Raw genomic sequence first — 55705 nt, 5'->3', positions numbered from 1 at the left:
CTCAGCCTGTCCGGCGGCGAGCGGCAACGGGTGGCGCTCGCCCGCGCGCTTCTCTCGCGGCCGGGGCTGTTGCTGCTGGATGAGCCGCTGGCGGCGCTGGATCTGGCGCGCAAGGCCGAGATCCTGCCCTATCTCGCGCAGCTGAGCGACCTTGGTCTGCCGGTGATCTATGTTACCCATGCGGTCGAGGAGGTGGCGCAGCTGGCCGATCACCTCGTGCTGATGCAGGCGGGCCGGGTGGTGGCCTCGGGTCCGGTGGCGGGCCTGCTGGCCGATCCCGCGCTGACGGCCCATTTGGGCACGGGGCTCGGTTCGCGGATCGCCGGAGCGGTGCTGACCGCGCGCATTCTGGCGCATCACGATGATGGGCTGAGCGAGCTGGCGCTGGGCGCGGCACGGCTCTGGGTCCCGCGATTGGCACAGGCGCCGGGCTCTACGGTGCGGCTGCGCATCCCCGCGGAGGATGTCATTCTGGCGAAAACGCCGCCCGGTGATGTCTCGGCGCTGAATGTGCTGCCGGTCGTCGTGCGCGCGCTGCATCCCTTGCCGGATGGCGGTGTGGCGGTGGGGCTGCAGGTGGGTGAGGCGGCGCTGGTGGCGCGGCTGACCGCGCGCTCGGTCGCGGCGCTGGCGCTGCGTCCGGGCATGCAGGTCTGGGCGATGATGAAGGCGGTGGCGCTGGGCGTCTGACGCGCGGTCCGGGGCGGCGCGCGACGGCCTGATGTGCCAGAAATTCAGCCGCGCAGGCGCGGTTTCACGATTAGCTCCCAGCCCGCATAGGCACCCGCCCCGGCAAAGATCAGCGCCCAGCCGGGATTGCCTGTCGCCAGCTCGACGCCGCCCCACAGGATCGGCAGCACGGTGGTGAGCACGCGGCGCCACATCGGGGCGAAGAACGGATGGTCGGGATCAATCATTTTCATCGCGACACTCTAGCCGCGCGACCCGGCCCCGGCAAGCACAGGCTGTGCGTGATTTTTCCGCGCGACCATGCCACGATGGCGGGGCAGGGAAGGAGGATCCTATGCCAACAATCACCACTGATTTCAAAGGTCAGACCGTCTTGACCACCTTCGAGATGACGCCGGGCACCGCCGCCGATCTGATGGAGGCCTTGCGCGATGCCTATGATGCCTGCATCCGGCACCAGCCGGGGTTTCTGGGCGCGGGGCTGCACATGAACGACGCCCAGACCCGGATTGCCAATTACAGCCAATGGGCGCGGCGCGAGGATTTTCAGGCGATGCTGCGCACCGAGGAAATGCGCAAGCGCAACCGCCATATCGCCAGCCTCTGCTCGCATTTTGAGCCGGTGATGTATGAGGTGATCCAGTCCTATTAGGACGGTGCCCGTGGCTTAGAGAGGTGCCCGTGGCGTGGGATCGCTTGTGGTGGCGGCGCGCGCAATGGTGACCTTGCCCCGCGTTGCTTTCCGCCGTCCTTCCCCTGATCTTCCATTGGAGAGCCGGGGCAGGGATTGGCGCAAGATGCGCCGGTGAAAACGGGCCGTGGTCACGGGCAGACGTGCCTGAGGCCGCAGCCATCAAAGGGGGGGGCAAGGGGGTGGCGCGCCGCCTGAGCCCCGCTTGTTTGCGCGCGGCGCTGTGCTTAGGTGGATGTCAGGCTCTGAACGGGCGGAATTTGCAGGAGGATGTGATGGGGATTGAAAGTTTGCTGCTGATGTTGCTGATCGGCGCGATTGCCGGTTGGCTTGCGGGAAAAATCGTTTCAGGCAGCGGCTTTGGCCTCTTGGGCAACATCGTCGTGGGGATATTGGGCGCGGTGGTTGCCGGGTATTTGCTGCCGCGCTTGGGCTTTGGGGTCGGCGGCGGGGTGATCGCGGCGATCTTGCATGCGACGCTGGGGGCGGTGGTGCTGCTGGTGGTGGTGCGGCTGGTCAAGCGGATCTGAGAGCGCTGACCCGAGGTGGCGGATCCGAAGTGGCGCGCAATGCGGGGCCGGATGTCCCAAAGGGGCAAGGCCGGACCCGCTGTTGCACAGGGCCCCTCGCACCGGAGGTGCAAAGGGCCTGCCGCGCCGGGAGCGCGTGAAACGCAGGGGGGAGAGGGCAGGTCACCCGGTGCACGGGCCCTACTCGGTGAACGGGCCGGTCAACTCTGCGGTTTTGGCCGCTTTGTCATAGATGCAGATCATGCGCTCCGGACCCGCCTCATAGGCGACACTGACCACTGCGGCGCCGTAATGCTCCGAGCCGAAGGGGTTCACCTCAACGGTGATCTCATGGCCTTCGGCGGTGACCAATGCGGTGCAGGCCTGTTCGACGGCAACGCGGAATTCGACCCAGGCGTCCTCGGAAGAGGCCTGCGCCCCGGTCGCGCAAAGCGCGGGCAGCAGGGCGGCGGTAAAGATCGGGCGCAGGCGCATGGGTCTCTCCTCAATTCTGTGGCTGTCGGGGCAACGCCAAGCGGGCAGGCGGGGTTCCCGCTGCGGCATTGAAACGCGTGCATCCGCCACGCGTCTGTGGCACGCTGCGACGCAGCAACGGGGGTGGATATGGTTGGAACGGTGATTACGGTGGCCCAGCAAAAGGGCGGTGCGGGCAAGACCACGCTGGCCGTGAACATGGCGGTGGCGTTGCTGCGGCGGGGACATACGGTGGCTTTGCTCGACACCGATCCGCAGGGCTCGCTCGGACGGTGGTTCATGACGCGGCGCGAACGGATGGAGGATCCGGGGGTGGAATTTTCCACCGCATCGGCCTGGGGCGTGTCCTATGAATGTGAAAAGCTGAAGAAAATCTACGACTATGTGATCATCGACACGCCGCCCAAGGCCGACAGCGATCTGCGTCCCGCGCTGCGCGAGGCGGATGTGGTGCTGGTCCCGGTCTCGGCCAGCCATGTCGACCTCTGGGCGACCGAGGGCGTGCTGGATCTGGCGCGGCGGGCGGGCAAGCGGACGGTCGTGGTGCTGAACCGCACCAAGGCGGGAACCAAGCTGGGCACCGAAATCCGCGCGGCGGCAGCCGAACTCGACTCGGATCTGGCCGAGGCGCAATTGGCCAACCGGGTGGTCTATGCCGAAACGCTGGGCCTTGGCCTCGGCGTGCAGGAGGCGGCGAAAAAGGGCCCGGCGGGCGCGGAGGTGGAAACCTTGCTGCTGGAAGTCGTCGGCTGACCGGCGCGTCGGGTTCCGGGACCGAGGGGCACGCCTGCCCAAGGGATGGGCGGCGCTAAGATCATATGGACTTGAATTTTGGTCCATATGATCTATGTTGTGGTGAACTGCCTCACAGGGGGTCACGGCAATGCAGCTTGCACATCATATTCACACCGGGGATGAGCTGAAGGACGTCGCGCTCAAGGCATTCGCGCGGATCGCCGATGCCTGGGGTGTGACGCAATCCGAGGCGGCGGCCCTGGCGGATATGTCGGAAAGCACGTGGAAGCGGGCGCGCAAGCCTGCGTTCAAGGGAGAGCTGACCCGGGACCAGTTGCTGCGGCTGAGTGCGCTGACCGGCATCTACAAAGCCTTGGCGCTGTATTTCTCGGAGCCGCTGGCGCAGCGCTGGATCGTTTTGCCCAATGCCGGCCCGTTGTTTGGCGGCGCGCGGCCGCTGGACACGATGATCGAAGGCGGATTGCCGCAGTTTCTGACAGTGCGCACCTATCTCGATGCGTTGCGGGGCGGCGCGTGAAGACGACCTCTCTGGCGGACCGCGCGCTGATCCGGTTGCTTCCCGCCACCTATCACAAGCCGCCGGTCCTGCGCGGGCTGGTGGATTCCGATGCGGAGATGGCGCTGCTGGCCGAGCTGGAAGGGCTGACCAGCGCCCGGCTGAGCGCCGAGCGTGGCCGCAACCTGCATCTCGACCCGCGCGAATTGGCCTATCGCCGCCGCGCGCAGGATCAGCGGGTCTATGGCGACAGCCATGTCAATGCGGCCTTCACCTATACCCGCAGCGGCGGCAACCGCTTTAACACCGAGGCGCGCGGCGCCTGGTATTGCGCCTGGGAGCTGCAGGTCAGTGTTGCCGAAGTGGCCTATCACCGCACGCGGGAGCTGGGGTTTATCGGCATCTATTCCGATCGGGTTCGCTATGTGGAGCTTTTGGCCGATTTCATCGGGACCTTCAGCGATCTGACAGATGAGCCCGGGCATCCGGCGCTGCAGGCCGACCCGGCGCGTGGCTATCCCGAAGGACAGGCGCTGGCAGAGCACCTCCGCCGGGCGGGTGCGCGCGGGCTGATCTATCCGTCGGTGCGCGCACCACAGGGCGCCTGCCTCGTCTGTTTTGAGCCTGCTGCCGTGCAAAACGTGCGGCCGGGCGCCAGCTGGGACCTCGTCTGGGACGGCACGCCGGACTACGATATTTTCGGCGTTGCATAACCAGCCCCCGGGCAGACGCTCGCACCTGCTGCTTTCCGGGCAGGTGATTGGCCCCGGTCGCCCCTGCGCAAAGTCCGGCGGCTCGGGGTGTGCAGGGGCAATGCTTCGCAATGTTGCAATTCGCAGTTTCATCACTGGCAATAGTTTGCAAATTTTCTTGAAACTGCTTTGGGAAATTGCTGCGCGCGCATAATGTCCGGCAAAGACCGATCGGGGGAAGCGATGAAGGATATTCTGGAACAGCTGGAGGCACGTCGGGCCGAGGCCCGTCTGGGCGGCGGGCAACGCCGGATCGACGCGCAGCATGCCAAGGGCAAGCTGACCGCGCGCGAGCGGATCGAACTGCTGCTCGACGAAGGCTCGTTCGAAGAATTCGACATGTTCGTCGCGCATCGCTGCACCGAATTCAACATGCAGGCCGACCGCCCGGCGGGCGATGGCGTGGTGACCGGCTGGGGCACCGTCAACGGCCGCATGGTCTATGTGTTCAGCCAGGATTTCACCGTCTTTGGCGGCTCGCTCTCGGAAACCCACGCGCAAAAGATCTGCAAGATCATGGATATGGCCATGCAGAACGGCGCGCCGGTGATCGGGATCAACGATTCCGGCGGCGCGCGGATCCAGGAGGGCGTGGCCAGCCTTGCGGGCTATGCGGAAGTGTTCCAGCGCAATGTGATGGCCTCGGGCGTGGTGCCGCAGATCAGCCTGATCATGGGGCCCTGCGCGGGCGGGGCGGTCTATTCTCCGGCGATGACCGATTTCATCTTCATGGTGAAAGACAGCAGCTACATGTTCGTCACCGGCCCCGATGTGGTGAAAACCGTGACCAATGAGGTGGTGACCGCCGAGGAGCTGGGCGGGGCGGGCACGCATACCAAGAAATCCTCGGTCGCCGATGGCGCCTATGAGAATGATGTGGAGGCTTTGGCCGAAACCCGCCGCCTGATCGACTTTTTGCCGCTGAACAACCGCGAAAAGGCACCGGTGCGGCCGTTCTTTGACGATGTGGCGCGGGTGGAGGAAAGCCTTGATACGCTGATCCCCGACAACCCGAACCAGCCCTATGACATGAAAGAGCTGATCACGAAGATCGCCGATGAGGGTGATTTCTTTGAAATTCAAAAGGATTTCGCCGGGAACATCATCACCGGCTTTATCCGGCTCGAGGGGCAGAGCGTCGGCGTGGTGGCCAACCAGCCGATGGTGCTGGCGGGGTGCCTTGATATCGACAGCTCGCGCAAGGCGGCCCGCTTTGTCCGATTCTGTGACGCGTTCGAGATTCCGATTCTCACGCTGGTGGATGTGCCGGGCTTTCTGCCGGGCACTGGTCAGGAATATGGCGGCGTGATCAAGCACGGGGCCAAACTGCTGTTTGCCTATGGTGAGGCCACGGTGCCGAAAGTGACGGTGATCACCCGCAAGGCCTATGGCGGCGCCTATGACGTGATGTCCTCCAAACATCTGCGCGGCGATTTCAACTATGCCTGGCCCACCGCCGAGATTGCGGTGATGGGGGCCAAGGGCGCGGTCGAGATCCTCTATCGCTCGGAATTGGGCGACCCGGAAAAGATCGCGCAGCGCACCAAGGATTACGAGGACCGCTTTGCCAATCCTTTCGTGGCGGCCGAAAAGGGCTTTATCGACGAGGTGATCCAGCCGCGCTCCACCCGGCGGCGGGTGGCACGGGCTTTCGCCAGCCTGCGGTCGAAGAAACTCACGAACCCGTGGAAAAAACACGATAACATTCCCCTGTAAGCGCGGCTTTGGGGGGCGGAAACCATGCGGAATTGTCGAGGCGGCCCGGTTCGGACGCTGATGGAGGCGGCAGGGCTGTGGGGGGTGATGGTGCTGCCGGTGGCAGCGGAGGAGATCATCGCCCCCTCGGGTCAGCAGATCGAATGGCTGGAGACGCGGCAGGATGTGCCGGGCCCCGAAGGGCTGACCTTTCGCTTCCGGTTCCTCGCCCCCGATATCGACGGCAAGATCGACACCGATGCCGCGCTCGATGACATGCAATGGCTCTGCGACAGCTGGGCCTTGCCCCGGATTGCCGGTACCGGCCCGCAGCCGGCGCAGGTGATCATTTCACTCGCGGCGCGCGACGTTCCCTTTGGCGTCGCATCTGACGACACAACACAGTATTTCGAGGCATTCCGCCCCGAAGGCGGCCGCTGCATCTGGGAGATTTACTGATGATGCCTCGTTCCGGTCTTACCAAGACCCCCGTGCCCGCTCTCGGTGCGGATTTCCGCCTATCAAAACCTCAAGCCGTTGATTTTGCCCCCTGTGATTGCACCGCGAAGCACGGTATCTTGATCGCGGGCCGATTTGAAAATGCCCGTAACGTGACAATGGTGGGTGAGGCAGGGACGCGTGACGTCCCGGTCGCCATCCGCCCCAGGAGAGAAACATGTCGAAAAAAGCAGTTTTGGCGGTCGCCTTGTTCGGTTTCCTCGCAGCTTGCGCTGCGAAAACCATGGAAGCTCCGGCTCCGGCCGAAGTTACCGTTGAGCCGACCTACACCGGCAAATACAAGTAATCCGGCAGCGGGGCGGGTACAGGCGCCCGTCCCCTTCCACCCCGGTGTTTCGGCCCGTCTCTCCCTGAATGGGGAGGGTGCATCATGCTGAAACACCGTGGTTTTCCGGGGCGTTTGCCCGGCACCGATCATCAATTCGTTATCCGCCGCGCCAACCACTCGAAAGGTGTGACCAAACTGGTCGCCCGCGAGCGGTTCCGTGATCGCTCTCCGGGCGACCGCCGGGCGGATCTGGCCTTCATGGCCGCCCTCTGGGATCATTTCGGCGAAGAACCGTTTGAGCGGGGCAATCTGGACGCCGGGCGTCTGGGCTGGCTCTTCATGCGCGAAGTCGTGCCCGCCGAAGAGCCGTTTGATCCGGCAAGCTATGAAGCGCTGCTGAAGATTGATCTCAAGCGCGCCAAGGCTGCCTTCCCCGACGCCTTCCTGACCGACAATGACTTCGGCGCCGAAGACGGCGACCAGGATGAGGACGATTGGGCATGATCCTGCCGGTCCTCTCCCCGCTCCGGCACGTTCTTGCCGACCGCGCGCAATGCCCTTCAGAAGGCTTTGAAACCGCGCGCGGCCGGGGGCATGCTGTTCGGGCGGGAGAGGGCCACAGCACGGCGCTCGCCTGTGTCCTACGACCTGTTCCTGACCCTTCAGAACACCTCTGGCCTGACCCCATTCGGGTCAGGCTCTTTTCTGCTTTCGGCGGCACTTCGCCGGATCGGCAATCCTCCGCGCAATGCTTTGCGACGGCGCAAATTTTTGCGGAAACCTGCTTTCTATTGGCGCAGGATGCGCTAGTTCATCAGGCAAGACACAGCTTTTCAGGAGGCAGAAAAACATGCGTAACATCACCCTTATCCTCGGCGCCCTTGCCATCACCACGCTCGCGGGCTGCATGCAGACCGACGGCGAGCGCGCGCTCGCAGGCGCCGCGGTCGGCGCGGTTGCAGCCGATGCGACCGACAACAATGCACTTACAGGCGCGGCCATCGGTGCGCTGGCCGGCACCTATTGCGACGACCTGCGCGTTCCGGGCTGCGTCAACCGCAATCGTTACTGAGGTCACGTCGGCCCGGGAAACCGGGGCGTTTCAATCGGTTGACGCCATCGGGGCTTTGCGCCCCGGTGGCGTTTTCTTTTGCGTCAACAAGAAGACCGGACCGGGGGCGCCCGCTCCCGATCGCGGGGAGGGGAAGTGCTGAGATGTTCAAGAAGATCCTGATCGCCAACCGCGGCGAGATTGCCTGCCGCGTGATCAAGACCGCCCGCAAGATGGGCATTCAGACGGTGGCGGTCTATTCCGACGCCGACCGCAATGCGCTGCATGTCAAAATGGCCGATGAAGCGGTGCATATCGGGGCCTCTCCCGCCAACCAATCCTATATCGTGATCGACAAGATCATGGATGCGATCCGCCAGACCGGCGCCGAAGCGGTGCATCCGGGCTATGGCTTCCTCTCCGAGAACATGAAATTCGCCGAGGCGCTGGAGGCCGAAGGCGTGGTTTTCATCGGCCCCCCCTCCGGCGCAATCGAGGCGATGGGCGACAAGATCACCTCGAAAAAACTGGCGCAGGAGGCCGGGGTCTCGACGGTGCCGGGCTATATGGGCCTGATCGCCGATGCCGAAGAGGCGGTGAAAATCTCCAATCAGGTCGGCTATCCGGTGATGATCAAGGCCAGCGCCGGTGGCGGTGGCAAGGGGATGCGCATCGCCTGGAACGATACCGAAGCGCGCGAGGGGTTTTCCTCCTCCAAGAACGAGGCGGCCAACAGCTTTGGCGATGACCGCATCTTCATCGAGAAATTCGTGACGCAGCCGCGCCATATTGAAATTCAGGTGCTGGCCGACAAGCTCGGCAACACGGTGTATCTGCATGAGCGTGAATGCTCGATCCAGCGCCGCAACCAGAAGGTCATCGAAGAGGCGCCGAGCCCCTTCCTCGATGCGGCGACCCGCAAGGCGATGGGCGAACAGGCCTGCGCTTTGGCGAAAGCGGTGGGCTATACCAGCGCCGGGACCGTGGAATTCATCGTCGACGGCGACCGCAATTTCTATTTCCTCGAAATGAACACCCGTCTGCAGGTGGAACATCCGGTGACCGAGTTGATCACCGGCGTCGATCTGGTTGAGCAGATGATCCGCGTGGCGGCGGGCGAGGCATTGCCCTTCGCGCAGGAGGATCTGAAGATCAACGGCTGGGCGATGGAAAGCCGCCTCTATGCCGAGGATCCCTATCGCAACTTCCTGCCCTCCATCGGCCGTCTCAGCCGCTATCGGCCGCCGGTTGAGGGGGAAACCGAACGCGGTGGCATCGTGCGCAACGACACCGGCGTCTTTGAGGGCGGCGAGATCAGCATGTATTACGACCCGATGATCGCCAAGCTCTGCACCTGGGCGCCGACGCGTCTGGAGGCGATTGAGGAGATGCGGCTGGCGCTCGACACGTTCGAGGTCGAGGGGATCGGCCATAACCTGCCCTTCGTCGGCGCGGTGATGGACCATCCGCGCTTTGTGTCGGGCAATATAACGACCGCGTTCATTGCCGAGGAATACCCGGAGGGTTTCCTGGGCGCGAGCTTGGATGAGGCGCTGTTGCAGCGCATCGCGGCGGCGACGGCGGCGATGAACCGCGTGGCCGAGATCCGGCGCAGCCGCATCTCGGGCCGTCTCGGCAATCATGAGCGGCATGTGGGCGACGATTGGGTCGTGACGCTGCAAGGCACGGAATTCGCGCTGAAAATCGCGGCGGATCCGGAGGGGGCCACGGTGACCTTCGCCGGTGGCACCGCGATGCGGGTCACCTCGGATTGGGTGCCGGGGCAAAGCCTCGCGCGGCTGATGGTGGCGGATGAGCCCTTGGTGCTCAAGGCCGACAAGATCCCTTCGGGCTTCCGCATCCGCGCGCGCGGCGCCGATCTCAAAGTGCATGTGCGCAGCCCGCGTCAGGCGGAACTGGCGCGGCTGATGCCCGAGAAACTGCCGCCCGACACGTCGAAATATCTGCTTTGCCCGATGCCCGGCCTGATCGTCGCGGTGAATGTGGCACCGGGTGATGAGGTGCAGGAGGGGCAGGCGCTGGCCACGGTCGAGGCGATGAAGATGGAAAACATCCTGCGCGCCGAGCGCAAGGGCGTGGTGAAATCTGTCTCGGCGGTGCCGGGCGCCAGCCTGCGGGTCGATGATGTGATCATGGAGTTTGAATGATCCGCCATCACCACATCCGGGGCTAGGGCATGGAGATCATCCTGCATATCGGCGCGCATCGCACCGGCTCGACAGCGCTGGAACGCTGTCTGTCGGACAATGCCGAGGTACTGCGCGCCGAGGGCACGGCGATCTGGGGCCCGACCCGGATGCGGTCCTTGTTGAATTTCGACAAGGCGATGTCGCTGCGCGCCGCGATGCGCGCAAAAGACCCGGAGGCGACCGCCGCCTGGACGACCCTGCGCGCCGCTTTTGCGCAGGAACTGGCGGCGGAAGCCGATGCAGGGATCACCAAGCTTCTGATTTCTGAGGAAAACATGCTGGGCACGATGCGCAGCAATCTTCTGGAAGGCCGCCTTTATGCCAATGCCCGGCGCAATCTGGCGGCCTATGCGGCGCTCTTGCCGCACAAGCCGGTGCGGATCGGCATTGGCATTCGCGACTATGCCGCCTATTGGCTCTCGGCCTATGCCTATGTGATCAGCCGCACCCATGCCGCCCCGATCCCCGATCTGGCGGAACTGGCCCCGGCGCTCGCCGACTGCCGCCGCAGCTGGACCAAGGTGCTGGCGTCGGTCAGCGAGGTGTTTCCGCAGGCCGAGCGTTTCGTCTGGCGGGTCGAGGAGCTGCGCGGGCGTCCGCTCGAGGTGGCCTGCCAGCTGATCGGCCGCGAAAACGGCACCGATGGTCTGCGGCCTTTGGAAAAATCGGTGAACGCCAGCCGCCTGCGGCCCGCCGATATTCCGGCCTTCCGCGCGCTGCGCCTCGCGCATCCCGATTGGTCGCTGCGCCAGTTGCGCCGCGCGCTGCCCGCAGACCCCGCGCCGCGCGACTGGTTCACCGAGCGCGAGACGGAGGCGATGCAGCTGCGCTTTGCCTTCGATCTGTTGCAACTGGCCGATGATACCGGGGGCACCCGTCTGATCGGGGAGGCGGCGGCATGAGCGCGCGCTTGTCCGCCTCCGCTCAGGGCAGGGCGCGGAGTTCCTCGCGCCGGATCGGCATCTTGTCGATGGCCCGGCCGATTTCGCGCACATCCCAGGGGACCGGCTTGCGCAGGGCGATCTGGCCGTCCTTTTCGATGATCACCAGCGAAAATCCGTGCGGATGCAGCCGCTTGCGCAACGGACCATTGGCCTTCGGATCAGTGTCGGTCAGCAAGACCACATCCCGCGCGGCGAGGTCCGGCCAGCGCTCGGCCAACATGCCCATCTGTTCTTTGAACGCGGGCACCTCCGGGCTGTCGGCAAAGATGATCAGCGGGCGCGCCACCCAGAGAAAGGCGTCCAGATCAACGCTCGCGCCGTCCAGCGGCGCAAAGGCAGGCTCGGTCGGCGGTGCCGTCTCGGTGGCCGGGCTGGTCAGGGCGCCGGTCGGGGCGGGCAAATCCGCACCGGCCCGCTCGACATCTGCCTGCATCTCGCTCGCGATCCCGATGGTCTCGGCGCGCACGCTGTCCGCCGCCAACGACGGCCCTGCCGCGAGCACAGCCCAGATGCCCAGTCCGATACCCCAATGTCGCATGACCCGCCTTTTCTCTGTTCCACCCCATCATATAGGCACGATGACGCCTGTCGGCGAGGGGCAGACCCGAAAACGCCGCGACAGTTCGCTGTCTGCCTCGGCCTCTGGCCGACCCACCCCGATGCAAGGATTCCGCCAATGACCCACAATCCGACGAAACCGCTACCCGCCGATTGGTCCGCGCTCGCGCAAAAAGAGCTGCGCGACCGTCCGCTGGACAGCCTCACCTGGGACACGCTGGAGGGGATCGCGGTCAAGCCGCTCTACACCGAGGCTGATACCGCCGATCTGCCGCATATGGGCGGGGTGCCGGGGCAGGCGCCCTTTACCCGTGGCGTGCGTGCCACGATGTATGCGGGCCGCCCCTGGACCATCCGGCAATATGCGGGCTTTTCCACCGCCGAGGCGTCAAACGCCTTTTACCGCAAGGCCTTGGCGGCGGGACAGCAGGGGGTTTCCGTGGCCTTCGATCTGGCGACGCACCGCGGCTATGACAGTGACCATCCCCGGGTTGAGGGCGATGTCGGCAAGGCGGGTGTCGCCATCGACTCTGTCGAGGATATGAAAATCCTGTTTGACGGCATCCCGCTGGAGAAGGTCTCGGTCTCGATGACGATGAACGGCGCGGTGATCCCGATTCTGGCCAATTTCATCGTGACCGGCGAGGAGCAGGGGGTGGACCGCGCCCTGCTGTCCGGCACGATCCAGAACGATATCCTCAAGGAATTCATGGTGCGCAACACCTATGTGTACCCGCCGGAACCCTCGATGCGGATCATTGCGGATATCATCGAATATACCGCCGCTGAGATGCCAAAGTTCAACTCGATCTCGATTTCGGGCTATCACATGCAGGAGGCGGGCGCGAACCTCGTGCAGGAGCTGGCCTATACATTGGCCGATGGCCGCGAATATGTCCGCACCGCGATTGCGCGCGGGATGGATGTGGACGCCTTTGCGGGACGGCTGTCGTTCTTTTTCGCCATCGGCATGAACATCTTCATGGAGGCGGCCAAGCTGCGCGCGGCGCGGATGCTTTGGCACCGGATCATGACGGAATTTGGCGCGAAAAAGCCGGGCAGCCTGATGCTGCGCACGCATTGCCAGACCTCGGGCGTCAGCCTGCAAGAGCAGGACCCCTATAACAACGTGGTCCGCACCGCCTATGAGGCGCTGGCGGCAGCTTTGGGCGGCACGCAGTCGCTGCACACCAATGCGCTTGACGAGGCAATCGCGCTGCCCACCGATTTCTCGGCCCGGATCGCGCGGAACACCCAGTTGATTTTGCAGGAAGAAACCGGGGTGACCAAGGTGGTCGATCCCTTGGCGGGGTCCTATTACGTCGAAAGCCTGACGGCGGAGCTGGCGGAAAAAGCCTGGGCGCTGATCGAAGAGGTTGAGGAGATGGGGGGCATGACCAAGGCCGTTGCCTCGGGCCTGCCGAAACTGCGGATCGAGGAATCGGCGGCGCGGCGGCAGGCGATGATCGACCGCGGCGAAGAGGTGATCGTCGGCGTCAACAAATACCGGCTGGCGCAGGAAGATCCGATCGACATTCTCGACATCGACAATGTGGCGGTGCGCGACAGCCAGATCGCCCGGCTGCGGGCGATGCGTGCCGCCCGGGATGAGGCCGCCTGTCAGGCGGCGCTCGACGAACTCACCCGCCGTGCGGGCGAGGGGGGTAACCTGCTCGACGCGGCGGTGGCAGCCGCCCGCGCCCGGGCCTCAGTGGGGGAGATTTCATCTGCGATGGAAAAGGTATTCGGCCGCCACCGGGCGGAGGTGAAGACCCTCGCCGGGGTTTACGGCGCCGCGTATGAGGGGGATGCGGGCTTTGCGCAGATCCAGCAGGATGTCGAAAAATTCGCCGAGGAAGAGGGGCGCCGCCCGCGGATGCTGGTGGTGAAAATGGGGCAGGACGGACATGACCGCGGCGCCAAGGTCATTGCCACCGCCTTTGCCGATATCGGTTTTGACGTCGATGTCGGCCCGCTGTTCCAGACGCCGGAAGAGGCGGCGCAGGATGCCATCGACAATGACGTGCATGTCATCGGCATCTCCAGCCAGGCGGCGGGGCACAAGACCCTCGCGCCCAAGCTGATCGCGGCCTTGCAGGCGCAGGGGGCGGGCGAGATTCTGGTGATCTGCGGCGGCGTGATCCCGCAGCAGGATTATGATTTCCTGAAAGCCGCCGGGGTGAAGGCGATCTTTGGTCCGGGCACCAATATCCCCGCCGCCGCGCGCGATATTCTGGAACTGATCCGCGCCGCGCGGAAATAATCCGATCTGGCGCGGGGGCTCCCCCGCGCCGCGCCGGACTTTGGCCCCGCGTCGCAGGTGGCGAACGCCGCTTCCGGCGCGCTTTTCGGGGCCCGGGTTGCCCATTTTTCAACCTTGCCGCAGCGCATCACCTCCGGCAAGGTTTGCTGCCCCACCGATCCCCTTGCCCCCCGCGCAACCGCCCGTCATCATGGCGGAAATCTTGCCCGGAGCCGCAATGACACCCCCCCTGATCCGCCCCGTCACCCCCGCTGATTTCGCCGCCGTCATGGCCTTTTGGAATCCGATGATCCGCGAGACCACGGTGACCTTTTCCAGCGAGGAAAAGACCCCTGAAACCCTGACCGAAATGGTCACTGCCCGCCGCGCCGCGGGCCATGAGTTTTTCGTGGCAGAGCGGGCGGGGGTGGTGCTCGGTCTCGCCACCTATGCGCAGTTTCGCGGCGGCAATGGCTATACCCATGCGATGGAGCATACGATCATTCTGTCGCCCGCCGCCCATGGTCAGGGTGTGGGGCGCGCCCTGATGCGGGCGGTTGAGGATCACGCCCGCGCGGCGGGGGCGCATGTGATGATCGCCGGGGTCTCGGCCGAGAATGACGCGGGCGTCGCCTTCCACGCGGCGCTGGGCTATGTCGAGACCGGGCGGATGCCGGAGCTGGGGCGCAAATTCGGCCGCTGGCTGGGCCTGGTGCTCATGCAAAAGTCATTGTGACACGCTGACATTTCGCGCCGCAGCGTTTATGCTGGCTCCATGTCGATCTGGACCCGCATTTCCGAAGCCATTGCCGCCCTTGCCCGGGGCGAGGGGCTGTCGGTTGCCTTTGAACGGCTGAAGGGCGCGCCGGAACGCTCGGTCGCCTTTACCATCGCGGTGATCGCGCTCGGGGCCAAGATGGCCAAGGCCGATGGCGCGGTGACGCGGGCCGAGGTCGCGGCCTTCCGGCAGGTGTTCACCATCCCGCCCGGCGAAGAGGCGCATGCCGCCCGCGTCTTCAATCTGGCGCGCACCGATGTGGCGGGTTTTGACGCCTGGGCCGCACGGATTGCGGCGATGTTCGGCCCGGGGGCCGAGGTGCTCAAGGATGTGTTGGAGGGGCTGTTCACCATCGCGATGGCGGATGGCAGCTACCACGCCGCCGAGGATGAGTTTCTGGCCGAAGTGGCGCGGATTTTCGGCCTGAGCGACCGGTGCTTCCGCGCCATCCGCGCCCGGCATGTGCCCGAGGCCGTGCCCGATCCGCATGAAGTTCTGGGCGTGCCGGAGAATGCGCCGCTTGAGGAAATCCGCGCCGCCTGGCGGGCGGGGGTGCGCGAAAGCCACCCCGACCGGCTGATGGCACGGGGACTGCCACCCGAGGCGATCAAGATGGCCGAGGGGCGTCTGATGGCGTTGAACCGCGCCTGGGAAGAAATCCAGCACCAGCACGCCGCCTGACATGCATCTGCGGATCGCCAGCTATAATGTGGAGTGGTTCAACAGTCTCTTTGATCGTGACGGGCGGATGCAGCCCGATCTGGAGCCCTCGGCCCGCTATGGCGTGACGCGCGAAGAGCAGCTGGGCGCGCTGGGGGTGGTGTTCACCGCGCTTGATGCGGATGTGGTGATGATCATCGAAGCGCCCGACACCCGCCGCAACCGCCGTACCACCGATATGCTCGAGCGGTTCGCGGCGCATTTCGGTCTGCGCGCGCGGGTGGCGGTGCTGGGATTTGCCAATGAGACCCAGCAAGAGATCGCGGCGCTTTACGATCCCGACCGCGTGACACTGATCCATGATCCGCATGACGATGCTGTGCCGCGCTTTGACGGGCGCTATGAGATTGACCTCGACACCGATGGCACGCCGGACAAGGTGCGATTTTCCAAGCCGCCGCTGGAGCTGGCGCTGACCACGGCCGAGGGGCACCGGCTGCGGCTGATTGGGGTGCATGTGAAATCCAAAGCGCCGCATGGGGCGACATCGCCCGCCGCTGAGATCCGGCTGGCGATTGAAAACCGCCGCAAGCAGCAGGCGCAATGCCTCTGGCTGCGCGCCCGGATCGAGGCGGATCTGGCGGCGGGGGATGACCTCTTGGTGATGGGCGATTTCAACGACGGCCCCGGCCTCGACGAATACGAGGAACTCTTTGGCCGCTCCGGGCTCGAAATTGTGCTCGGCGTCGGCGGCCCGCCTGAATTGCGCCTGCAGGAACCCTTTGCCACCGCCGCCCTGCGCCATCCGACCGCCGCCGCCCCGGTCTCGGCACGGTTCTGGCTGGCGGACGCGCATCAGTATTTCTCGGCGCTCCTGGATTACATCATGCTGGCGCCTTCGCTCTGCGCCGCCGATCCGCGCTGGCGCATCTGGCATCCCTTCGATGACCCCGCCTGTTACCGTGTGCCGGAGCTGCGCGAGGCGCTCTTGCAGGCCTCGGACCATTTCCCGGTGACCGTGGATCTGAACCTGCCGGCGGTTTCCACAGCGCCCGCCCTGCATGCCGGGTGATATTTCCGGCGTTCTGCCCTATATTGGGGGTATGAGCCATCGCATCACCCCTTTTCTGATCGCGCTTCCCCTGGTTTTCGCCATGGGCAGCCTTGCCTTGGGCGAGCGCGCGCCGGGCCCGTCCCCCGATGCCGCGCCCGAGGCCATTTTGCCCGAGGCTGCCGCGCCCGAGGAGGGGCCCGGCCTGATGGAACGCGGTGCCCGCATGCTGATGCAGGGCCTCTTGGAAGAGGTGGGGCCGCAACTGGGCGAGATGCGCGATGGCATGGGCGAGGCAATGCGCGAGGCGGGCCCCGCGATCCGGGATTTTCTCGCGATGATCGACGATCTGCGCAATTACGACGCGCCGGTGATGCTGCCGAATGGCGATATCCTGCTGCCGCGCCGGGCAGGGGCACCGCCGCCGCCCACACCGCACGCGCCCGCCTTGCCGGAAGAAACCGGGCCGGACGGCGAGATCGAACTTTAGCCGATCGTGCTCCGCTCGCCGGGGCGCAGCACCACCGGCTGCGATTTCAGCGCCGCCGCCAGCGACAGGAACCGCGCCTCGGCCACCTCGCCAAACAGCCCCTCGCCCAAAGCGGTCAGCCGCAGTTGCAGGATCTTTTTCTTCGGGAAAAACTTCAGCGCCCCGGCCTCTTCCGGGCTTTCCACCGCGAACATGGCACCAAAGCGCATCGCCTTGCCCAGAACCTCGGCGCTCTGGATCTTTTTGTCATCCAGCAGCCGGAACAGGGGCTCCATCGGGCTGCCCGCACGCGAATTCTTGTAGCGGTGCAGCAGCGACAGCCCCAGAAACACCCGCTCCTCATGCGAGAGCGCGGCCATATTCGCCCGCGTCACATTGTCAAAGCAGCTTTCCGCCCGATAATCCGGATGCGCCCGCCAGGTGGTGTCGTGCAAGAGGCAGGCCGCCCGCACCAGCCGCAGTTTCTCGGGCGTGGCGGTGGTGTAGAGCGGCAGCAGGAAGGTATAGAGCTTTTTGCCAAAGCCCGGAATCCGCGACAAAGTGCGCTCCAGGCTGCGGCAGGCCTCGATCATCGGGTCGCGTTTGCGCAGCCGGTCCGGCATCTGTTCATAAAGCAGTCCCTCGCGGATGCCATAAGAGGAAACCGCCACCTCATGCGGGTGAAAGGTGTGCATCAGCTCGCGCAGCACCAGGCTGGCCAGCGGCACCAGCTCCATCCGCGCGACCGAAAGGCCGGTGCGCGCCCGCAGGGCCATGATGTCATTCTCGGCGATCCAGTTCACCGTTTGCGCCACGCTTTGCGGCCCCATCCGGTATTCGTGCAGCACGGTCATCGGATAGCCGCGCCGCTCCATGTCCAACCGCGCAATGGCGCGCCAACTGCCGCCCACCAGATAGATCCGCTCATGGCCCAGCCCGATCTCTTCGGCCAGCCCGGCCATGATCTTGCGGATATGCGCGATCAGCCCGGCTTTGCCGCCCGGCACCTGTTGCAGCCGGAACGGCCCCAGAGGCGAGCTGACACGGGCCCCCACCTCGCCGTTGCGCACAATCGCCAGCTCCATCGAGTTGCCGCCGATGTCGCAGACAAGGCCGTCCGCCTCGGGCCAGCCAAGCAGCACCCCCTGCGCCGAGAGCCGCGCCTCTTCCGGGCCATCGACCACCCAGAGATGCAAGCCGGTGGTGCGCTCCACCTCTTCCTGAAAGGCCGGGCCATCCTCGGCCTCGCGCACGGCGGCGGTGGCCACGCAGGAAAGGGAATCGATCCCCATCCCCTTGGCCAGCAGCGCGAACCGTTTCAGCGCCGCCAGCGCGCGGATCTTGCCCTGCGGGTTCAGCCGTCCGGTCTCGGCCAGGTTCTGCCCCAGCCCCGCCATCACCTTTTCGTTGTAGAAATAGGCCGGGCTGCGCGCCGCCCCGTCAAAGACCACAAACCGCACCGAGTTGGAGCCGACATCGACCACCCCCACCCGGCTGAGCGCGCGGGCGGAGGGGTCGTCGAACAGAGGGCGGCCAAAGGGCTCGTGGTCATCGGGGCGCATGTCGATCATCAGCGGGTCCTTTTGGTCTTTCAGAAGGTGCCCGCCGCCGGAACGGCGCGGGCCGTCGGGGTCAGTCTTGGCTGTGGGCAAGGGCGGGCACATCGCGCGCCCCGGCCGAACCCCGGCCCGAAAGCGAGGGGTTTTCCATGAAGAAACGGTGGCAGTTGAACAGATCCTGCTTGTCCTCGGGCAGATAGCGGATGTAGCGGCCATCGGGCTGCAGGATCCAGCTTTGCGCCTCATCGGCCAGGTTCGCCGCCATGATCTGGCTGACGATCTGCGCCTTGACGGTGGGGTTGTTGATCTCGATCAGCGTCTCCACCCGCCGCGTCAGATTGCGCCCCATCCAGTCGGCGGAGGAGATGAACACCCGCTCTTTCTTGGAGGGCAGATTGTGGCCATTGCCAAAGACCACGATGCGCGAATGCTCAAGGAATCGGCCCACGATGCTTTTGACGCGGATGTTCTCGCTCAGTCCCTTGATGCCGGGGCGCAGCCCGCAGATGCCGCGCAGCACGAGGTTGATCTTTACCCCCGCCTGACTGGCGGCATAAAGCGCGTCGATGACATCGGGGTCGATCAGGCTGTTCATCTTGGCCCAGATCTCGCCGGGGCGCCCGGCGCGGACATGCTCCGCTTCCTCGCCGATCATCTTGATCAGGTTGGATTTCAGATCAATCGGCGCAATCGACAGGTTCTCCAGCCCCTCGGGTTGCACATAGCCCGAGAGATAGTTGAACACTTTGGTCGCATCGCGGCCCAAAGCGGCATCGCAGGTGAAAAAGCTCAGATCGGTGTAAATCCGCGCGGTGATCGGGTGGTAATTGCCGGTGCCGTAATGGGTATAGGTCACCAACTGATCGCCCTCGCGCCGCACCACGGTCGAGATTTTCGCGTGGGTCTTGTAGTTGATGAAGCCATAGACGACATGCGCCCCCGCCCGCTCCAGCCTGCGCGACTGGCGGATGTTGGCGGCCTCGTCAAAGCGCGCCTTCAGCTCGACGAGGGCGGTCACCGACTTGCCGCTTTCCGCCGCCTCGCAGAGCGCCGAGACGATCGGGCTGTCGCGGCTGGTGCGGTAGAGCGTCTGCTTGATCGCCAGCACGTTCGGATCGCGCGCCGCCTGATCGAGGAAGCGGATCACCATGTCGAAGGTTTCATAGGGGTGGTGCAGCAGCATGTCTTTTTGCCGGATGGCCGCGAACATGTCGCCGTCATGGTCCTGTACCCGCTCGGGCACCCGCGGGGTGAAGGGCGGCCAGAGCAGATCGGGGCGCGACGACAGCACCAGCTCCTTCAGATCCGCGACGCCGACCAGACCGCGCACCTCGATCACCTCATCGGGCGACACGTCGAGTTCTTCCATCACCAGCTTGCGCAGCCCCTCGGGCGCGCCGGCGGTGACTTTCATCCGGATCACCTGCCCGCGGCGGCGGCGCTTCAGCGCGGTTTCAAACTCGCGCACCAGATCTTCGGCCTCATCCTCGACCTCAAGGTCGCTGTCGCGCAGCACCCGGAAGGCGCAATGGCCGGTGTCCTTGTAGCCGGGGAAGAGCGAGTTCAGATGCAAGAGCAGCAGCTCTTCCATCGGCAGGAACCGCGCTTCGCCCGGCAGGCGGATGAAGCGGTCGATCTGCTGCGGGATCGGCAAGAGCGCCTTCAGCGGCCGCGCGTCCGTCGCGCGCTCCAGCGCCAGCGCCAGACAAAAGCCGGTGTTGGGAATGAAGGGGAACGGGTGCGCCGGGTCTATGGCCAAAGGCGAGAGCACCGGGAAGACCTTGTTCAGGAAGTGATCGCGTAGAAAGGTCTTGTCGCGGACGGTGAGTTTCGAGCGGGTGAGGATGGTGATCCCCGCTGCCTCCATCTCGCGCTTCAGCTTGGTCCAGACGATCTGTTGCGTCTGCATCAGCCGGCGGGCATCGGCGTTAATCTGCACCAGCTGCTGCGCCGGGGTCAGCCCGTCCTGGCTGATCGCGGAATTCCCCTCGCGCACCAATTCGCGCAGCCCCGCCACGCGGACGGTGTAAAATTCATCAAGGTTGGTGGCCGAGATCGACAGGAAGCGCAGCCGCTCCAGCAGCGGCACCCGCGGGTTGCGCGCCTCATCCACCACGCGCCAGTTGAAAGCGAGCCAGCTGAGCTCGCGGTTGAACAGACGCTGGGGCCCCTGCGTCACCTCTTTGGGAAGCGAGACCGCATTGGGGAAGGGGGCGTTGAGGAAATCAGCTTGCGTCATAGGGGGTTAATCGTCCGGACAAAGGGTATTCAACTATTCTGCGGTTTTCGGGCTGTGCTGTCCAGAAAGCCGTGGCGGGTGGCGCGCGCCGTTCCGCCGCCGCTAGGGCGCGGGCTCGGGCGGGTCGAGCTGTCCCAGCACCTCAGCGGCGAGCGCGCGGGTGATCGGCCCGCGCTTTTGCAAGGCGCGGGCATCGAGGGCGGCGACAATGGCGCGGGCGGCGGCCATCGAGCGGTCCATCCGCGCCACCAGCCAGGGGATCAGCGTGCCGGGCACCACCAGCTGCCGGTCGGCGAAATGTTTGACCAGAACGGCTGACAGCAGAGCATCATCGGGCGCGTCAATCCGGGCGGTGGCGGCGGCCTGCATCCGGCTGGCCAGATCGGGCAGCGCCAACCCCCAATCGCGCGGCGCGGCGGTGGCGGTCATCAGCAAGAGGCCGCGCGCCTCGGCCATCAGATTGTGCAAATGAAACAGCGCCTCTTCCGCCGCAGGGGTGCCAGCGGCGCGATGCGCATCCTCGATCACCACCGCCCCGGCGCGGGCCAGTTCCGGCACCACGGCATTGGTCAGCGTTTCGGCGGCACGGACGGGGGCGGCGCGCGGCCCCGCCCAAACCTGCGCCAGATGCGTCTTGCCCGCACCCTCCGGGCCGATCAGCACCAGCTTGCCCAGAGGCCAGGCCTCCGGCGCATCCAGCGTCGCCAGCGCCAGCGCGTTCGAGGGGGCAACGAAGAAATCCTCGCGCCCCAGTGCCGCCCGCACCGGCAGATTGAACGTCAGCTGTTGCGCGCTCACGGGGTTTCACGACCCTCTGTGGCGGGGGGATGCGCCCCCTCGGGCAGGATCAGCCCCGGCGTTTCCAGCCCGTGATAGAGGCGGCTGTCGAGATATTGGTCCAGTCCGAAACGGACCAGGACGCCGATCACCGCCGCCACCGGCACCGCGACCAGCATGCCCACAAAGCCAAAGATCGAGCCAAAGGCCGAAAGGGCAAAGATCAGCCACAAAGGGTGCAGCCCGACGGAAGAGCCCACCAGCTTCGGGGTGATCACATTGCCCTCCAGAAACTGGCCAACGGCAAAAATCCCGGCGACGATGCCGATGGACACCCAGTCGCCCCAGAACTGAAACAGCGCCAGCCCGATGGCCAGCACCCCGCCCAAAAGCGCACCGACATAGGGAATGAAGGTCACCCCGCCCGCAATCGCGCCCACCACAAGGCCGAAGTTCAGCCCTGCGAGCATCAGCGTGCTGGCGTAAAACGCCCCGAGGATCAGACAGACCGAGACCTGCCCGCGCACGAAACCCGAGAGCACGCGGTCAATCTCGCGCGCGAGATGGCGGATGGTAGGGGCATGGTCGCGCGGCAACCAGCCGTCGATCCGCGCCACGATCCGGTCCCAGTCGAGCAGCATGTAAAACGCCACCACCGGCACCACGACCACGAAAATCAGCGCGTTCAGCACCGAAATCGCCGAGGACAGGAGGCCGGTCGCCAATTCGCCGCCCCGCGCCTTGATCGCCTCGCCAAGGCTGGCCAAAGTGTCGCGCACGACCGAACCTTCGACCATGATCGAGGGGAAATGGCTTTCGAGGAAGCTTTGCAGCCGGGTGGCAATATCGGGGGCGGTGGCCACCAGCTGCGACAACTGCCGGATCAGGGTGGGCAGAATGGCCAGACCGGCAATCACAAAGATCGCGGCGGCCAAGAGCGCGATCAGCGCGGTGGCGGCAATGCGGCTCAGCCCCAGACGTTCAAGCCGGTCGGCGACAGGGTCCATGAAATAGGCAATCGCCCCGCCCATGAGGAAGGGCAGCAGGACATTGCCAAGGCCCCAAAGGACGATCAGCAGCACCACGACGGCGATGCCCCAATAGCTCAGCTGATGCCGGACTGGCAGTGCCATCCTTACCCCCATGAAAACTGGCGCCACCATCGCCCAATCGGGCGGCATTCGCAACCCGATGCCGGGGCGCGCGGGCGGGCTCTTTTGTGGCTGTCGCGGACAGATCCGGCGGGCCCGCGCTGGCGCAGTGCTTGCCTCAAGCCCCTTGATCGCTTAGACGAAAGGCAATCTCGACACCCAAAGGATCCCGCGCAATGCGTCTGACCCGCTACTTTCTTCCCGTGCTGAAAGAAAACCCCGCCGAGGCGCAGATTGTCAGCCACCGGCTGATGCTGCGCGCGGGCATGATCAAACAGCAAGCCGCGGGCATCTATTCCTGGCTGCCGATGGGCTACAAAGTGCTCAAGCGCATCGAGCAGATCGTGCATGAGGAGCAGATCCGTGCCGGTCACATCCCGCTTCTGATGCCGACGCTGCAACCGGCGGACCTCTGGCGCGAAAGCGGCCGCTATGACGATTACGGCCAGGAAATGCTGCGCATCAAGGACCGGCATGACCGCGACATGCTCTTTGGCCCGACCAATGAGGAGATGATCACCGACATCTTCCGCAGCCATGTGAACAGCTACAAGGACCTGCCGCTGACCCTTTACCACATCCAGTGGAAATTCCGCGATGAGGTGCGTCCGCGCTTTGGCGTGATGCGGGGCCGCGAATTCCTGATGAAAGACGGCTACACTTTCGACCTGACCAAGGAAGATGCGCTGCACGCCTATAACCGGCATCTGGTCAGCTATCTGCGCACCTATGAGCGGATGGGCCTGCAAGCGATTCCGATGCGCGCCGATGGCGGCCCGATCGGCGGCGACTATACCCATGAATTCCTTGTGCTGGCGGAAACCGGTGAATCCGAGGTCTTCTATGACAGCGAAGTCACCGATCTGACCTTCGGCGACCGCGTGATCGATTTTGATGACCGCGCGCAGTGTCAGAGCATCCTTGAGGAATTCACCTCGCGCTATGCGCGCACCGATGAAACCCATGATGAGGCGCTGTTCAACGAGATCCCGGAGGAGCGCCGTCGCGTTGCCCGTGGCATCGAAGTCGGGCAGATCTTCTACTTCGGCACCAAATATTCCGAAGCGATGGGTGCGACCGTGGTTACCCCGGATGGCAGCCGCGTGCCGGTGGAAATGGGCTCGCACGGGATCGGCGTCAGCCGTCTTCTCGGCGCGCTGATCGAGGCCAATCACGACGACAAGGGCATCATCTGGCCGGAGGGCGTCACCCCGTTCCATGCCGGGATCGTCAACCTGAAACAGGGCGATGCCGCCACCGATTCCGCCTGCGAGGCGATCTATAAAGCGCTGGTCGCCAAGGGGCTTGAGCCGCTCTATGACGACCGCGATGAGCGGGCAGGGGCGAAATTCGCGACGATGGATCTGATCGGTCTGCCCTGGCGGGTCACCGTCGGCCCGCGCGGTCTGGCCAATAATGTCGTCGAGTTGACCTCGCGCCGCACGGGCGAAAGCGTCGAGATGTCGGCCGAGGCCGCCGTTGAGCGCATCGCGCAGATCTACGCGGATCTGTGATGCGCGGCGTGCTGGGATTTATCGGGGGGCTGGCGGGGGCGATTTCGCTCTCGCAATTCCCGGAATTTTCTCAGCAATATCTGCAACGTCTCGGCGGGCAGCGCGATGCGCTGGCCGCCGTGGTTCAGGCCTTTGACGCTTCGGCGACGGAAAATGGCCTCACGCGCGAGGCGGCGCTGTCTGACCTCTCCGCCAGCCCGTTCCAGCTGGCGCATCAGGCCGATATCCGCGGCACGATTGAGCGGCTGCACCGGGTGGACGCTGACCTGACCCTGCTGCGCGCGGCGGGTCCGCTGGAGCGTCTGGCCCTGCCGCACCGTTTCCGCGACACCGAGACCTTTCAGGCCACCTGGAACGATTTCAAACCCGCCGTGCCGGTCACGCCCGAAGGGCTGATGGCGGGCGGGATCGGGCTGGCCGCGGGTTGGCTCTTGATCAGCCTCTTGCTGGGTCTGATCCTGCGACCCTTTCGCCGCCACGCCTGACAGGGCTTTACCCGATTTTTTCCATCGGATATGGCAGGGCAACCCCAATCTCAGGTGCGCCATGCGTTTCGCCCCCCTTTTGTCCGCTGCTTTGCTGACCGCCCTCGCGCTGCCGGGGGGGGCCGATACCGCGCAGCCCTATGACAGCCCGGCCGCCTGGGGCGAGGCGCTGTTTTTCGACACGGCGCTCTCGGCCAACCGCACGCTCAGCTGTGCCAGTTGCCATGATCCGAACGCGGGTTTTGTCGACCCGCGCGAAACCGCTGCGGGACGGGCCGTCTCGCTGGGCGACAATGGCCAGTCGCTGGGTGACCGCAACGCGCCGAGCGCCGCCTATGCGCGGTTTTCGCCCGCCTTTGGCAAAACGCCGGATGGCAAATGGCGTGGCGGCCAGTTCCACGATGGCCGTGCCGCAGGATTGGCCGAGCAGGCCGGGGGACCGCCGCTGAACCCGATTGAAATGGCCATGCCCGACAAGGCCAGCGTCTCGGCCCGCCTGCGCGAGAACCCGCGCTATGCGCTGATGCTGGACCGCGCCGGGGCGACCACGCCCGAGGCGGATTACGAGGCGATGACCCGCGCGATTGCTGCCTTTGAAGAGACCGACACTTTCGCGCCCTTCACCTCGAAATACGACCGCTACCTGCGCGGCGAGGTGAAACTCAGCGATGAGGAAGAGCTGGGCCGGGTGCTGTTCTTCTCGCAGCAGTTTACAAATTGCAACATGTGCCACCAGTTGCGGGCGGATCCTCTGGCCCGGGATGAGACCTTTTCCAACTATCAATACCACAACATTGGTGTGCCCGCGAACCGGGCCGCGCGGGCCGAGAATGGGATGGCGGATCACATCGACCACGGGCTGCTGGAAAATCCGGCCGTCACCGACCCCGCTGAAGACGGCAAGTTCAAAGTGCCCAGCCTGCGCAATGTCGCGGTGACCGGCCCCTATATGCACAACGGCGTCTTCACCGATCTGCGCACGGTCGTCCTGTTCTACAACAAATACAATTCCCGCGCCGCCGCCCGGCAGATCAACCCCGAGACCGGGGCGCCCTGGGCAGCGCCGGAAGTGCCGGGCACCTTGTCGATGACCGAGCTGGAACACGGTCCCGCGCTCGACGATCAGCGCATTGATGCGCTGGTGGCCTTCCTGAAAACGCTGACCGATGCGCGCTATGAACCGCTGTTGAAAAACTGACCCGCCCCACCGGGGCAACCTTCGGCGTGACCGGGCGGAAAACACTGCATTTTTGATGAGGATTGCGTGATCGGGGCGGGGCCGCGCTTGACCTTTGGGGGGCGGGGCTCCAGTTTGCCCCCGACCTCATGGATGGACCCGATGGCCCGCGCAACCCTGCCGTTTTCCCGTTTCGAATTCCTGATTGCCTGGCGCTATCTGCGCGCCCGCCGCGCCGAAGGCGGGGTGAGCGTGATGACCTGGATCAGCCTGATCGGCATCACCCTGGGCGTGGCCGCGCTGATCATCACTTTGGCCGTGCGGGCAGGGTTCCGGGCGGAGTTTGTGGACACCATTCTGGGGTCCAACGCGCATATCACCGTCTACAAAGCGGCCGAGACCACCCTCGACGGCGCCACCTCCAATCTGATGACCGATTATGAGGACCGCACCGCCAAGATCCGCGCCTTGCCGGGGGTGACCGCCGCCGCGCCGCTGATCCGCGGGCAGGTGATGGTCACCTATAACGACCGCTCGAATGTGGCCGAGGTTTACGGCATCGCGCCCGCGGATCTGGCGAGCATCCCGCGCGTGGTGAACCCCGAAACCTCGCTGGGGGAACTGGCCGATTTCCCGCAAGGGATCGCGCTCGGCTCGGGCCTTGCGCGCGAACTTGGGGTGACCCTGGGCGACAAGGTGCGGGTGATGTCGCCGAATGGCGCGCGCACCGCCTTTGGCACCAGCCCGCGGGTAAATGCCTATACCGTCACCTATATTTTCACCGCCGGGCGCTATGACATCGACCGCACGCGCCTTTACATGCCCTTTGACGAAGCGCAGAGCTTTTTCAACCGCGAGGGCGGGGCGGATGAGATCGAGGTGATGGTCAGCGATCCCGAAAAGGTCGATGACTGGACGCTGCCGCTGATGCAGACCGGGGCGGGCACCATGCTCTGGTCCTGGCGGGATTCCTCGGGCAGCTTTTTGCGCGCGCTCGACATGGAGGATAATGTGATGTTCGTCATCCTCTCCGTCCTCGTGCTGATCGCGGCGATGAACATCACCTCCGGGCTGATCATGCTGGTGAAGAACAAGGGCCGCGACATCGGGATTTTGCGCACGATGGGGCTGACGCAGGGCTCGATCCTGCGGGTGTTCTTCCTCTGTGGCGCCTTTACCGGGGTGATTGGCACCATCGCAGGTGTTGCGCTGGGGGCGGCCTTTTCGGAGAACATCTCGCATATCATGGCGTTTCTGAGTTGGGTGAACGGGCGTGATGTCTGGGACCCCTCGGTGCGCGCCATCTATGAACTGCCCGCCGATCTGCGGCTTTATGACGTGGCAAAGGCGGTGGCCTTGTCGCTGGGCCTCTCGCTGATTGTCACGATATTCCCGGCCCGGCGTGCGGCGCGGATGAACCCGGTGGAGGCGTTGCGCTATGAGTGATGTTCTGATCCTGGAGGGCATCCGCAAGGGTTATAACCACGGCACGCCGGGCGAGATCACCGTGCTGGACGGGCTCGACCTGCGGGTGGGCCGGGGCGAAGTCGTGGCGCTGGTGGCCCCCTCGGGCGCCGGGAAATCCACCTTGCTGCATATTGCGGGGCTTTTGGACACGCCGGATGCGGGGCGGGTCGAGATCGGGGGCGAAGATGTGACCGGGCTGAACGATGCCCGCCGCACCGCCACACGCCGCGCCGATCTGGGTTTTGTCTATCAGTTTCACCACCTCTTGCCCGAGTTTTCGGCGCTGGAAAACATCGTGCTGCCGCAACTGGCCGCCGGGGTTTCCCCCCGTGCGGCGGGCGCGCGGGCCGAGGCTTTGCTGACCCGTGTCGGCCTGGCCCATCGGCTCAAGCACCGTCCGGCAGAGATGTCGGGGGGCGAGCAGCAGCGGGTGGCCTTTTGCCGCGCGCTCGCCAATGCGCCAAAGCTGATGCTGGCGGATGAGCCGACGGGCAACCTCGACCCGGCGACCTCGGATCAGGTGTTTTCGGTGCTGATGGAGGTGGTGCGCGAAACCGGGCTTTCGGCGCTGATCGCCACGCATAACATGGAGCTGGCGGGCCGGATGGACCGGGTGGTGCGGCTGGGCGACGGGCGGTTGGGGTAATATCCCCGCCGTCTGGCATGGCCTGACGGGCCAGCGGCGCGGGCGCAAGCCATGGGAAACCCACCCGTCGCGGAGCCGATGCTGAAAACGTCGGGTCAAAAAGACCGCGTCACGCCGATGCTGGCCGAAAGATTGCGGTAGCTGTTGAGCGAAATCGAAGATTTCTGCCGCTCAACGCCAAGCTTCAGCACCGGCGCAAAGCCGCGATAATTCCAGTTTTGGTTGGTCAGTTGCAGCGTGGCCGCCAGTTTGCGGTCCAGGCGCTGCACCCCAAACAAGGGATGCACCCCGTCAAAGGCATTGCGGTCATAGAAAAGATCCAACCCAAGCCGCAATCCGCCCGCGAAGCTGTAATCACCGCCCACGGTCACTCCGGCGGCATGGCCCGCGGCCTGCGCATTGCGGCTGCTGCGGTTCTCAAAGCGCGCGCCCAAACGCAGCATCAGCTGCCCGGAGGCGGCATAGGCCAGCTGCAGGCTGGCGGCATCGCGCAGCACGTCATATCTGCCGGCATTGTAGCGGATGTCCTCATGCTGGCCCTGCACCGAGAGCCGGGTGCGGCTGCCGAGATTGCGCGCATAGCTCAGGCTCAGCCCGGCAGAGCGTGAGTAGACGGCATTGTCGAGCCAGCGCTGCGTGGCAAACAGTTCGGCCGACAACAGCCGCCCGTTGCTGCCATAGCTGAGCAGCGCCGTGTTGGCGCGCAGGATGACGTCGTCGGGCGCATTGCCGTCAAAAATCCGCGCCTGCAGATCGGCGCCGAAACGGGCGCGCAGCCGGTCTGACACCAGCGGCAGCGCCGCCAGCCCGAACCCCAGCTCAACCCCGTTCGCGGGCTGCTGGCGCACCGAGGGCGCAAGGGTGAACACCAGCGCCCCGAGATTGACCGTCTCCGCCGCGGTCCGCCGGGCCGCATTGCTTTCCGGGATCAGCGCAAAGCGAAAATAGCCCTGCCATTGTTTGGGCTTTTGCAGCCTGTCCAGTTCGGTTTGAACACGGGTTTGCAGCTCGGGGGGCAGGCCGGTGCCCTTGACCTGCTCCAGATGATAGCGCGCGCGCTCGGTCTGGTTGCTGCGGATCAGCGCGCTGGCCAGTTCCAGCCGGAAGGTCGGGTTTTGCGGCACTTGCGCGACCAGCCGCGTCAGCGGGGCAACCGCGGCCTGCGCCTGACCTGCGCGCTGATAGGCCACCCCCGTCAGCCAGAGCTTGCGCAGGATCTCGGTGTCGGTGCGGGGGGGAAAGCGGTCCAGAACCGCGAGCGCTTCGGCGGGCTGGCCGTCTTTGATCGCGCGCTCGGCATCATCCAGCGGTGCGGCACTGGCCGCGAGGGGGATCAGCCAGAGCAGGAGAACGCCCATCATGCGCCACATCTTCAACCTCGAACTCAACAGGGTGATGCAAAGTCAGGCGACAGCCGGGGGCCGTCGCCTGGTGCGGGGCAGGGAGCGGTGTTACTGCTGGACGGCGTAGAACGTGCCGCCGATGCCCGCATCAAAGATCTGCGGCGACGGGTTGTTGACGTCGTTGATGCCGCCGGACACGGCGCCGACCATCGCATTGCCCCCGGGACCAAAGAAGCTGCCCCCCATCTGCACCGTCGCATCGCCGACATTGGTGCCGTTGGTCAGCTGGCCGCTCATGTGGAACAGGAAGGCGCCGGTATCGAGGGCGGGGATGTTCTGCCCGGCGATCACCGTGGCCGGGGTGTGCACGCGCGAGATCGAGGCGGGCAGCGCGTCGTCGACCGTCAGCGTGCCGTCAATGGCCACCGAATTGCTGGTCCCGGCTTCGGTCGCCACGATGTTGCTGGCGGTGCCCGAGAACGGGTTGCTGGACTGGCCCTCGGTCCAGGCCACGTCGATGTCGAGATCACCGATGATCTCGGCCATCTGCGGATCAATGTCCGAGCCGAACAGCTCTGCATCGCCGCTGTTCACGCCGACCTTGAACTGGCCCTGGTAATTGCCCGACAGGCTGGTGGGCATGTCCGAGGTGGGCGCGCGTGCGCTCGCGGCGTCAAAGGCGGTTTCATAATCGCCACTGCCATTGCCACCGCCGCCACTGCCCCCGGCCATGCCGCCACCGCCCGAAAGGCACCCCGACAGGCCGGTGGTCAGGCCGACCAGCATCAGAGGGACGAGAATACGTTTGGTTTGCATTTCATTCTCCCAGATCGCGTTTTTGTTAACCACTATTCGTATCGGGCTTTGCGCGGGGGGCGTCTCCCCCCTGTTCAGGGGGGGGATGCGCCCGAAAAAACGGGCTAGGCATATTGCGTGAGTTGGCTAGGCTGAGGCGTGAAACAGGCGGGAGGCGCTCGGTGCCCAGGTATTTTGCCCCAGGTGCAATCTTCTCAGCGGCCGTGGTGTGCAATCTTGCCCTGGCCGTTTGGCTGACCTGGCTTGCGACGGCGCAACCCTGGCTGGGCCTTGACCTTGATGCGCGGGGGAATCAGATCCGGATTGCGCAGGTCGATCCGGCAGGCCCTGTGCCTGCCGCGCTGCAGGGCGCGCAGCTGATCCGTCTGGGCGCCTCCGGCACGGCCGTGGAGGTCACCCCGGTTGATCTGATCGAAGAGCCTGACACGCTCGGCACGGCGGAGCGCCTGGTGGCCTTTTATGCGCGCCAGCAGCAGCTCTTTGCGGTGCTGTCCGGCGAGACGGTCACATTGACCGTCGCTCAGGGAGGGGTGACAGAGCAGGTCGCGGTCACCCCAGCGCCGAAACGGCCGCTTTCGGATCTGCCGGTGAAGTTCTGGGTGCAGATCTTCGTGGCCTTTACCGGGATGATCATCGGCGCCTGGGTCGTGTGTTTGCGGCGCGATGATGCGGCGGCGTGGATGTTTCTGGTGGTCGGGGTCGGGCTTGCCATGGCCTCGGGTGCGGCGTCACTCTACAGCGTGCGCGAGGTGGCGCTGAGTTTGCCGGTGTTTGGCGTGGCCAGCCGGGTCAACAGTGTGGGTGCCCTGCTGTTTGGCGTCGGGATGATCACCCTGTTCCTGATCTATCCGCGCCGGATCGTGCCAAAGCCATTGGTCGTGCTGCCCGCCATCGTGATCGCCCTGTGGTCGGCCTATATGAATCTGGTGGCCTGGCCGCAGCACGCCGGCATGTTGCAGACCGCCACCGCCGCGGAAATGGCGGTCATCTTGCTGACGATTGTGGCGCAGGTGATCGTGAACCGGCGGGATGCGCGCGCGCGCGCCATGCTCGGCTGGCTGGGCCTGTCGGTGGCGCTGGGCGCGGGCGGCTTTGTGCTGACCGTCGTCGTCCCCAATCTTCTGGGCCGCGAGCTGTTGGTTGCGCAGAGCACGGCATTTCTGTTTTTCCTGTTGATTTACGTTGGCTTGGCGCTGGCGGTGCTGCGCTACCGTCTGTTTGACCTTGCAACCTGGTCGCTGAGCATCCTGTTTTACGGCATCGGGGTGGCGCTGCTGTTGCTGCTGGATGCGGCGCTGATCTACGGCCTGTCTCTGGACCGCGCCCCCGCCTTCGGGGTGGCCCTCGCGGCCGTGGGGTTGGTCTATCTGCCGCTGCGCGAGCGGGCCGCGCGCTGGCTGGGGCGTGGTCGCTCGATCCCGGTTGAGGATCTCTATCGCCGCGTCACCGAGATTGCCCATTCCATTGATCCGGTGACACAGGAAGAGCTGCACCGCGCGATGTGGTCTGATCTGTTCAACCCGCTGGCCATCGTCCCGCTGGAGGGGCCGGTCGCGCAGACCACCCTTGCCGACAACGGCGCTGCGCTGATCCTTGGGCATGTTCTGGGCCTTCCGGCGCTGCGGCTGGAATGGGCGGGGCTGGGCGCGCGGCTGTTCTCCTCGGCGGATCTGGCGCGGGCCAAGGCGATCAACGCGGTGATCGACCAGAGCCTGCGGCAACATCAAACCTATCTGGAGGCCGTCACCAGCGAGCGGCGGCGGATCAACCGCGACATGCATGACAATATCGGCGTGCTCCTGCTCAGCGCGCTGCACACGGGGGCGGCAGAGCGCAAGGATCTGCTGATCCGGCAAACCCTGACCGATCTGCGCGAGATCATCTCCAATCCCGATCAGCAAGACTGGCAGCTTGGCCAACTGGTTGCCGATCTGCGCGCCGAGATTGTCGATCACCTCGAGGCCGCCGATATCGCGGTGCGCTGGCATGATGAAGGCCTGCCGAATGTCACCTTGCGGCCCCTGGTGGTGCATACATTGCGGTCATTCCTGCGCGAGGGCACCAGCAACATCGTGCGCCATTCGGGCGCGCGGTCGGTCACGATCACCCTGTCAGCGGCGCCACAGGGGCAGGGGATGCGCTTGTCGATGGCGGACACGGGCCACGGGTTTGACGACAGCACCGTGCGCCCGGGCAACGGGTTCAGGAATCTGGCCGCGCGCGTCCGGCAGGCGGGCGGCACCTTTGATCTGACGAGCACGCCCGCCGGGACCACCATGTCCGCCAGCCTGCCGTTCGGCCAGTCCCAGGCGAGGGCGGCGGAATGAAACAGGTTCTGATCGTTGAGGATATTGCCGAAACCCGGCGCTGGCTGTCACAGATTGTCCGCACGAGCTATCCTGAAGCGCAGATTGCTCTGGCGGACAGCGTGCGGGCAGCCGCTGCCCTGCAGGACCGCTCGTTCGATCTGGCGCTGATTGATCTGGGCCTGCCCGATGGCTCGGGCCTTGATGTCTTGCGGATGATCCACCGGGGGAACGCGGCGGCGATCAAAGTGGTCACCACGGTGATGGGCGATGACGCGAGCATCGTCGCGGCGCTGTCTGCCGGGGCGGACGGATATTTGCTCAAGGAGAATGCCCCCGCACTTCTGGCCCGGCAGCTTGAGCAGCTTTCGACCGGGGCGCCTGCCATTTCCCCCTCGGTGGCGCGGCGGATCATGGAGCATTTCCGCCTGACCGGCCCTGTTGCAGGTGCAGACGCGCAGTTGACGGAGCGCGAGTCGCAGGTGTTGGGGCTGATCGCGCGCGGCCTCAGAAATGTTGAGGTGGCGGCCGAGATGGGCATCGCGGAGACCACGGTGGCGGGCTACATCAAGATTATCTACCGCAAACTGGGCATCGGGTCCCGCGCCGAGGCGGCCTGGCACGCGAACCGGTTGGGGCTTGGCTTTGTCCAGCCGCGGGACGAGGGTGGCTGATGAGGGCGCCCGGGCCACCTCCTGCCACGCTCTCCCCATGCGGCAGCACTGCCCTCACCATCAGCGGGGCACTGCCCGCAACGGTCTGGCGATCATCCATAATCTGCGCCGGGCGCCGCTGGGTCTTCCGCTTCTGCGCGATGGCGGGTCATCCCCCATCCGGGGCTGATCTGCCCCGCGATTGTTTGGGGATCTGCGGGCACCGCGCCGAGGGCTCCCCCGGCGCGGCTTTGGTCTGGGCTTAGTTCGGCAGGGTGTAGGCGATGATGGAATCGCCCGCCTTGGTCCCGGTGGAACCATGGCCCCCGGCCACCACCACCAGATATTGCTTGCCGTCACGGCCAAGATAGGTCGAGGGCGTTGCCTGCCCGCCCGCGGGCAGACGCGCGCGCCAGATCTCATCGCCGGTGGCCAGATCATAACCCCGGACGTAATAATCCAGCGTCCCCGAGAGGAAGGCGACGCCGCCGCCGGTGATGATCGGCCCGCCGATGCCCGGCACGCCCATGCGGAAGCCCAGCGGCAGCGGCGACAGATCGCGGGTGGTGCCGTTCACATGCTGGTAGATCTTCTGGCCCGTGGTCAGATCAACGCCCGCCACATAGCCCCAGGGCGGCTGCTGACAGGGCAGTCCCAGTGGCGAGGTGAAGGGCCCCATTTTCGAGGCGTAATCCGCGCCGAAATTCTCGTTGAACACCGGCTCATCGGCCCCGGTCACCGTGCGCGACATCGTGTCGGGCCGTTTCACCAATTGCGAGGTGAAGGCCAGATAGACGGGCATCGCAAACATCACCTGACGTTCGGGATCCACCGCGACCGAGCCCCAGTTGAAGGCCCCGAAATTGCCCGGATAGATGATCGAGCCCTTTTCGGTCGGGGGCGTGAAACGGCCCTGATAGTCCAGCTGGTGGAACCTGATGCGGCACATCATCTGGTCGATCGGCGTCGCCCCCCACATGTCGCTTTCGGTCAGCGGCTCGGGTTTGAATGAGATGGTCGAGACCGGCTGCGTCGGTGACGCGAAATCGCCCGCGACGGTGCCTTGCGGCGCGGGTTCCTCGGTCACCGGCAGGACCGGCGTGCCGGTGCGGCGGTCGAGCACAAAGACCTCGCCCTGTTTGGTGGCCTGCACCAGCGCCGGGATGGTCTCGCCCTTGATGGTCAGGTCGATCAGCGCGGGTTGGGCGGGAACGTCCATGTCCCACAGGTCATGGTGGACGGTCTGGAAGACCCAGGCCACCTTGCCGGTATCGGCCTCCAGCGCCAGCACGGAAGAGGAGTATTTCTCCACCTCGGCGCTGCGGTTCGCGCCATATTGGTCGGGCGACTCGTTGCCCATCGGCACATAGATCAGCCGAAGTTCGGGGTCATAGGAGGAGACGCTCCAGCTGTTCGGGGCGTTTTCCGAATAGGTCTCGCCATTGGCAATCGGTGCGGTGGCGGTGGGGTTCTTCGAGTCAAAGTTCCAGACCAGTTCGCCGGTATTGACGTCAAAGGCACGGATCACACCGGAGGGCGAGGTGGTCGCGGCATTGTCGTTGACGGTGCCGCCCACGACGATCAGGTGATCGGTCACCACCGGGGGCGAGGTGGAATAGGCCGAACCCGGCGTGACATTGGGCATATTGGCCCAGAGGTTGACGGTGCCATTGTCGCCGCCAAAGCCAGGGCAGATGGTGCCCGAGGCGGCGCTGATCGCGATCAGACGTCCGTCCGAGGTGGGCACGAACAGCCGTTTCTCGCAGCCGGGCAGCGGGGTGGCCGCGGCGGTGGCGGCTTTGCGGTCCACCTCCGGGTTCGGATCGCCTTCTTTCGCGGCGCCGGTGACGATGTTTTGCGGCACGCCCGCCGATTGGGTGGTGACCTCGGCGGCGCTGGCGGCCAGTCGGTCAGCCTCGGTCTCGCTGCCTGCCAAAGCTGCAGGGGCGGGGGCTGCCGGGGTGCTTGCCGTGGTTTGCGGTGCCTTGGTGCCATCGAAATAGGTGACACCGCGGCAGGTCATGTGCTGCGTGGTCTGCAAGGCAGGCTCTTTCAGCATCGGATCAAACCGCCATTTCTCGGCCCCGGTGACCGGGTCAAGGGCAATGACGGTGGAGAAGGGGGTGCAGATGTACATCGTGTCGTCAAACACCAGCGGCGTCACCTCATAGGTGGTTTCGCCGGGGTCTTTGGCGCCACGGATCTGCCCGGTCTTGTAGGTCCAGGCGACCTGCAGGTTGCCCACATTCTCCGGGGTGATCTCGGTCAGGGGCGAATAGCGGCGGCCATAGGTGGTGCGGCCATAGGCCTGCCAGTCGCCATCGGGCACGCCCGCGGTTTTCAGCTCGGCCTTGGGGACTGCGCCGGTCCCGGCGATACGCCCCGGCATGTCATGGGGATCCTGCGTGGCAGCATAGAGCGCGACGCCGCCGGATACGACAATGGCGGCGCCGAGAACCCCGGCGCCCGCCCGGTAACGCCGGTCCGGCAGCGGCTGCGCCTTCAGGCGATAATAGAGGACGGGCAGCAGCAAAACACCCAACAGCACCGGCACGGCACCCCGCGGGGCCAGCGCCCACCAATCGGCGCCGGATTCCCACAGCGCCCAGAGCAGCGTGCCGAGCAATGTCAGCCCGTAGAGGGCAAAGGCGAAGGGGGCCCCGGTGAACACCAGCACACCGCTCACCAATGTGGCCGCGCCGCCGATCAGGTAGAACCAAGACCCGCCAAGGGCTGCCAGCCATATTCCGCCGACGCACATCGCCGCCCCCAAAGCCACCAATAAGGCAGCTATAATTCCTTGGTAGATCCGCATTAATCGTCCTCCGACAGGCTTGCCCCGACCTGCGTCAAGGCAACGCAGAGGGCCTATTAATTATGCGGCTGGCTTTCGGTGCAGGCGGATGGGGCGGGACGTCTCTTCCGACGGCTGCAGACCAGAATACTGTGGTCTGCCGTGCGGCGGTTTTCGGTGCGACACCTCGTGCCATATGCCTCTGGCCAACCCTATGTGGCGTGAAGCTGGGACGGTCGCAGATGCGGCCGGAAGGGAAATTGCCTCCGCTTGTTCACGATTTTGAACGCCCTGCCTCCCAAAGACCAAGCGGCGGCGCGGGCGGATCCCGGCGTCTGTGCCCGGACGCTGGCGGGCAGGTGCGTTCCTCTCTGCAACGCGCAAGGCTCGGGCGTGGTTCCCCGATCTCGCACCTTTGAGGTGAAATCGGATGGTTTTTCCGGTGACGGCGGGCCGCAGGCGCGCGGCAGGAGCGGGAGGAGCCGCCCGTGCCGGGATTGGCGCCCGGACCTTGGCCCTTGGCGGAACGGGCCGCCGGGCCTAGGTTGTGGTGGACAGCGCAGGACCTGCGCTTCTGGCAGGGGCGGACGATGCGGAGGCCGGAACGGCGCGCTGCGATACGGCGCCGTAATGCTGCGGGCGGCTGAGCACCAGAGCGCCCCGCCATCACAAACAGGAGGACCCCGATGATCCTGCGCAGCGCTGACTTTGCCACCCTCTGTCCCGCCGAGGGGCGCGGGAGGCCTGTCGAGACCTTGCGCCTGTCGCAGGCAGGCGGGCTGACGCAGATCGGGATCTATCTGCAACGGCTCTGGCCCGGGGCTGACACGGGTGCGGCGCATTGGCATTCTGCCGAGGACGAGTTCCTCTATGTGACCGAGGGCATGGTCACGATCAGCGACGACGACGGGCTGCATGATCTGGGGCCGGGGGATGCCGCCGTCTGGCGGGCGGGGGTGGCCAATGCGCATCAGGTGCGCAACCGCTCTGCGGCCCCGTGCGGCTATATCATCGCCGGTACGCGCATAGCGCGCGACATCTGCACCTATCCCGCAAGCGGGCACCGGCAGATCAATGCCGAAACGACATGGGAGGTTCTCGATGCCGACGGCAGGCGTCTCCGGGGCGGTGATCTGCCCGCTGAGCTGTTGAATCTGCGCGCCGACTGGACGCGGCGACCCGCGCCCGGCGCGCGCTTGCAGCGCATCGTGCGGCAGGCTGCGGCCGGAGGTGCGGCCAGAGATGCGGCGGGGGCGTCCGCAGGTGGCAGGGTGCTCATGCAGGATTACACCGGGGAAGGCGGCGTGGCGCAGTTCAGCGCCGTCACCCAGACTCTGCTGCCCGCGCCGCACCCCTCGCCGCGCCTGCCGGTAGCACCGCCGGGGGCGGGGGATGCGTTCCTCATGGTGCTTGAGGGCGCGCTGACGGTGCGAGAGGGCGCGGAGCCGTTCCTTCTGCAGGCCGGTGATGTTGCCTGCTGGGCCGAGGGGGACGCCCGCGACCCCCATATCGCCACTGATGCCGACGTGGCCTGTCGCGCTTTGGTGATCCGCATGCACCGGCCCGAGACCGCATAGCGGGTGACATTCCACGGCTGACAGGCAAAGGGATCCAGCGCGGTATCCTGGCCTGATGCGCCTCTAATGATCTGAAAAAAAAATGCAAGCTCGCTTGCGCCTGTGCCGGGGGCGTCGTCGCGGTGTCGCAGCGGGCGCGGGTCAACGGATTTCAGAATTTGGTATACCAAATATTGAAATCCGTTTCGAATCGGCTATAGTCATCCTTGCGCTGCGGGGAGCGGCGCGAGGGAGGACTACATGAAAATGACAGTGATTTCGGCGCTGATGGCGTCGGCATGTGCCCTTGGGGGCGCGGTTCAGGCACAGGACTTTCCGGCCGGCACGATTGAGGTTGTGACGCATTCCGGGGCCGGGGGCGGGACCGACACCACCGCGCGGATGATGGCCCGCGCCGTCGCGCCGGTTCTGGGGGTGGATATGGTGATCGTGTCCAAGCAGGGCGGTTCGGGGGCGGTCTCGATGGATTACGTCCAAAGCCGTCCGGCGGATGGGCAGACGCTTCTGACCTGGACCACCGGCCACGCGGTCACCCAGGCCAAGGGTGGCGCCGAGGCGGCGGAGGGCTGGATCCCGATTGCGCGCGGCACCAATGATCCGCAGGTCCTGATGGTCAAATGCGGGCGTTTTGACAGCGCCGAGGCGTTCATTGCCGCGCAAAAAGACGCAGCCCTGAGCTATGGCGTCACCCATGTGGCGGATATCGACGATGTGTCGGCCTTCATGTTTGCCAAGGCCGCAGGCGTGCAGACGCCGCAGATCATCCCCTTCGACGGCGGCGGCGACCTGCTGACCAATCTGGTGGGCGGCAATGTCGATGTGGGCGTTTTGAACTATGGCGAGGCTGCCGCGCAGATCAAGGCGGGCGAGATTTGTCCCGCCGTGGTGATGGGGATTGACCGTCTGGCGACCGCGCCCGACACGCCGACCACCAAGGATCTGGGGATCGACGCCGATTTCGCCACCGTGCGCGGCTTTGCGGTGCGGGAGGGCACGCCCGATGCCACCGTGGCCGCGCTGCAGGCGGCGCTGCTCCAGGGGTTGGGCAGCCCGGATTACATCGCCTTTCTCAAGACGCAGGGACTTGAGGAAAACTCGGTGGCCGAACCGGAGGCCTGGGGGACGCAGATGAACACCAGCGTCCGCCAGATGCGCGCGGCGCTCGTTGAGCTCGGGTACATCAGCGGCTGATCCGTCAGCGCTGTCGGGGCGGCCGGAACGCGCCGCCCCATCCCCCTTTCCGATTGGTTCAGAAGGTCTGTCTCATGCCTGTGCCTCGTCTGCGCGCCCTTGCGCCGTTGGTGGTAGCCAGCGCGATCGCCCTGTTCGCGATTGGCTGGTCGTTCACCTTCAAGGAAGTGCCGCCCTTCCTGATCCGCGGCTTTCAGCCTGCCGCTTTTCCACGCTTCGTTGCCGGTCTGATCCTGATCCTGGCATTGCTCGCCTGTCTCGAACTGGCACGTCAGGCCGACCGGCCGGCGGCACAGACCGAGGCGCCGCTGGTGCCCGCCTTCTGGCGCACCCTCCTGATGCTGGCGATTTTCGCCGCGGTTCTGGCGCTGGGCGACTTTCTGGTCGCGATGATGATCGGCACCGCGGGGATTGCCGCCATGTGGGGCGAGCGGCGCCCCGTGGTGCTGGCCCTGCTGGGGGTGGTGGCGCCGGTGCTGGTGATCCTGCTCTTCGATCAGCTGTTTCAGGTCCGCTTTCCGCGCGGCTTCCTGCTGACCTTTTATTACGGGTGATACATGACTGATATGTTGTCCGGTCTGGCCGCCCTCGGCGACCCGCATCTTCTGGGGCTGATTGTGCTGACCACGCTTGTCGGCACGGTGATCGGGGTTCTGCCCGGTCTGAATGCCACCACCGGGGCGGCGCTCTTGCTGCCCTTCACGCTGACCATGAGCCCGATTGATGCCACCGTGGTTCTGGCCACGATCTACGGCGCGGCGACCTTTGCCGGATCAATCACCGCCATTTTGATCAACACGCCCGGCACCTCTGCTTCGGCCACGACCTGCCTTGACGGCTATCCGCTGGCGCGTGACGGACAGGCCGGGCGGGCCTTGGGGGTGGCAACGCTGGCCTCGACCATCGGCGGGGTGATCTCGATCATCTTCCTGTTTGCGGCGGCACCGCTGATGGCGACGCTGGCCTATGACTTTGGCCCGCCCGAATATTTCGCGCTGACATTGTTCGGCCTGTCGATGCTGGCCACGATCGGCGGCGGCTCGGCGATCAAGAATCTGATGGCGGGGGCCTTTGGCGTCCTGTTGTCCACCGTTGGCGTTGACCTGCTGACCGGGGTGGAGCGGTTCACCTTTGACAGCAACACGCTCTCAGAGGGCGTGGGATTTGTGCCGGTGATGATCGGGATCTTCGGCATTGCCGAGCTTCTGGGGCAATCCACGCAACTTGATCTGGTGCGCAATCTGGTCGCGATGAAAGCCGCCAAACTGCCCTCGCGCGCGGATTTCCGGCGCATCCGGACGACCATTCTGCGCTCCACCGGCATCGGTACGTTCATCGGCGTGCTGCCCGCCGAGGGCGCGACCATTGCCTCAATGATCTCGTATAATGAGGCGCGGCGCTGGTCGAAGAACCGCGACAATTTCGGCAAGGGCGAGATTGAGGGCATTGCCGCCTCCGAAGCGGCCAATAACGCGGCCATCGGCGGCTCGCTGGTGCCGACATTGGCGCTGGGAATCCCGGGAAGCCCGACCGCCGCGATCATTCTGGCCGGTCTTCTGACCCAGGGCATCCAGCCGGGGCCGACGCTCTTTGCCGAGCAGGGGGAGTTTCTGGGGGTGATCTTTGCCGCCCTGCTGGTCGCCAACCTGCTGTTCCTGGTGGTCGGCTTGGGCGGGGCACCGATCTTTGCCCGCATCACCCTGATCCCGATGAAGGTCCTCTGGCCGCTGGTGTTCCTGTTCTCGATCGTCGGCGCCTATGCGATCCGCCAATCGGTCAGCGACATCTACATCGCCCTGACCTTTGGCGTGGTTGGTTTTGCGATGAACCGCACCGGCTTTTCCGTCGTCTCCCTCGCCATCGGCCTCGTGCTGGGGGTGATGGTCGAGCAGCGGCTGGGCCAGTCCATCGCCATGTTCCGCGGCGATTGGTGGCTGATCTTCTCGCGCCCCATCGCGCTGGTTTTCTTTGCCCTGACGCTGGCGGCGCTGTTCGGCCCCCTCGTCAAACGCCTGATCATGAACAGAAAGGTTCTCTCGTGACCAAGATCAAATCCGTCCGCACCCGTGTCTGGAACTGGACCGGGCCGACCGTGCCGCCGACCGGCAATTTTTGCACCAACGCTTCGGATGCGCTCTATGACAAGGGCGATGCGATGGGCAGCTTTCGCTTTCATCAGTGGATGACCTGCGAGGTTGAGGCCGAGGATGGCACCATCGGCATAGGCAATGCGGCGCTGGCCCCGCGCCTGACCAAAGCCGCGATTGACCAGTATTTCGCGCCGATGATCATTGGCGAAGATCCGTTCGACTATGCCTATCTGTGGGAAAAGATGTACCGCCGCACCCATGCCTGGGGCCGCAAGGGCGTGGGCATGACCGCGATTTCCGCGGTGGACATCGCCATCTGGGATCTGATGGGCAAACTGGTGAACAAGCCGGTGTTCAAGCTTTTGGGCGGCCGCCTGAAAGAGAAGATCCCGGTCTATTACTCCAAGCTTTATTCCGGCGCGATCGAGGCGATGCAGGCCGAGGCGCAGACCGCCGTTGACGCGGGCCACAGCGCTTTCAAGATGCGGTTTGGCTGGGGACCAAAGGACGGCATGGCCGGGATGCGCGAGAATCTCAAACGTGTCGAGGCGGTGCGGGAAGTGGTGGGCTATGACCGAGATCTGATGCTGGAATGCTATATGGGCTGGAACCTCGATTACACCCGCCGCATGTTGCCCAAACTGGAGAAATACGAGCCCCGCTGGCTGGAAGAGCCGGTGATTGCCGATGACATGCATGGCTATGCCGAGCTGAACCGCGGCCCGATCCCGATCTCGGGCGGCGAGCATGAATTTTCGCTCTTGGGGTTCCGCCAATTGCTGGACATGAAGGCGGTCAGCGTCATCCAATATGACACCAACCGCGTGGGCGGCATCACCGCGGCACAAAAAATCAATGCGCTGGCCGAGGCCTATCAGGTGCCGGTGATCCCGCATGCGGGGCAGATGCACAATTACCACCTGTCGATGGCCAATGTGAATTGCCCGATTTCAGAGTACTTCCCGATGTTTGATGTCGAGGTCGGCAATGAGCTGTTCTATTACATCTTTGAGGGGGACCCGGAGGCGACGGATGGCTTCTTGCAGCTCTCGGAAGAGACGCCGGGCCTGGGGTTGACGATCTCGGATCGCTACCTGCAACATTTCGCCATTGAGGAATAAGTCATGCCGACGCAATTGACCGGTGCCTGGCCCGTCGCCCCCACGCCGTTTCACGCCGACGGCACGCTTGACCTTGAGGGCATGAAGCGGGTTCTGGACTGCATCATCGACCAGGGGGCGGATGGCATCTGCATTCTGGCGAATTTCTCCGAGCAGTTCCTGATCTCGGACGCCGAGCGCGAAACGCTGACGCGGCTGTGCCTGACGCATGTGGCCGGGCGCATCCCGGTCATTGTCACCATCTCGCATTACGCGACGCCGATTGCGGTCGCGCGGGCGCAACTGGCCAAGGATCTGGGGGCGGTGGCGGTGATGATGATGCCGCCCTACCATGGCGCGTTGATGAAGGGCACCGCCGCGCAGACCTATGAGCAATGTGCCCGCGTGGGTGCCGTCGGCATCCCGATCATGATCCAGGACGCGCCTTTGTCGGGGGTGGATCTGCCGGTGCCATTGCTGGTCAAAATGGCACAAGAGATTGAGATGGTGCAGCATTTCAAGATCGAATGCCCCGGTGCCGCAACCAAGCTGCGTGCGCTGATCGCCGAGGGGGGCGCTGCCATCGTCTCGCCGCTCGATGGGGAAGAGGGGATCACCATGCTGGCCGATCTTGATGCGGGTGCCAGCGGCACCATGTGTTCCGCGATGGTCACCGAGCATATCCGCGCCTGCGTTCTTGCGCATCGGGGCGGGGACCATGCCGCCGCAGTGGCGCATTATGCCGGGCTCTTGCCGGCGGTGAACCATGAAAACCGGCAATGCGGCTTTCGGGCGGCGAAAGCGGCGATGGTCGAGGGCAAGGTTTTTGCCTCGGAGTTTTGCCGCCATCCGGTGCCGCCGCTGTCGCCGCAAACCCGAGACGAGCTGCTGGCATTGCTGCGCCCTCTCGACCCGATTTCGATGCGGTGGGGCCACTAGGGGCCAAGGACGAAAGGATCTGACATGATCGAGCCCGCAAGAAGTGAAACACGTCTGGCCGAACTGGCGCCCATTGGCGCGCGGCGGTCGCTGGCCGAAGAGGCGGCGGACCGGCTGCGCGATTTTATCCTGTTGGAAAAGCTCGCCCCCGGCGAGGCGATCCGCGAACGCGAGCTGGCAGAGGCTTTGGCCATTTCCCGCACGCCTTTGCGCGAAGCCATGCGGCTTCTGGAGGTCGAGGGGCTGATCGAATACAGCCAGACCCGGCGTCCCTGCGTTGCCGATCCCGATCTGGAAACGCTGGAGCAGAACCTGACAGTGCTCGGCGCGCTTGAGGGGTTGGCGGGTGAACTGGCCTGCCGCCATGCCAGCACGCAAGAGATCGCCGAGATCGGGGCCATCTGCGCGATGATGGCGGAACGCTCTGATCTGGACGATCCGCTGACCTTCTTTCGGCGCGACATGGCGTTTCACGAAGCCATCGTGCGGGCCTCGAACAACCGGCCGCTGGCCGACACCCAGCGGCAATATAATGCGCGGCTCTGGCGGGCCCGCTTCATCTCATCGCGCTCGAAACCCGACCGGCCGCGCACCCTGCGCGAGCATGAGCTCGTCTATGACGCCCTGAAGCAGCGCGACCCCGTCGCCTGTTCGGCGGCCTTGCGCACCCATCTTGCCACCACGGTCAAAAACGTCGCCAAGACGCAGGCCGAACGCTCCGCGAAGGAATAGTCGATGAAACCTCGTATCGGTATGATCCCCGGTGACCCCAGCGGCATCGGTCCTGAACTCACGGCCCGCTTGCTGACCTCGGAGGGGGTGCTGGATGCAGCGGATATCCTGCTGATCGGTGACCGGGTGGTGCTGGAACAGGGCATGGCGCAGGCCGGGTGTCCCTATGCGCTGACGCCTGCGCCGCAGGAGGGCGCGTGGTCGGGGCTGGTCTGGCACGAGACCCGGACCATCGCCCCCGAAGACATCCGGGTGGCCACCGAGACCGAGGCCTCCGGCGCTTCGGTGCTGGCCACGCTGAACACGGCGCTTGATCTGCTCAAGGCGGGCACGATTGAGGGGCTGGTCTTTGCGCCGTTCAACAAGGCGGCGATGCATCTGGCGGGCCTCGCGCATCCTGACGAGCTGCACCATATGGGCGCCTATCTGGGCGCAACCGAATATCTGTCGGAACTGAACACGCTGGACGGGATGTGGACCAGCCGCGTCACCAGCCATATCGCCTTGCGCGATGTGGCCGATGCGATCACCGAAGAGCGTCTGGTGGAGGCGATCCAGCTGGCCGAGAATACCCTGCGCCGCTCGGGCGTGGCGCGGCCGAGGATTGCGGTGGCGGCGCTCAATCCGCATGCCGGGGATGGTGGCAATTTCGGCACCGAAGAGATTGATGTGATCCGCCCCACGGTGGAAAAGCTGGCCGCCGGGCAGATGTCGATTTCCGGGCCCTGGCCCTCGGACACTGTCTTCTTGAAAGTGGCCGCGAAAGAGATTGATGCCGTGGTGACCATGTATCACGATCAGGGGCAGATCGCGCTCAAACTCATGGGGTTTTCGCGCGGCGTGACGGTGCAGGGCGGCATTCCCTATCCGGTGACCACCCCGGCGCATGGCACCGCTTTTGACATTGCGGGTCAGGGGCGCGCGGATGTCGGGGCGACGCGGGCGGCCTTTGACATCGCCTGTGACATGGTCCGCAACTGGTCCTGACCGGGGGCGCGGCAGAGAGAGGCCCCTGAGGCGCAGAGGCGGGACTGCCCCCGCATGAAAAGCATCTGATTGCCGGGTTCGGGGTCGGGCCTGGGTTCGGGTCGCCGCAAGCCAGCGTTTTGCCCCGGCTGCGGCACAGGGTCCGGCCCTGCCCGGGCGCGCCGCGCCCGGATCCGGGCGAATTGCGGCGGCGCTGCGCGGGGCGTGCCTCGCCACGCGGATCCGGCACCTTCTTGCGCTTCCAAAACCGCCCCTGATCGCTGGCGGCAGGCGAGGGGGATGGCGCGCCTGTTTCGCTTAACCTGCCGTAAACCTTTATTTGAAATAGACATTTCGAATTAGGAAAACTTTAGCCACTCATAGGTATCTCTGGCTGCACGGGTCTTGGCAGGTTTTGCTGGCCATTCTGCAGGTGGTACTGATTTTGATGAGTTCAGCCTTTTCCTACGCGGTGCGCGGTGCCCTGACGATTGCCGAGGTCACCGCCCAAGCCGCAGAGTTTCAGGATCTTCTGTCCCGAAATACCGCGCTGGTTCTGCGCACCGCCGATCTGACCCGTTGTGATCTGAGCGGCCTGCAACTGCTGGTGGCCACGCTGCATCAGGCCCGGCTGCTCAAGATTGACCTGCACATCGAAAGCCCTCCCGGATCTGTCCTGCACGCGATGCTGGATCAGCATGGTCTGCTGGCCGGACCGCAGCCAACCGCCGTTTTGACCGACGACCACTGGGTCGGCCTCTCCTCTCCGCAATAAGGAAATCCCCAATGACGAAAACGATTCTGGCCGTGGATGATTCCCCCTCGGTCCGGCAGATGGTGCGCTTGACCCTGACCGGGGCGGGCTACCGCGTGATTGAGGCGGTAGATGGCGAGGATGCGCTGCTCAAAGCCAGCGAGGGGCCGGTGGATGCGATCCTGACCGACCAGAACATGCCGCGTCTGGACGGCATCGGCTTTATCCGCCGCTATCGCGAGACGCGGGCGGCGCTGGGCGTGCCGATCGTGTTTTTGTCGACGGAATCCCACGCCGAACTGAAGGCGCAGGCCAAGGCGGCGGGTGCCACCGGCTGGATGGTGAAGCCCTTTGATCAGGCGCAGCTTCTGGCCGTGGTGCGCAAAATGGTCGGCGCATGAGTGCGGTGGATGAAAGTACGGATCTGTTTCGGCAAGAGGCGGCCGAACTGGTCGCGGCGCTGGAACGGGGTCTGTTGGACCTCGAGCAGGCCCCGCAGAGTGCCGAGCTGATCAACGCGATCTTCCGCGACATGCACACGGTCAAAGGCTCGGGCGCGATGTTCGGCTTTACCGATCTGGCGCGTTTCGTGCATGATTTCGAGACCGCCTTTGACCGCCTGCGTCAGGGCGAGGTGCAGGCAACCCCGGCGCTGATTGCCGTGGCGTTGCGCGCCTGCGACCAGATCACCGCGCTGATCGCGGATCCGGTTTCGGCGCGGGCGGCCAGCGATGGCCTTCTGGCAGAACTGGCGGCGGCGCTGGGGCAAAAGTCGGCGACGGCTGAGCCGGTCGTGGAAGGGCTGCATCTGCGGTTCTACCTGCCGGTGGATTGCATGCGGCTGGGCTGCAACCCATTGCTTCTGCTGGAGGAGTTGCGCGCGCTCGATCAGGGTGTGGGCGAGGTGCCGGTCCGTTCGCTGGTCGACCGCGTGCCGCCGCTGCCGCAGCTGGACCCGCAAGATTGCTGGATGGGCTGGGAGGTCACCCTGCGCGGCGCGGTTTCCGAAGCGGCGGTGGATGAGGTTTTCCTGTTCCTGCGCGACGATATGGAGCTGACCGTTACACCGCTGGCCCGGCAAATGGATGCGCAAGCGCAAGATGCCGTCGTGACGCGGCAACCTGACCCGGCCGACGACCCGGAGGCTTCGGTGGCCGCGTCCGGCACGGCGGCGGCGGGGAACACGATCCGCGTGCCGACCGAGCGGCTGGACGAGCTGATGGACCGGGTGGGCGAATTGGTGATCGCCGAGGCGCGGCTGTCCTCGCTGGCCTACAGCCGCCGCGATCCGGCGCTTCTGGCGGTGGCCGAAGATATTCAGCGGCTGGCGGCGGGGATGCGCGACACCACGATGTCGATCCGCATGGTGCCCATCGGCTCGATCTTCGGGCGCTTCCGCCGCCTGATGCGCGATCTGTCGGAGACGCTGGGCAAGCCGCTGAATTTCGTGACCACGGGGGCCGAGACGGAACTCGACAAGACCGTGATCGAGATGCTCGCCGATCCTTTGGTGCATATCCTGCGCAATTCCATCGACCACGGGCTGGAAACCATGGAGGCCCGCAGAACCGCCGGGAAACCCGAGGCGGGGACGATCGAGCTCTCGGCGACCTATTCCGGGGCCGAGGTGCTGATCAGCGTGCGCGATGATGGCCGCGGCCTGAATGCCGAGCGGATCCGGGCGCGGGCGATTGAGGGGGGCCTGATCGCCGCCGATGCGCAACTGCCCGAAAGTGATCTGCTGCGCCTGATCTTTGAGCCCGGCTTTTCCACCGCCAAGACGGTGACCGAGCTTTCGGGGCGCGGTGTCGGCATGGATGTGGTCAAACGCACGATCAGCGGTCTGCGCGGGCAGATCGAGCTTAGCTCGGAGCCCGGGCATGGCACCACGGTCACCCTGCGCCTGCCGCTGACGCTGGCGATCATTGACGGGCTGTTGATCGAGGTGGGGGGCGAGCATTACTCGCTGCCGCTGGCGGCGATTGAGGAATGCGTCGAACTGCCGGAGCAACATGCGGTGGCGGGCAGCTCTGCCAGCCTGCTGAACATCCGCGGCGCGATGGTGCCCTTTGTCCGTCTGCGTGACCTCTTTGAGACGCCGGGCGCGGCGCCGGAGTTCCAGAAGGTGGTGATCGTCTCTTCGGGCGGGGCGCGCGTCGGGCTCGTTGTCGACCGCATCGTCTCGAACAGCCAGACGGTGATCAAGCAGCTCAGCCAGCTGCACGCACATCTGAAATGCTTTTCCGGCGCGACCATTCTGGGAGATGGGAGCGTGGCGCTCATCCTCGATGTCTCGCAACTGGTGGATTATGGCCGCGCGCGCGAAGAGCGGGCCCGGCATGCGGGATCGGTCTTTGGCCGCCCAGAAAGGGCCGTGGCATGAACGTGGTAACCCTCAGACTGGGCGGCGAGATGATGGCGCTGCCCGCCGAATGTTTGCGCGAAATCCTAGAGCCGGTGCCGGTGACGCGGGTGCCGCAGGCGGGGCCCTTTGCGCCCGGCCTGATCAATGTGCGTGGCGCGGTGGTGCCGTTGGCCGATCTGCGGGTGGCACTAGGCATGCAGCCCGAACCCGCCACCGAAGACACGCGGATGCTGGTTCTGGACGTGCCGCTGGCCAGCGGGACCGGCACGGTGGCGATCCTCGCCGATAAAGTCCTCGATGTGACCGAAATGGACATGTCGAAACTCGATGCCATCCCCGGTGTCGGGGTGCGCTGGCCGCCGGAATTCCTGCTCGGCATTGGCAAATGGCATGGCGAATTCGTCGCCTTGCCCGACCTTGAAAAGATTTTCATGTCCGGTGCCGCGCAAGGCGCAGCCGCGACGGCACTCGAAGAAGGAAACTGAGCCATGCGGCTGACGATCAAACTGAAACTTGTGGTCACTTTTGCCCTGCTGATTCTGATGTCGGCGGGCAGCCAGTTCATTGCCATCAACAACCTTGGGGCCCTGAACACGGAGGTCAACGCGCTGGCGGATGGCGATGCCGTAAGGGTGAACCTGTCGCAAGAAATTGCAGGCATGCAGTTGCGGGTGCAGCGCGATGTGCGCGAAGCCTTGTTGCTGAACAACATCGATGACCGCCGAACCGTCGAAGCGCGGATTGAAACCGATCGCGCCAAGGTGACCGAATTGGTCACCGCGCTGAAGGCCATTGCGACCGAAGCGGGGCAGGCGGATCTGGCGACCTACGAACGCCAAACCTCTGAGCTGCGGGCCATCAACGAACGGGTGATATCACTGAGCAGCACGGGGCAGTTGCCGCGTGCCGTCGAGCTGTTGCAAAGCGAAGGCCGGGCCAAATGGCTGGAAGTTGAAGCGACGCTGAACAGCATCGTCAGCCGCAACACTGACAGCATGGCGAAAGCCGCCGTGGAAACTGACGTGATCTACGCCAATGCCCGCACGCTGTTGATCTCTCTGGTGATTGGTGCGTCGGTTCTGGGCGCCATCGCGGCGGCCTGGATCATCTTGTCGATTGCCCGCGGCCTGAAGCGCGCCATTTCCCTCTCGCGCACTGTCGCCTCGGGCGATCTGACCGAAACCGCGCAGCTCAGCGGCAATGATGAGGTCACCGATCTTCTGCGCGACCTGAATGGCATGGTCGAGAAACTGCGCGAGGTGGTGGGTGATGTCGCCAGCGCCGCCCGCAACGTAGCCTCCGGGTCGGAAGAAATGTCGGCCACCTCCGAGCAGCTGAGCCAGGGCGCGGCGGAGCAAGCCAGCTCGACCGAAGAGGCCTCGGCCTCGATGGAGCAGATGGCGGCGAACATCCGTCAAAGCGCCGAGAATGCCGCACAGACCGAAAAGATGGCCCGCAAATCGGCCACCGATGCCCGCGAAAGCGGTCAGGCCGTGGCGCGTGCGGTGGAGGCGATGCAGACCATTGCCGAGAAGATCATGGTGGTGCAGGAAATCGCCCGCCAGACCGACCTTCTCGCGCTGAATGCCGCCGTGGAAGCGGCCCGCGCCGGGGAACATGGCCGTGGCTTTGCCGTGGTCGCCTCGGAAGTGCGCAAGCTGGCGGAGCGCAGCCAGTCCGCGGCGGGCGAAATCTCGGCGCTGTCGGGCAACACGGTGCGCGCCGCACAGGCCGCGGGCACGATGCTTGATGGTCTGGTGCCCGATATCGAGCGCACCTCGCAACTCGTGGCCGAAATCTCGAACGCGAGCCAGGAGCAGGCGACCGGCGCGGCGCAGGTCAATATGGCGATTCAGCAGCTGGACAAGGTGACGCAGGAGAACACCTCGGCCTCCGAGGAAATGTCCTCGACTGCGGAAGAGCTGGCCAGCCAGGCCGAGCAATTGCAGGCGGCGATCGGCTTTTTCCGCGTCAGCGCCAGCGGTCAAGGCGTGGCCCGCAGCGCCAGCCCGAAACCGGCGGCCCGCAAGAAACCCGCGAAATCGGGTCCGCGCGGCGGCGGGTTTGACTTCAACATCGCCGAGGCGGAAGACGAGCTGGACATGCAGTTCTTCCGCTCCGCCCGTGGGGGCAAGGACCGCGCAGCATGACCGAGCGTCTGGGGCAGGTGGTGACATTGGCGATCGGCGAAGATCTCTTCGCCGTCCCGGTCACCCGCGTGATGGAAATCCTGGACCAGCGGCGGATTGCACGTCTGCCGCAGGCCCCCCGGCATCTCCTCGGCGTCATCGACGTGCGCGGTGATGGCGTGGCGGTGGTCGATCTGCGGGCGCTGCTGGGCTGCGAGGTGATCGATGACATCGATAGTTCGCGGATTCTGGTTCTCTGGGTGCAGACGCCCGAGCGCCGGGCGGTGATCGGCCTGCGGGCCGACCGGGTGATCGAAGTGACCATGCTGGATGACGGGGTGATTGCCCCCCTGGCCGAGGCGAAGATGCTGAACTGGGATGAGCGTCTCGTGGCCGGGATCGGCCGCCGCAACGGCGATTTTGTCACCGTGCTCGATCTGGACCGGATGTTTGACGGTGCGACGCTGGCGCAGGCCGACGGCATGGGCCGGGCCGCCGGTTTGCCGCAAAAGTCGGTCGCATGACCGCCGCGCAGCCCTTCGCCGTTCCCCCCTTTGACCGGGAGGAGCGGGGCACCCCGGCGCCTGCCTTGGGCCGGGAAGAGCGGGGCGCGCGCGCCGATGCCCGCGCGCTCTATGGTCGCTTTGCCGATCTGGTGCGCACTGAAATCGGGGTCAAACTGCCGCCGACCAAACAGCTGATGGTGGAAAGCCGCCTGCGCCGCCGGATGATCAACCTCGGCTATGCGACGGTTCAGGACTATTTTCAGCATCTTTTTGCCGAAGGCGGGCTGGAGGCCGAGCGGGACGTGATCTTTGACGCGGTCACCACCAACAAGACCGATTTCTTTCGGGAAATCAGTCATTTTGAGATTCTGGCCAAGACCGTTCTGCCCGCCGCCCATCAGCGGCACCGCACCACCGGCGGCATGACGAAGATCTGGAGTGCGGCGGCCTCGACCGGGGCCGAGGCCTATACGATGGCCATGGTCAGCCAGCTCTTTGCAGAGGCGACCCCGGGCTTTGGCTGGGGTGTCTTAGGTACTGATATCAATACGGAAGTTTTGCGTCAGGCCCGCACTGCCGTGTACAGCACCGAGACCGTGGCCCCGGTCCCGCCCGCCCTGCGCGAGCAGTTTTTGATGCGCGGTGAGGGGCAACAGGCGGGCAGCTGGCGCATCGTGCCGGAACTGCGGCGGCGCACGCAGTTTCAACGTCTCAATCTGATGGAAACCAATTACCCGATAGACCGGGATCTCGACGTGATTTTTCTGCGCAACGTGCTGATCTATTTCGGCCCCGAGGACCAGGCAAAGGTGATTGGGGCGATGGCGGATCATCTGGTGCGCGGTGGGCACTTTTTTGTCGGCCATTCGGAATCGATGGTCGTGCGCGATGCGCGTTTCACCCAGATCGCCCCGGCGGTCTTTGTCAGGAGTTGACGATGCCCGCTGCCCGTGTTGCGACCTGTGCAACAACCCCCTCTGGCGCCGCCTCAGGCAGCGCGCCGCTCCGGGTGATGATCGTGGACGATTCCGCCTCGATCCGCGCGGCCTTTTCCTCGATCATCTCTGAGGATCCGGGGCTGGAGCTGCTGGCCGCCGTGCCCGATGCTTTCGCCGCCGTTGAGCGGATGCGCGATGAGCTGCCCGATGTGATGCTTCTGGATCTCGAACTGCCGCGGATGGATGGGCTGACCTTTCTGCGCAAGATCATGGCGCAGCGGCCCTTGCCGGTCGTCGTCTGTTCCAGCCATACCGGCAGCGGCTCGGATGCCAGCATCCGCGCGCTGGAATATGGCGCGGCCGAGGTCCTGGCCAAGCCGCGGCTCGACAGTATCCCCGCCCGCCGCGAGGCCGCGATGCGCATCGGTGATGCCATCCGCGCCGCCGCGCAATCCAGACGGATGCGCGCGGGCGCCCGCGGCCCCGCCAGCATGGCGCCGGGCGAAAAACTGACCGCCGATGCGATCTTGCCCGCCACCACGCCGCGCCGGCTGCCGCATGCGCAGCCCGTCGTTGCCATCGGCGCCTCGACCGGTGGCACCGAGGCGCTGCGCGAGGTGTTGCAGGCGCTGCCCGCCGATGCGCCGGGGATCGTCGTGGTGCAGCACATGCCGGAGAATTTCACCCGCGCCTTTGCCAACCGGCTCGACACGCTCTGCGCGATCACCGTGCGCGAGGCGGTGGATGGCGAAGCCGTGCGCCAGGGTCTGGCGCTGATCGCGCCGGGCAATCACCATCTGCTCTTGCGCCGCTCGGGGCAGGGCTACCGCGTGTCGGTGGTGGAGGGGCCCTGTGTCAGCCGCCACCGCCCCTCGGTCGATGTTCTGTTCCGCGCCACGGCACAGGCGGCGGCGGGCAATGCGCTGGGGATCATTCTGACCGGCATGGGCGATGATGGCGCGCGCTGCATGGCCGAGATGAAAGCCGCCGGGGCGCAGACCCTCGCGCAGGATGAGGCCAGCTGTGTGGTCTATGGCATGCCGCGCGAAGCGGTGGATCATGGCGGCGTCGACCGGTCGGTGCCGCTGACACGCATGGCGGCGGAAATCATGGCCTTTGCGGAACAACATGCCCAGAATCGGAGCTGAAGCCTATGAATAACCCGCTTCACCGCACGCAATTTGCCGCGCCCGGGGTCTGGGCCGCGCCGCAATCGGGCGGACCGGACCTGCGCGCGCTGTCGCAGCAGTTGCAGAATGTGCATGGCCGCACCGAACTGGTGTTTCTGAGCGCGGGGCGTGATCTGGTCAACCTGACGGCGCAGTTCGATTGCATCGAAGAGCCCTTGCTGGATTTTGGCAATCTGGTTGATGCGGGGCAAATCAGCACCCTGGCGCAGAATGTCGGTACGCTGGATCTGGCGATGTCCGAGCTGACCACAGCGCTGACCACGGGGATCACCTGGGTCGGCGAGCTGGGCACCACCGCGCATCAGCTGCAGGCCGAGGTCGGTGACATGGCGCGCATCGTGCGCACGATGACCATCGTTGCGCTGAACGCCCGGGTGACGGTCGCGGCCCTGACCGGGCGGCATTCCGGGCTGGAGGTCTTTACCAAAAGCGCCTCGGAGCTGGTGGCGAAAGCGGCCAATATCCTGTGGGAGATGCAGGAGGCCGTCGTTGACATGGTGGCGACGGCGGATCAGGCGCGCGGCGTGGGCGAGGTTTTGCACCGCATGCTGGATCAGTCCCTGCCGCCGGTGGTGCAGGGGCTGGGCGGCGATCTGATCGAGATGCAGTCGGTCACCCAGAACATGCACCGCGAGGGCCGCGATCTGTCGGGCGCGTCGCAAAAGCTGCGCGCAACCTTGTCGGCGGCGGCGGCCGGATTGCAGATCGGCGACACCACCCGGCAGCGTCTGGAGCATATTCTCGAGATCGTGTCGCGCAGCATGACCGGGACCTCTGGTGCGGTGCAAACGGTTCTGCTGATGCTGGTCAGCGATCAGCTGGAGGATTGCCGCGCCGATCATGCGCAGGGTCTGGCGCAGATCGGGGGCAGTCTGGCGCAGGCGCGGGGGCAGATCGCGGGATTTCTGGGCCGCGACAGCAGCCTGAGCGAGGCGGTGCGGGCCTGCAAACGCGAAAATGGTCTGTTGAGCAAGATCCGCGATCTGCAGCACAGCACGGAAGAATGCCGCCGCGCGCGGCTGCGTCTGGCCGGGCAGGCTGCCGAATTGTCGCAAGGTCTGGCGCATTTGTCGGGCGTGGTTGCGGGCATGCGCACGGTTGAGGAACAGATGCGGATGATCGGCATCAACGCGGTGATTTCCTGCGCCAATCTGGGCACCGAGGGCCATGCGCTCAAGGAAATTTCGGTGCAGCTGCGCGAGCTGGCCGGGGCGATCTCGGGGCGTTTTGACAAGATCTATGCCAGCCTCAAGCGGATGGATCTGGCCGCAGGCAGCGCCACCGCGCAACTGGCCGAAGCGGCGCAGACGCCGTTTGACCGGCTCGAGGCAACGGCGGCGCAGATGGTCGAGGATCTGCATCATGTGCAGCGGGTGATGGCGCGTCTGGCCGAGGCCTTTGGCAGCATCGCGACGGTTGAGAACGCCCGGCAGTGGGATATCACCACCGGCGCGCTGGCCGATCATGCCGCGCAGGTTGATCAGGCGGCGCTGCTTTTGGCCGAGGTGGTGGATGCCGCAGTGCCCTGCACGCCCGAGCATCTTGCCGCCGGGCTGCGGGAGCTGCAAAAGGTTCAGTCGCTTTATACGATGGCGGCGGAGCGGCGGTGTCACAGTGATTTTCTGGCACGGCTGGGGCTTGCGGCCCCGGAGCCTGCGCCGGCTGCCGCAGCACCGACTGCCGCTGCGGGCGATGCCTCTGTGGATGATGTCTTCTTCTGATCGCACCGCGCGCACCTGCGGGGGGAATAGACCCCGGGCGGGCGGCGTTTGCCCTGTCCGATCCGCGATCTGCCCCGCGGACGGCGGTGAAGCCTTGCCGCCTCGGGGGTGACGGGGACCGGGCAGCCGCATGCGACGGGGTTTCTGCCCCCGGCACCGGGGCGGTTCTTGCGCGAATGCCGGGGCCCGGTGCCGGGCGGGCAGGGCATCACGGACGGTGCGCTGGTTCTGCGGCACGTGACCCCGTCACGGCACCCACGCGCCCGGGGGCTCAAGGGCCGTATCATGATGACCGGGGCGGATGGAGCGGCGTTTCATGCGCATGTCATCCGCCTTCGCAAGCCGGGCGTCGCCTGGCGAATGCCCCCGGGATGACCTGACCCGCCATCTCGACGCCCCCCGGTGTTGCCCCGCGCCCGGCTGCCGGGAAATTCTGCCGCGCGGGGGGGGGCTGGTTGCTGCGGGACTCCGGGTTGATAACCATATGAAATATTAAGAAAATAATCTGCGCAGTGGGAGCGCTGAGGGCAATGACGGCCCCTTCGCAGGCTTTTGCCTTCAGATGTACAGGCGATTGGTTTTTCCGGCTCTCAGTCCGCGCGCGCCACGGCCTGTTTGCCGCCGATCCACACGGCTGCGACAGCGCGGTCATCGCCCATCATGATCGTCGGGAAAATCGCCTCCCAGATGTCTTCGGCGCGGGCGGCGCGCTGGGCGATCACCGGGGTCGAGGCGAGATCGATCACCACGATATCCGCCTCCATCCCCGGCGCCAGATTGCCGATCCTGTCCGCAACCCGCAGCGCCTGCGCCGAGCCTTGCGTCGCCAGCCACCACAATTGCGCCGGATGCAGCGCGGCGCCGTTCAGCTGCCCCAGCTCATAGGCCGCCGCCATTGTCCGCAGCATCGAAAAGGAGGAACCGCCGCCGGTGTCCGTGGCCAATCCCACCACCTGACCCGCCGCCTTCAGCCCCGCCATGTCGAAAATGCCCGAGCCGATGAAGGTGTTCGAGGTGGGGCAATGAACCAGTGCCGCGCCGACTTCCCGCAACCGGTCCTTTTCGCGCGGCTCCAGATGGATCGCATGGCCGTAAACGCCGTTCGTGCCCAGAAGGCCGTGCATCTCATAGGTGTCGAGATAATCCCGCGCTGCCGGGTAGAGCCCCTTGACCCAAGCAATTTCATCCGTCTGCTCGCTCAGATGCGTCTGCATGAGACAAGACGGGTTCTCGGCCCAAAGCGCGCCCAGAGCCGAGAGCTGTTCGGGCGTCGAGGTGGGCGAGAAGCGCGGTGTGATCACATAAGACAGCCGGTCCACCCCATGCCATTTTGTCAGGAGCGCGCGGCTTTCGTCATAGGCGGTTTGCGCGGTGTCGCGCAGCCCGTCGGGGGCGTTGCGGTCCATGCAGGTGCGGCCCGCAAAGGCGCGGAGGCCCCGGCGCTGCGCCTCGCCGAAGAACGCATCGACCGAGGCGGGGTGGATCGTGGCATAGGAGCACATCGAGGTGGTGCCATGCGCCAGCGCCAAATCGAAATAGCGCCCGGCAATCTCGGCCGCATAGGCCGGATCGGCAAAACGGGTTTCCTCGGGGAATGTATAGCTGTTCAGCCAGTCGATCAGCCGCTTGCCCCAGCTGGCGATGATCGCGGTCTGCGGGAAATGCACATGCGCATCAACAAAGCCCGCCGAAATCAGCGCCTGACCATAATCATGCACACGGGCCTCTGGATGCGCCGCGCGCAGG

53 protein-coding genes (2 of these 53 running past the window's edge) are annotated in these 55705 nt (G+C 65.3%); 42 read left to right on the top strand and 11 right to left on the bottom strand.

Features of this window, described 5'->3' with window-relative positions; translation table 11 throughout:
* Positions 1-690 carry the 3' portion of a molybdenum ABC transporter ATP-binding protein gene (gene modC / locus ACEN2S_RS00775; protein ID WP_441861085.1) on the top strand. 384 nt of this gene lie to the left of the window's left edge, so the window shows 690 of its 1074 coding nt (coding positions 385-1074); the start codon falls outside the window, past its left edge; the stop codon is at positions 688-690.
* A 44-nt stretch (positions 691-734) separates the two neighbouring features.
* On the opposite strand, the gene ACEN2S_RS00770 is transcribed toward modC, so the two are convergent.
* Positions 735-923, bottom strand: coding sequence for a hypothetical protein (locus ACEN2S_RS00770; protein WP_441861082.1), 189 nt, complete (start codon positions 921-923; stop codon positions 735-737).
* Between the two features lie 101 nt (positions 924-1024).
* Here ACEN2S_RS00770 and ACEN2S_RS00765 point away from each other — a divergent pair, with 101 nt between their 5' ends.
* Together ACEN2S_RS00765 and ACEN2S_RS00760 are read left to right on the top strand one after the other, a co-directional pair.
* Positions 1025-1342: an antibiotic biosynthesis monooxygenase family protein gene (locus tag ACEN2S_RS00765; protein ID WP_441861080.1), complete on the top strand. Its 318-nt coding sequence runs from the start codon at positions 1025-1027 to the stop codon at positions 1340-1342.
* 314 nt (positions 1343-1656) lie between these two features.
* Positions 1657-1911: a GlsB/YeaQ/YmgE family stress response membrane protein gene (locus tag ACEN2S_RS00760; protein WP_441861077.1), complete on the top strand. Its 255-nt coding sequence runs from the start codon at positions 1657-1659 to the stop codon at positions 1909-1911.
* Between the two features lie 180 nt (positions 1912-2091).
* Here the strand turns inward: ACEN2S_RS00760 and ACEN2S_RS00755 are convergent, their stop codons facing one another.
* A complete protein-coding gene (locus tag ACEN2S_RS00755; RefSeq protein WP_441861074.1) occupies positions 2092-2385 on the bottom strand; it encodes a hypothetical protein in 294 nt (97 codons plus the stop codon).
* 129 nt (positions 2386-2514) lie between these two features.
* On the opposite strand from ACEN2S_RS00755, the gene parA reads away from it, so the two are divergent.
* The 10 genes from parA to ACEN2S_RS00705 all read left to right on the top strand — a co-directional run bounded on the left by parA (position 2515) and on the right by ACEN2S_RS00705 (position 11034).
* A complete protein-coding gene (gene parA / locus ACEN2S_RS00750; protein ID WP_441861071.1) occupies positions 2515-3138 on the top strand; it encodes a ParA family partition ATPase in 624 nt (207 codons plus the stop codon).
* Between the two features lie 130 nt (positions 3139-3268).
* Complete coding sequence (locus ACEN2S_RS00745; RefSeq protein WP_441861069.1) at positions 3269-3658, top strand: antitoxin Xre-like helix-turn-helix domain-containing protein; 390 nt, start codon at positions 3269-3271, stop codon at positions 3656-3658.
* On the top strand, positions 3655-4350 hold the full coding sequence (locus tag ACEN2S_RS00740; RefSeq protein ID WP_441861067.1) for an RES family NAD+ phosphorylase: 696 nt from the start codon (positions 3655-3657) through the stop codon (positions 4348-4350). The genes ACEN2S_RS00745 and ACEN2S_RS00740 overlap by 4 nt, the downstream gene beginning before the upstream one ends.
* A gap of 222 nt (positions 4351-4572) precedes the next feature.
* Positions 4573-6105, top strand: coding sequence for an acyl-CoA carboxylase subunit beta (locus ACEN2S_RS00735; RefSeq protein ID WP_441861064.1), 1533 nt, complete (start codon positions 4573-4575; stop codon positions 6103-6105).
* Between the two features lie 24 nt (positions 6106-6129).
* A complete protein-coding gene (locus ACEN2S_RS00730) occupies positions 6130-6543 on the top strand; it encodes a DUF6497 family protein (protein ID WP_441861062.1) in 414 nt (137 codons plus the stop codon).
* Between the two features lie 217 nt (positions 6544-6760).
* Complete coding sequence (locus tag ACEN2S_RS00725; protein WP_441861059.1) at positions 6761-6889, top strand: hypothetical protein; 129 nt, start codon at positions 6761-6763, stop codon at positions 6887-6889.
* A gap of 84 nt (positions 6890-6973) precedes the next feature.
* Entirely contained in the window at positions 6974-7375 is a 402-nt protein-coding gene (locus ACEN2S_RS00720; protein ID WP_441861056.1) for a hypothetical protein, read from the top strand.
* 346 nt (positions 7376-7721) lie between these two features.
* Positions 7722-7943 (top strand): glycine zipper 2TM domain-containing protein, encoded by a 222-nt coding sequence (locus ACEN2S_RS00715; RefSeq protein ID WP_441861054.1) that lies wholly within the window; start codon positions 7722-7724, stop codon positions 7941-7943.
* 143 nt (positions 7944-8086) lie between these two features.
* Complete coding sequence (locus ACEN2S_RS00710) at positions 8087-10090, top strand: acetyl-CoA carboxylase biotin carboxylase subunit (RefSeq protein WP_441861051.1); 2004 nt, start codon at positions 8087-8089, stop codon at positions 10088-10090.
* A 29-nt stretch (positions 10091-10119) separates the two neighbouring features.
* Entirely contained in the window at positions 10120-11034 is a 915-nt protein-coding gene (locus ACEN2S_RS00705) for a hypothetical protein (protein ID WP_441861048.1), read from the top strand.
* A 22-nt stretch (positions 11035-11056) separates the two neighbouring features.
* On the opposite strand, the gene ACEN2S_RS00700 is transcribed toward ACEN2S_RS00705, so the two are convergent.
* On the bottom strand, positions 11057-11614 hold the full coding sequence (locus ACEN2S_RS00700) for a DUF4174 domain-containing protein (RefSeq protein ID WP_441861046.1): 558 nt from the start codon (positions 11612-11614) through the stop codon (positions 11057-11059).
* A 138-nt stretch (positions 11615-11752) separates the two neighbouring features.
* Here ACEN2S_RS00700 and scpA point away from each other — a divergent pair, with 138 nt between their 5' ends.
* From scpA to ACEN2S_RS00675, 5 genes are all read left to right on the top strand, one after another.
* Positions 11753-13897, top strand: a complete 2145-nt coding sequence (scpA, locus tag ACEN2S_RS00695) for a methylmalonyl-CoA mutase (RefSeq protein ID WP_441861044.1) — start codon at positions 11753-11755, stop codon at positions 13895-13897.
* A gap of 229 nt (positions 13898-14126) precedes the next feature.
* The gene (locus ACEN2S_RS00690; protein WP_441861817.1) at positions 14127-14612 is read left to right on the top strand and encodes a GNAT family N-acetyltransferase; all 486 of its coding nucleotides are present in this window, start codon (positions 14127-14129) and stop codon (positions 14610-14612) included.
* A 39-nt stretch (positions 14613-14651) separates the two neighbouring features.
* Positions 14652-15335 carry a TerB family tellurite resistance protein gene (locus ACEN2S_RS00685; protein ID WP_441861041.1) on the top strand — a complete coding sequence of 228 codons (684 nt, stop codon included), beginning with the start codon at positions 14652-14654 and terminating at the stop codon, positions 15333-15335.
* Between the two features lies 1 nt (position 15336).
* Positions 15337-16386: an endonuclease/exonuclease/phosphatase family protein gene (locus tag ACEN2S_RS00680; protein ID WP_441861039.1), complete on the top strand. Its 1050-nt coding sequence runs from the start codon at positions 15337-15339 to the stop codon at positions 16384-16386.
* Between the two features lie 31 nt (positions 16387-16417).
* Positions 16418-16855 (top strand): hypothetical protein, encoded by a 438-nt coding sequence (locus ACEN2S_RS00675; RefSeq protein ID WP_441861036.1) that lies wholly within the window; start codon positions 16418-16420, stop codon positions 16853-16855.
* On the opposite strand, the gene ACEN2S_RS00670 is transcribed toward ACEN2S_RS00675, so the two are convergent.
* The 4 genes from ACEN2S_RS00670 to ACEN2S_RS00655 all read right to left on the bottom strand — a co-directional run bounded on the left by ACEN2S_RS00670 (position 16852) and on the right by ACEN2S_RS00655 (position 22542).
* A complete protein-coding gene (locus ACEN2S_RS00670) occupies positions 16852-18405 on the bottom strand; it encodes a Ppx/GppA family phosphatase (protein WP_441861033.1) in 1554 nt (517 codons plus the stop codon). The two genes, ACEN2S_RS00675 and ACEN2S_RS00670, sit on opposite strands and share 4 nt — an antisense overlap.
* 61 nt (positions 18406-18466) lie before the next feature.
* A complete protein-coding gene (locus tag ACEN2S_RS00665) occupies positions 18467-20632 on the bottom strand; it encodes an RNA degradosome polyphosphate kinase (RefSeq protein ID WP_441861030.1) in 2166 nt (721 codons plus the stop codon).
* Positions 20633-20734: 102 nt separating this feature from the next.
* Complete coding sequence (locus ACEN2S_RS00660) at positions 20735-21430, bottom strand: chromosomal replication initiator DnaA (RefSeq protein ID WP_441861027.1); 696 nt, start codon at positions 21428-21430, stop codon at positions 20735-20737.
* A complete protein-coding gene (locus tag ACEN2S_RS00655) occupies positions 21427-22542 on the bottom strand; it encodes an AI-2E family transporter (RefSeq protein ID WP_441861025.1) in 1116 nt (371 codons plus the stop codon). Before ACEN2S_RS00655 ends, ACEN2S_RS00660 begins: the two co-directional genes overlap by 4 nt.
* 194 nt (positions 22543-22736) lie before the next feature.
* Between ACEN2S_RS00655 and proS the strand changes: the two genes are divergently transcribed.
* From proS to ACEN2S_RS00630, 5 genes are all read left to right on the top strand, one after another.
* Positions 22737-24074: a proline--tRNA ligase gene (gene proS, locus ACEN2S_RS00650; protein ID WP_441861022.1), complete on the top strand. Its 1338-nt coding sequence runs from the start codon at positions 22737-22739 to the stop codon at positions 24072-24074.
* Positions 24075-24082: 8 nt separating this feature from the next.
* Positions 24083-24559, top strand: coding sequence for a DUF2937 family protein (locus ACEN2S_RS00645; RefSeq protein ID WP_441861019.1), 477 nt, complete (start codon positions 24083-24085; stop codon positions 24557-24559).
* Between the two features lie 61 nt (positions 24560-24620).
* Positions 24621-25757, top strand: coding sequence for a cytochrome-c peroxidase (locus ACEN2S_RS00640; protein WP_441861017.1), 1137 nt, complete (start codon positions 24621-24623; stop codon positions 25755-25757).
* 141 nt (positions 25758-25898) lie between these two features.
* Entirely contained in the window at positions 25899-27182 is a 1284-nt protein-coding gene (locus ACEN2S_RS00635) for a lipoprotein-releasing ABC transporter permease subunit (protein WP_441861014.1), read from the top strand.
* Positions 27175-27849 carry an ABC transporter ATP-binding protein gene (locus tag ACEN2S_RS00630; RefSeq protein ID WP_441861011.1) on the top strand — a complete coding sequence of 225 codons (675 nt, stop codon included), beginning with the start codon at positions 27175-27177 and terminating at the stop codon, positions 27847-27849. Before ACEN2S_RS00635 ends, ACEN2S_RS00630 begins: the two co-directional genes overlap by 8 nt.
* Positions 27850-27944: 95 nt before the next feature.
* Here ACEN2S_RS00630 and ACEN2S_RS00625 read toward each other — a convergent pair whose 3' ends face one another.
* Positions 27945-29210, bottom strand: coding sequence for a surface lipoprotein assembly modifier (locus tag ACEN2S_RS00625; protein WP_441861008.1), 1266 nt, complete (start codon positions 29208-29210; stop codon positions 27945-27947).
* 90 nt (positions 29211-29300) lie between these two features.
* Positions 29301-30008, bottom strand: coding sequence for a hypothetical protein (locus ACEN2S_RS00620; RefSeq protein WP_441861005.1), 708 nt, complete (start codon positions 30006-30008; stop codon positions 29301-29303).
* 206 nt (positions 30009-30214) lie between these two features.
* Between ACEN2S_RS00620 and ACEN2S_RS00615 the strand changes: the two genes are divergently transcribed.
* Both ACEN2S_RS00615 and ACEN2S_RS00610 read left to right on the top strand, forming a co-directional pair.
* Positions 30215-32335: a sensor histidine kinase gene (locus tag ACEN2S_RS00615; RefSeq protein WP_441861002.1), complete on the top strand. Its 2121-nt coding sequence runs from the start codon at positions 30215-30217 to the stop codon at positions 32333-32335.
* Positions 32332-32988, top strand: a complete 657-nt coding sequence (locus ACEN2S_RS00610; protein ID WP_441860999.1) for a response regulator — start codon at positions 32332-32334, stop codon at positions 32986-32988. The genes ACEN2S_RS00615 and ACEN2S_RS00610 overlap by 4 nt, the downstream gene beginning before the upstream one ends.
* A gap of 241 nt (positions 32989-33229) precedes the next feature.
* Here the strand turns inward: ACEN2S_RS00610 and ACEN2S_RS00605 are convergent, their stop codons facing one another.
* A complete protein-coding gene (locus tag ACEN2S_RS00605; RefSeq protein ID WP_441860997.1) occupies positions 33230-35782 on the bottom strand; it encodes a membrane-bound PQQ-dependent dehydrogenase, glucose/quinate/shikimate family in 2553 nt (850 codons plus the stop codon).
* Positions 35783-36447: 665 nt separating this feature from the next.
* Here ACEN2S_RS00605 and ACEN2S_RS00600 point away from each other — a divergent pair.
* The 17 genes from ACEN2S_RS00600 to ACEN2S_RS00520 all read left to right on the top strand — a co-directional run bounded on the left by ACEN2S_RS00600 (position 36448) and on the right by ACEN2S_RS00520 (position 53959).
* Entirely contained in the window at positions 36448-37338 is an 891-nt protein-coding gene (locus tag ACEN2S_RS00600) for a cupin domain-containing protein (protein WP_441860994.1), read from the top strand.
* Between the two features lie 240 nt (positions 37339-37578).
* The gene (locus ACEN2S_RS00595; protein WP_441860991.1) at positions 37579-38529 is read left to right on the top strand and encodes a Bug family tripartite tricarboxylate transporter substrate binding protein; all 951 of its coding nucleotides are present in this window, start codon (positions 37579-37581) and stop codon (positions 38527-38529) included.
* A 74-nt stretch (positions 38530-38603) separates the two neighbouring features.
* Positions 38604-39083 (top strand): tripartite tricarboxylate transporter TctB family protein, encoded by a 480-nt coding sequence (locus ACEN2S_RS00590; RefSeq protein ID WP_441860989.1) that lies wholly within the window; start codon positions 38604-38606, stop codon positions 39081-39083.
* A 3-nt stretch (positions 39084-39086) separates the two neighbouring features.
* Entirely contained in the window at positions 39087-40571 is a 1485-nt protein-coding gene (locus ACEN2S_RS00585; RefSeq protein ID WP_441860986.1) for a tripartite tricarboxylate transporter permease, read from the top strand.
* Entirely contained in the window at positions 40568-41740 is a 1173-nt protein-coding gene (locus tag ACEN2S_RS00580; protein ID WP_441860984.1) for an L-rhamnonate dehydratase, read from the top strand. Before ACEN2S_RS00585 ends, ACEN2S_RS00580 begins: the two co-directional genes overlap by 4 nt.
* A 3-nt stretch (positions 41741-41743) precedes the next feature.
* Positions 41744-42658 (top strand): dihydrodipicolinate synthase family protein, encoded by a 915-nt coding sequence (locus tag ACEN2S_RS00575; RefSeq protein WP_441860982.1) that lies wholly within the window; start codon positions 41744-41746, stop codon positions 42656-42658.
* A gap of 24 nt (positions 42659-42682) precedes the next feature.
* The gene (locus tag ACEN2S_RS00570) at positions 42683-43390 is read left to right on the top strand and encodes a GntR family transcriptional regulator (RefSeq protein WP_441860979.1); all 708 of its coding nucleotides are present in this window, start codon (positions 42683-42685) and stop codon (positions 43388-43390) included.
* 3 nt (positions 43391-43393) lie between these two features.
* On the top strand, positions 43394-44377 hold the full coding sequence (locus ACEN2S_RS00565; protein ID WP_441860976.1) for a 4-hydroxythreonine-4-phosphate dehydrogenase PdxA: 984 nt from the start codon (positions 43394-43396) through the stop codon (positions 44375-44377).
* 427 nt (positions 44378-44804) lie between these two features.
* Complete coding sequence (locus ACEN2S_RS00560; RefSeq protein WP_441860973.1) at positions 44805-45131, top strand: STAS domain-containing protein; 327 nt, start codon at positions 44805-44807, stop codon at positions 45129-45131.
* 11 nt (positions 45132-45142) lie between these two features.
* Positions 45143-45511 (top strand): response regulator, encoded by a 369-nt coding sequence (locus tag ACEN2S_RS00555; protein WP_441860970.1) that lies wholly within the window; start codon positions 45143-45145, stop codon positions 45509-45511.
* The gene (locus ACEN2S_RS00550; protein WP_441860967.1) at positions 45508-47493 is read left to right on the top strand and encodes a chemotaxis protein CheA; all 1986 of its coding nucleotides are present in this window, start codon (positions 45508-45510) and stop codon (positions 47491-47493) included. The genes ACEN2S_RS00555 and ACEN2S_RS00550 overlap by 4 nt, the downstream gene beginning before the upstream one ends.
* Positions 47490-47960 carry a chemotaxis protein CheW gene (locus tag ACEN2S_RS00545; RefSeq protein ID WP_441860965.1) on the top strand — a complete coding sequence of 157 codons (471 nt, stop codon included), beginning with the start codon at positions 47490-47492 and terminating at the stop codon, positions 47958-47960. Before ACEN2S_RS00550 ends, ACEN2S_RS00545 begins: the two co-directional genes overlap by 4 nt.
* A gap of 3 nt (positions 47961-47963) precedes the next feature.
* Positions 47964-49625 (top strand): methyl-accepting chemotaxis protein, encoded by a 1662-nt coding sequence (locus ACEN2S_RS00540; protein ID WP_441860962.1) that lies wholly within the window; start codon positions 47964-47966, stop codon positions 49623-49625.
* Positions 49622-50128 carry a chemotaxis protein CheW gene (locus ACEN2S_RS00535; RefSeq protein ID WP_441860959.1) on the top strand — a complete coding sequence of 169 codons (507 nt, stop codon included), beginning with the start codon at positions 49622-49624 and terminating at the stop codon, positions 50126-50128. Before ACEN2S_RS00540 ends, ACEN2S_RS00535 begins: the two co-directional genes overlap by 4 nt.
* A complete protein-coding gene (locus ACEN2S_RS00530; protein ID WP_441860956.1) occupies positions 50125-51045 on the top strand; it encodes a CheR family methyltransferase in 921 nt (306 codons plus the stop codon). Before ACEN2S_RS00535 ends, ACEN2S_RS00530 begins: the two co-directional genes overlap by 4 nt.
* Positions 51046-51122: 77 nt before the next feature.
* Complete coding sequence (locus tag ACEN2S_RS00525; protein WP_441861814.1) at positions 51123-52196, top strand: protein-glutamate methylesterase/protein-glutamine glutaminase; 1074 nt, start codon at positions 51123-51125, stop codon at positions 52194-52196.
* A 5-nt stretch (positions 52197-52201) separates the two neighbouring features.
* Entirely contained in the window at positions 52202-53959 is a 1758-nt protein-coding gene (locus ACEN2S_RS00520; protein WP_441860953.1) for a hypothetical protein, read from the top strand.
* 590 nt (positions 53960-54549) lie between these two features.
* Here ACEN2S_RS00520 and guaD read toward each other — a convergent pair.
* Positions 54550-55705, bottom strand: partial view of a guanine deaminase gene (gene guaD, locus ACEN2S_RS00515; RefSeq protein ID WP_441860950.1) — the 3' portion only. Its footprint extends 140 nt past the window's final position; only the last 1156 of its 1296 coding nucleotides appear in the window; its start codon lies off the right edge, out of view; its stop codon occupies positions 54550-54552.

The sequence above is a fragment of the Phaeovulum sp. W22_SRMD_FR3 genome (genome assembly GCF_052113705.1).
Lineage (GTDB): Bacteria > Pseudomonadota > Alphaproteobacteria > Rhodobacterales > Rhodobacteraceae > JBGQOG01.
Note: the sequence above shows the minus strand (reverse complement) of the source record. Positions and strands in the feature narration are given on the sequence as shown.

What these genes read in the sequence shown, in the direction of transcription:
- ACEN2S_RS00525 (WP_441861814.1), top strand. Translation starts at nt 51,123, where the DNA reads ATGATCGTGGACGATTCCGCCTCGATCCGCGCGGCCTTTTCCTCGATC.
- ACEN2S_RS00680 (WP_441861039.1), top strand. Translation starts at nt 15,337, where the DNA reads ATGCATCTGCGGATCGCCAGCTATAATGTGGAGTGGTTCAACAGTCTC.
- ACEN2S_RS00640 (WP_441861017.1), top strand. Translation starts at nt 24,621, where the DNA reads ATGCGTTTCGCCCCCCTTTTGTCCGCTGCTTTGCTGACCGCCCTCGCG.
- ACEN2S_RS00590 (WP_441860989.1), top strand. Translation starts at nt 38,604, where the DNA reads ATGCCTGTGCCTCGTCTGCGCGCCCTTGCGCCGTTGGTGGTAGCCAGC.
- ACEN2S_RS00710 (WP_441861051.1), top strand. Translation starts at nt 8,087, where the DNA reads ATGTTCAAGAAGATCCTGATCGCCAACCGCGGCGAGATTGCCTGCCGC.
- ACEN2S_RS00705 (WP_441861048.1), top strand. Translation starts at nt 10,120, where the DNA reads ATGGAGATCATCCTGCATATCGGCGCGCATCGCACCGGCTCGACAGCG.
- ACEN2S_RS00570 (WP_441860979.1), top strand. Translation starts at nt 42,683, where the DNA reads ATGATCGAGCCCGCAAGAAGTGAAACACGTCTGGCCGAACTGGCGCCC.
- ACEN2S_RS00730 (WP_441861062.1), top strand. Translation starts at nt 6,130, where the DNA reads ATGCGGAATTGTCGAGGCGGCCCGGTTCGGACGCTGATGGAGGCGGCA.
- ACEN2S_RS00550 (WP_441860967.1), top strand. Translation starts at nt 45,508, where the DNA reads ATGAGTGCGGTGGATGAAAGTACGGATCTGTTTCGGCAAGAGGCGGCC.
- ACEN2S_RS00535 (WP_441860959.1), top strand. Translation starts at nt 49,622, where the DNA reads ATGACCGAGCGTCTGGGGCAGGTGGTGACATTGGCGATCGGCGAAGAT.
- ACEN2S_RS00545 (WP_441860965.1), top strand. Translation starts at nt 47,490, where the DNA reads ATGAACGTGGTAACCCTCAGACTGGGCGGCGAGATGATGGCGCTGCCC.
- ACEN2S_RS00715 (WP_441861054.1), top strand. Translation starts at nt 7,722, where the DNA reads ATGCGTAACATCACCCTTATCCTCGGCGCCCTTGCCATCACCACGCTC.
- ACEN2S_RS00620 (WP_441861005.1), bottom strand. Translation starts at nt 30,008, where the DNA reads ATGCAAACCAAACGTATTCTCGTCCCTCTGATGCTGGTCGGCCTGACC.
- proS (WP_441861022.1), top strand. Translation starts at nt 22,737, where the DNA reads ATGCGTCTGACCCGCTACTTTCTTCCCGTGCTGAAAGAAAACCCCGCC.
- ACEN2S_RS00685 (WP_441861041.1), top strand. Translation starts at nt 14,652, where the DNA reads ATGTCGATCTGGACCCGCATTTCCGAAGCCATTGCCGCCCTTGCCCGG.
- ACEN2S_RS00605 (WP_441860997.1), bottom strand. Translation starts at nt 35,782, where the DNA reads ATGCGGATCTACCAAGGAATTATAGCTGCCTTATTGGTGGCTTTGGGG.
- ACEN2S_RS00585 (WP_441860986.1), top strand. Translation starts at nt 39,087, where the DNA reads ATGACTGATATGTTGTCCGGTCTGGCCGCCCTCGGCGACCCGCATCTT.
- ACEN2S_RS00720 (WP_441861056.1), top strand. Translation starts at nt 6,974, where the DNA reads ATGCTGAAACACCGTGGTTTTCCGGGGCGTTTGCCCGGCACCGATCAT.
- ACEN2S_RS00530 (WP_441860956.1), top strand. Translation starts at nt 50,125, where the DNA reads ATGACCGCCGCGCAGCCCTTCGCCGTTCCCCCCTTTGACCGGGAGGAG.
- ACEN2S_RS00610 (WP_441860999.1), top strand. Translation starts at nt 32,332, where the DNA reads ATGAAACAGGTTCTGATCGTTGAGGATATTGCCGAAACCCGGCGCTGG.
- ACEN2S_RS00575 (WP_441860982.1), top strand. Translation starts at nt 41,744, where the DNA reads ATGCCGACGCAATTGACCGGTGCCTGGCCCGTCGCCCCCACGCCGTTT.
- ACEN2S_RS00755 (WP_441861074.1), bottom strand. Translation starts at nt 2,385, where the DNA reads ATGCGCCTGCGCCCGATCTTTACCGCCGCCCTGCTGCCCGCGCTTTGC.
- ACEN2S_RS00565 (WP_441860976.1), top strand. Translation starts at nt 43,394, where the DNA reads ATGAAACCTCGTATCGGTATGATCCCCGGTGACCCCAGCGGCATCGGT.
- scpA (WP_441861044.1), top strand. Translation starts at nt 11,753, where the DNA reads ATGACCCACAATCCGACGAAACCGCTACCCGCCGATTGGTCCGCGCTC.
- ACEN2S_RS00770 (WP_441861082.1), bottom strand. Translation starts at nt 923, where the DNA reads ATGAAAATGATTGATCCCGACCATCCGTTCTTCGCCCCGATGTGGCGC.
- ACEN2S_RS00760 (WP_441861077.1), top strand. Translation starts at nt 1,657, where the DNA reads ATGGGGATTGAAAGTTTGCTGCTGATGTTGCTGATCGGCGCGATTGCC.
- ACEN2S_RS00560 (WP_441860973.1), top strand. Translation starts at nt 44,805, where the DNA reads ATGAGTTCAGCCTTTTCCTACGCGGTGCGCGGTGCCCTGACGATTGCC.
- ACEN2S_RS00700 (WP_441861046.1), bottom strand. Translation starts at nt 11,614, where the DNA reads ATGCGACATTGGGGTATCGGACTGGGCATCTGGGCTGTGCTCGCGGCA.
- ACEN2S_RS00665 (WP_441861030.1), bottom strand. Translation starts at nt 20,632, where the DNA reads ATGACGCAAGCTGATTTCCTCAACGCCCCCTTCCCCAATGCGGTCTCG.
- ACEN2S_RS00595 (WP_441860991.1), top strand. Translation starts at nt 37,579, where the DNA reads ATGAAAATGACAGTGATTTCGGCGCTGATGGCGTCGGCATGTGCCCTT.
- parA (WP_441861071.1), top strand. Translation starts at nt 2,515, where the DNA reads ATGGTTGGAACGGTGATTACGGTGGCCCAGCAAAAGGGCGGTGCGGGC.
- ACEN2S_RS00745 (WP_441861069.1), top strand. Translation starts at nt 3,269, where the DNA reads ATGCAGCTTGCACATCATATTCACACCGGGGATGAGCTGAAGGACGTC.
- ACEN2S_RS00635 (WP_441861014.1), top strand. Translation starts at nt 25,899, where the DNA reads ATGGCCCGCGCAACCCTGCCGTTTTCCCGTTTCGAATTCCTGATTGCC.
- ACEN2S_RS00670 (WP_441861033.1), bottom strand. Translation starts at nt 18,405, where the DNA reads ATGATCGACATGCGCCCCGATGACCACGAGCCCTTTGGCCGCCCTCTG.
- ACEN2S_RS00675 (WP_441861036.1), top strand. Translation starts at nt 16,418, where the DNA reads ATGAGCCATCGCATCACCCCTTTTCTGATCGCGCTTCCCCTGGTTTTC.
- ACEN2S_RS00655 (WP_441861025.1), bottom strand. Translation starts at nt 22,542, where the DNA reads ATGGCACTGCCAGTCCGGCATCAGCTGAGCTATTGGGGCATCGCCGTC.
- ACEN2S_RS00725 (WP_441861059.1), top strand. Translation starts at nt 6,761, where the DNA reads ATGTCGAAAAAAGCAGTTTTGGCGGTCGCCTTGTTCGGTTTCCTCGCA.
- ACEN2S_RS00630 (WP_441861011.1), top strand. Translation starts at nt 27,175, where the DNA reads ATGAGTGATGTTCTGATCCTGGAGGGCATCCGCAAGGGTTATAACCAC.
- ACEN2S_RS00555 (WP_441860970.1), top strand. Translation starts at nt 45,143, where the DNA reads ATGACGAAAACGATTCTGGCCGTGGATGATTCCCCCTCGGTCCGGCAG.
- ACEN2S_RS00600 (WP_441860994.1), top strand. Translation starts at nt 36,448, where the DNA reads ATGATCCTGCGCAGCGCTGACTTTGCCACCCTCTGTCCCGCCGAGGGG.
- ACEN2S_RS00735 (WP_441861064.1), top strand. Translation starts at nt 4,573, where the DNA reads ATGAAGGATATTCTGGAACAGCTGGAGGCACGTCGGGCCGAGGCCCGT.
- ACEN2S_RS00625 (WP_441861008.1), bottom strand. Translation starts at nt 29,210, where the DNA reads ATGATGGGCGTTCTCCTGCTCTGGCTGATCCCCCTCGCGGCCAGTGCC.
- ACEN2S_RS00540 (WP_441860962.1), top strand. Translation starts at nt 47,964, where the DNA reads ATGCGGCTGACGATCAAACTGAAACTTGTGGTCACTTTTGCCCTGCTG.
- ACEN2S_RS00520 (WP_441860953.1), top strand. Translation starts at nt 52,202, where the DNA reads ATGAATAACCCGCTTCACCGCACGCAATTTGCCGCGCCCGGGGTCTGG.
- ACEN2S_RS00765 (WP_441861080.1), top strand. Translation starts at nt 1,025, where the DNA reads ATGCCAACAATCACCACTGATTTCAAAGGTCAGACCGTCTTGACCACC.